The sequence below is a fragment of the Clostridium formicaceticum genome (assembly GCF_001854185.1).
GTDB lineage: Bacteria > Bacillota > Clostridia > Peptostreptococcales > Natronincolaceae > Andreesenella > Andreesenella formicacetica.
In genome coordinates, this window is record NZ_CP017603.1 from 4264288 (window position 1) to 4321958 (window position 57671).

The following is a 57671-nucleotide window of genomic DNA, read 5'->3' on the forward strand; positions in this document are numbered from 1 at the left end:
AACCTCCACATTTCCGGTTTTAAGAGCAAGTGGGACATAACTCACCATGGTTGAACGTTTCGCTATTTTTTCAACTGTTGGCCCAACATGACATCCATTAATACAATGACCTCTAAGGGTACAGCCTACATTCTTGCCGTCAAACTTATAATTTAGATCGTTTATATTTGGGTCTGGCGGTAATATGGCATTTTGCTGGGGCTGATAACCGGGATTGGTTATATTAAGGGTTTTTAAAAGTGACCAGCCAGCTTTTCTAGCACCATAAAAAAACAGTTCTTCCTTAGTCGTCATTGGTGCAGTTGAAACAGGAAGGGTAGCCTCGACTTTCTCGTAATATGGCATCAATTCACGATAAGAAATAGGCCAGACATGATCTACTGCAATTGGCAAAGCTCTGGGAGAATTGGCAAAGTAATGGAGTGTCGTTCCCCCAACGCCAGAATTCTGCCAGGAAAAACCGCCTTGGGGAATGTTTCGAAACCAAGGAGATTTACTTCTATCAGCAGGGCCCCAGCGAAATCTCCCTGATACAGTGTTATTCATGTCATCTTCATAATCTGTAAAATATTTTTCCAGAATCTCATGACTTAAGTTATCTGGATTTGAATCACTTATAGCACCTTGTTCCTGGTTTGGATAGGGCCATTTTTTATGTCCGTACCAGGGCCCAGCTTCAAGCAGCAATACCTTTATTCCCCTTTCGCCAAGTTCTTTGGCAACAACGGGACCTCCTCCACCTGCTCCGATAACTATAACGTCTATTTCATGCATCATTTGCACCATTCCCATTCATTAGATTACTCAATTAAATAACCTCGAAAGGCACGATAGCCCTTAGAAGGACCAGGATAGCCCACCTCTTTCCAACTTACAGGAAATTCTTGTATTATACGCTTCTCTACTGTTTCCAATTTTGTTGAGTCATATGCGCACCATTCAGAATAGTGCCCAAAGACGGTCAATAGGGTTAGCACACTTGTGATAGCAAGTACAACGCCAGAATTATTCCAAAAAGGAACAGGTAAATTTGCAAGGTCTAAACGAAGCTCCTCCAAGAGAGAAATAGTACGAAAACGATCACTTGGATCAAGGGCTGCAAAAACACCTTTTTCCTGCATTATATCGGGGTTTACAGACTTTTTATTTTCTCCCTTATCAATTAACTCTTTTGCAGCTATATTAAGCATTTCAGCAGTTACATTGGCCATTGGGATGTTCACATTTTTCTTAACAATAGTTAGTGATAAAAGATGATCCAGCACCCAGATTAGAAATTCTTCAGTATGTAAATCTAGTGCCCCACTGGGTTCTTCATGGGTCCTGGGAAAAATTGCATCCACAAATGCTTTGAAAGTTGCTTGTGTTTGCGGCAAACTTAGTTCTTTATTTTTTTTGAGATGTATTATGTCAAAAAGTAGTTGAAAAGAATTCAATTTATTTCACACCTTTTCTACCTATCTAGTATATCCACCAAACGAATGGACTTATAAATATTTTTTCAAAAAAATCTTAAAATAATACCCTTAATTATGGAGAAACTATGAATAGACTTAGGAGGCATAAAAATGATGAAAATTTGGATTTCTGTAATATTTTTAGTACTTCCATGGATGATATGGCTGATATTACGTAAAAAAGAAAGCACTGGACGACTTTTGCTGGCAGGCTTTTTTACAGCTTCTATAAAAATTTTTTTCGATTCCATGGGAGTTCTTTTTGGATTATGGCATTATAATTTGCCTCCCTCCCATCACTATCATACTTTTTATATTCCTTGGGGTTTTAGCATTATTCCAGTTACAACGATGTTGCTAATTCAATTTAAACCTAAAGGATCTCCTTACTTAAAAGCAATACTCTTTTCCCTATTTACTGTTTTTGTAGTAGAACCACTCTTTCATTGGCTTGATATTTTTGAACCTGTTCGCTGGGAGTACTATTTCGGGTTGCCCTTTTTCTTTATATATTATTTGTTAGCCTATAAGGTCAGTAAGATAGATACTTTCGCTGATTTATCATGAAGAATTTTTTTATTGTAATAAATCCAAAATATACCTTTATAACTTTCTTTTTTTCTGATAATAATATTTATTAAGAATCATTAGCATTAACTTAAGTCATAATTTGTCGTCCTGAGGGGAGTAAAGCGGAGCCGAAGCATCTTAGAATTAAGAAAATGGCAGTTCGTGAGGAAATTTAGGAAACAATAGGGTTAAGTTAACGCCTATGTATTAAGAATATCATTAGGAGGGATAAGCAATGCGGCAAATAACAACATCCGAGATGTTAGATTTAACATCGTTACTTTCAATGGAGACAGTTAGCCTTGCAGATGCTAAGGCTGTTAGAGAATTGGTTCAGGATACCGAATTGAAAAACCTATTAGATTCATTTATCCAAATCAGTGAAGGCAAAATAAAAAGTATCCAGCAATTTATTAATGAAAATAATATCATTGAGGGGGTGCACTGATGGGTTTAATATTAAGGAACTTGATGGGAATGACAGATATAAAACTAAATGATCAGGTAATTGCCTTAAGCACAGATCTAGCTATGAAAAGTGCAGCAAATACTTATCTAGCAGCAAACTTACGTGCGACTACCCCTGAAGTAAGGCAATTTATTGCTGGGTTATTAACGCAGAAGGTCACTGCCCACGACTCACTAACAGCACTCATTTTAAAGAAGGATTGGGCACAACCCTATATTAGTCCAACAGAACAAATGGCTCACGCCAATCAACAATCAAATTGGCTCTTAAATCAAGAACAGCAGCATAAATAACACCTAGTCTTTAGAGGAATCAAATCACTACTTATCAAAATATGCATATGTACTAGTAAAAGAAATTAAAACCCCTTCATGGGTTTTAGTTTCTTTTTTTATGCATTTAGTTTAGTAGAAATTTTTTTCATAAATAACTTGACAAGCCTCCGTATATACTGTATATATATTATATATACAGTATATACGGAGGGGATCCAATGAAAATAATTATCTCCAATGCATCCCAAGAACCTATTTATGAACAAATTGTTAATCAAGTAAAAGCCATGATTTTGAAGGGGGAAATTCAGGAAGGTGAGCCTCTCCCCTCCATTAGAAATCTAGCTAAAAACCTACAGATCAGTGTTATCACCACAAAAAGAGCCTATGAAGAACTAGAGAAAGAAGGTTTTATTGAAACAGCAGCTGGAAAGGGTTCTTTCGTAGCTCCTCAGAACAAAGAGCTTTTACGAGAAAAAAAGCTTAAAATCATCGAAGAGAAGCTAATAGCAGTTGTGAAAGAAAGTAGGCTTTTAGGTCTTGAGGAAGAAGAGGTACAGTCTATGCTGACGATACTATATAGGGAGGTTGAGTAGTGATGGAAAATATTTTAGAAGTGAAGAATTTGTGTAAAAGTTATGATGAATTTTCCTTAAAAGGAATAAACTTTTCTTTAGAGCCTGGATATATTATGGGTTTTATAGGGCCTAATGGTGCAGGTAAGAGTACCACTATTAAAGCTATTATGAATCTGATAAAAACGGATGCAGGACAAATTGAAATCTTTGGCAAAGATCATCTCAAGTACGAAAAGGAAATTAAAGAAAAAATAGGCTTTGTCTATGACGAGAATTATTTTTATGAGGAACTTACCTTAAAGGAGATGAAAAAAATCATTGCTCCTTTTTATAAAAATTGGAGTGAAACTATTTTTGAAAAATATATGAAACAATTTAATTTATCTTTAAAATTAAAAGTGAAGGAACTATCTAAGGGAATGAAGATGAAATATTCTTTAGCGCTAGCTTTATCCCACGATGCTGATCTTATCATTATGGATGAGCCTACTTCTGGTTTGGACCCTATTGTTAGAAGCGAGCTACTGGATATACTTTATGAGGTTATTCAGGATGAAAGAAAAAGCATTCTATTTTCTACACATATTACAAAAGATTTAGATAAAATTGCGGATTATATCACCTTTATCAACGATGGAAAACTAGTCTTTAGTCAGGCAAAGGACGAAATCATCGAATCCTACCAAATTATTAAAGGAGATACAAGTGCTTTAACAGAGAATATTATAAACCATTTTGTCGGATTAAAACAGCATAGCTTCGGATTTGAGGCCTTAGTGAAGAAAGAAATAATTAAAAAAAGTCCTTTAAAAGATTCTGTTATTTACGAAATACCGACATTAGAGGATATTATGGTTTATACGGTAAGGGGGAAAATCAATGTTTAGTTTAATTTTCAAAGAAACAATTATACAAAAAAAATCTTTTTTATTTGCAATATTATATGGCATGTTTATTTTCTTTGTCTTTGGCAGAGGAGGCGGAGGCTTAGCACCTACAACTTATATTATGGGGATAGTGGCAACTACCTATATTTTTATTCAAACGGGATGTGCTAATGATGATAAAAATAAAACAGAGATCATATTCAATAGCCTCCCTATCAGTAGAAGAGAAATTGTCACTGCAAAGTATATTTCCTCTATCCTATTTTCTATCATTAATCTTTTTATGATGATGCTATTAGGAAGTATTTTATCCAAACTGTTTTTAGGGAAAATTCACATGATTACCTACGGGGATATCATTATGGGACTTTTCAGTACATGGTTACTGATAGCCTTCTATCTCCCTTTTTACTTCAAATTTGGTTATATTAAAACCAAGTACTTTAATATGTTTATCTTTTTTCTATTTTTCTTTGCTCCCAGTAGTTTAATACCTTTGATTATAGGTAATCCTCATCATCCTATAGCAAAGATGATGATAAGTTTAGCACCAGATCACTCAGCTATACTTTTAGGAAGCTTGTTTTTAGCAATAGCAGCTATCATTACATTTGTCTCAATAAACATTTCCTTTATAATTTACAGAAAACGGGAGTTATAGATGCGCGCTTCTAAAGTTAAATTTTAATATACTAAAACTTAATTCATAAGTAGATGGCCAAAAGTTTGCACTTTAACTTTTGTGGCAGTCACTTAGTTTGTTTATCTAGGGGGAGTTTTTACTCCCCCCTGAATTATAGCTGCATTTATTTCCAGGATATAGTGCTTGACCTTTTGTCTATGCAAGCGAGTATTTTATCAATATACAGAAGCGTAAAATATAATATTTATCTTTGTTGTCCTAAGGCTTTGGCACAATTTTCTAACGGAGAATTTTTTTATATTGCTCTTTTGTAATGAAATAGAATATACCATATACAATCCCATAAGCACCATACATCACAGCAGAGAAGGCAAGCACAGTAAGATAAGAGTTGTCCACCGGTATCATATTAGAAAACACCATAGTATCCGCTGCCTTCATGGCAAACATACTGTGTACAATCCCCAGTAAAAGAGGTATCAAGAAAACCGGTAGTAATCTCTTTGCGATTACCTTTTTTTCCGTTTCACCATCCATACCGATTTTTCTAAGCATCTTATACTGATGACGTTCCTCCTCTGCCGCCATAACCTGCTTGAAATACAAAAGGCTTGCTGTCATCAACATAAATACCCCGCTCATGAAAAAGCCGATAAAGCATACTAGCCCAAAGGTCTCCAACGATTCAGCATAATGATGATAGGCGATTCTATAGCTTCCTACCCTTCCCCTTAAAATTTCTCCTAATGCACCATGGAAATCATGGTTTTGCAGAGGATCTTCATATTTAAAAACACTTACCTGATCATAGTGTTCACCGCTTTCTTTCCTATTTGTAATATCCCCTTGTTGGAGAAGTGCTGCAAATTCATCATCATTTAAGACAATAATATGCATTGCCCCAAAGGACAAGATGCTGGAATTCAATACAGCGTTGATCTTTACTTCTCTATCAAAAAAAGTCAAATTTTGTCCAAGAACTGCTTTTTCAATGGTTTTGCTGCTATTGGAAACAGTATTAAAAGCCTGTATATACACTGCTTCACCGGGATTGATTTGAAGTGCCTTTAATTGAGCTCTTGACAAAGAAATTAGTTTGTTATAAACGGATTCAGAATATACTCGGAAATAATCATCCTCACTTGAGAGATATGTTCGCCCCTCTATCATAATGGTTTGCATCTGTGGAACTGCCTGGTATCTTTCAGTAGTATAGCTTTCTATAAGAGAAATATTATATCTTTCAAAGGCTTCATAGACCTCCTCCAGCAGTTCTTCCTGTCCTCCGTAAAAATACATGTCATAGCCGATCATATCATAGGTATTTTTCTCCATGTTTCGATAGAGGGTAAATCCAGTTGCGATAGCGGTGGTGGCTACTGCCGATAAAACAGCGATAGTGGCCATAACAGAGGCAATAGACTTCATCCTATGGGAAAAGGCAGAGGTTGCTATCAAGTTTACGCCTTTATAATAATTGTTTTTGTTTCTTTTTATCAGATATAATACCTTTGGCAGACCTCCCCAAAAGAAAAGATAGGTCCCTACAATAACAAGGACTAGAATGGGTATCGCCGCCATTACCACCCTTTGTGGATTACTACTAGAGGCTAGATAATAACCAGCACCCATGAATAAAAGTGATAAAAGTAATAGAATACTAGATCCCTCTGATTTCCCTTCAGATGCCTTCTCCCCTTTAAATAGATCCACCAGTTCAAATTTACCAATCACCCGTAGTCCCGATAAACCCATAAGAGAAAATATCGTTAAGAACAATATAACAGTTATATAAATGGCCTTTAAGTCAAGACTAAAAACAATATTTCCGGTAAAAGCCGCCAAGGAAATGTCCAGTAAAACCATTGCCGTTAGCTTTGAAAAGAATATCCCCACCCCAATTCCTATAGCAAGGGCCGTAACGCCCACCATCATGGTTTCTAAGAAAAGCAATTTACCGATCTTGCTATTTGTCATACCAAACAAAGCATAGGTGGAGATTTCCTTTTTCCTTGCCTTGATAAAGCTATTATTAGAGCTTATTAAGAAAAACATCACAAACACCATAATAATTACACCAAAGCTGCTTAACATAGACTTATATCTAGTATCGTAGGTAAAGGCCGTCATTACCTGTTGATTCTGCATCAAGGCAAGAAAGGAATAGGCTGTAAAGACGCTAAAGCTTAGGGAGAAGAAATACATCATATACTTTGAAAAGTTTCTTCTTATATTTCGAAGGGCTAATGTGGTAAGTTTCATTTTCCCTCACCCCCAAGGACACTCATTACCTCTATAATAGCATCAAAAAATTTCTTTTTGCTATCCCCTGCATATAATTCATTATAGATTTCCCCATCACGGATAAATAAAATCTTCTGGCAATAACTGGCAGCAAATACATCGTGGGTTACCATTAAAATTGTTGCTTTATATTCTTTGTTGATAAAGGTTAAAAGAGCCAGCAGATCTTTTCCTGATTTAGAGTCAAGGTTGCCGGTAGGTTCATCCGCAAGAATCATTTTAGGATTGGTAATTAAAGCGCGACATGCGGCAGCCCGCTGTTGTTGGCCTCCTGAAACCTCATAGGGATATTTGTCAAGTTCTTCTATAATTCCTAGATCCTTGGCCATATGAGAAAGCTTCTCCTCCATAATATCTGCCTTACATCCCTTCAAAGCCAAGGGCAATAAAATATTTTCCTTTAATGTCATGGTTTCCAGAAGATTATAGTCTTGAAAAATAAAACCTATATTGTTGATTCTATGACTAGCCAGTTCATTTTTCTTTAGGGTTGCAATATCCTTTCCATTCATCATATATCTGCCACTTGTAGGTTTATCAATACTTCCCAAAATATTTAGAAGGGTGGTTTTTCCTGACCCCGATGCTCCCATTACACCGATAAATTCCCCTTCATTTACTTCAAAGCTAATATTCCTAAGTGCCGTATATTGCTTGGAACTTTTTTTCCTTCCATATACTTTGCTAATGTTTTCTACTTTTAATATTTCCACTGATTTTCCCTCCATATAATTATTCTTAAGATAATTATATTTCAATCACCGACTTAACAAAATCGAATTAGCTTACATTTTCTGTTTATATCTTACATTTTTGTCACATGATACAGGGTTTCCTTTTCTATAAAGGTTAAATGAAAGGTAGCATATTTACCGTATTCAGATTCTACTGTTAGTTTATGCCCTAGCATATTACTCAATTTCTTTGAAAGATATAGCCCATAACCTGTGGCCTTCATACCACTTCTCTCTTCAGAAGAGGTGTACCCCTTACGGAATATCTGCCCTATGTCCTTTTGAAGAATTCCTTGTCCCGTGTTTTTTATAGATATGGCAACTTCATTTCCCCTCTTTTCGGTTGTAATAGTTATTTTCCCTTCAATTGGTGTATGCTTTACAGCGTTGGATATGATCTGAGATAATACATAGCCGCTCCACTTTTCATCTGTTAAAACATCATAATTCTCCCCTACAAAGAAAATATTAATCTTCTTATAGCTAAAGAAGTTGGAATATCCCTTCAGTGCCTGAGCAATTAACCTTTGGGTATTTATTTTTGCTATTTTATAATCATCATGGAGACTATTTGACTTCATTTCATAGAAAATTCTTTGTACTGATTCCTCTATTGCAAATAGTTCTTTATCCATCCCTTCGTAAAAGTCACCTGAAATATCATTTTCATGGTTTTCTAATATCAGTCTTGCTGCAGAAATAGGGACCTTAACATCATGAAGCCATTTTGTAATAAATTCCAATTCCTCTGATGATTTCTTATGTATATCCAACTTGTACTTTTCATATTGGGTGGCTATATTATATATCAATTCAGCATATTCCTTATCTAGAGGATAGTTGAAATCCTCCATATCCTCCGAAGAAGCGTTTAAACGACAATACTTTTTGAAATTTTCTACACGATAATTGAATACGCTGTAATCGATCATGATGAAACTTGCAAACATCAGTAGCCATCCTGCTAAAATATAGTTGGCATTTGATGCTGTTATATTAAAGCTTGTATCCAATTTATAAATTGCAGCAGAAAAAACAAAGGCAATCGTGATAAAACCATAAGTGATCCATCGCTCTTTTAAATACTTTATAAAGTTCATATTAATCTATACCCTTCTCCTTTAATGGTCTTCACATACCCCTCTAAACCAATGGCTTGTAATTTTCTGCGTAAGCGATTTATATTAACAGTCAAGGTATTATCATCCACAAAACTCTCATCATCCCACAACGCCTTCATCAAACGTGTGCGACTTACAATCTTATCATGATTTCTAATCAGCATCGTCAATATTTTCCCCTCATTCCGTGTAAGGGCTGCTGCTTCTTCGCCACAGAATACTTTTAGATGTTCTATATCCAATAGCATCTCCTTATGCTGTAGTATATTCAATGTTTGGTCGCTATAGGAATAGGCTCTCCGCAGTATAGCCTGTACCTTGGCAATCAGTAGATCCATGGAAAAAGGCTTTTCAATATAGTCATCTCCCCCTTGTGAAATAGCCCGTATCTTGTCCCCATCTGTATCTCTAGAGGATATAAAAATAATAGGAACATTAGATAGCTGCCTAATTTTCCCGCACCAATAAAACCCATCATAATAGGGTAAGTTAATGTCCATGAGTATAAGATGAGGTTCAAAAGAGGTATAATCCCCCAGTATATCATGAAACACCTGAACCCGTGAAGTTTTATACCCCCATTTCTCTAGTTTTTCCTCAATAATAGAAGATATCGTAGGATCATCTTCAATAATTAATATTTTATACATCTGTCTTCACTCCTTTTGAAGGTACTCACCACTTGCAGAAGTAAGAGGTTCTTACTTCATCGATAGGTTGGTTATCTTTTAAAGTATTGTATCACAAAAAATCTCATTTTAAAAAACACAAATCCCAACATTTTACATTCTCGTTGCTATATTTCAAGTTTTTCTTGACATAATATTTATGTTGGTGTAATATATTTTATAATACTTTTTTCAATATATTAAACTTTTTAATTACTATATTGAACATTAGTCAATGGAGGTTTCTTTTAATGATTAATGCAGCTGTAGGAGAAAATATAAGAAGAATTCGGAATTCTAGAAACCTGACAATTGAAAAATTAGCAGAAGTTACTGGGGTAAGCAAAAGCATGCTAGGCCAAATTGAACGTGGTGATGCTAATCCAACCATTACAACCGTGTGGAAAATTGCAAATGGCCTTAAAGTTCCCTTCTCCGTACTTATCGAGTTACCAGAAGTAGAAACGCGTGTCATTGATAAAAGTCAAATAGCACTGATGATAAGCGATGATGGGCTTTATGAATGCTCACCATTTTTTCCATTTGACTCAAAGAGAAACTTTGAAATGTATGAAATGACACTTCAACCAACCTGCAAAGCACTGGGTGAACCACATCCCAAAGGTACGTTGGAGTATATCATCGTTTTTGACGGTGAAATCGTCATTGAGCATGGAAATCAAGTGGACAAAGTAAAGAAGGGACAAGCCATTAAATTTAATGCCGATACAGTCCACTGCTACTATAATGCAGGCACAGAAATTGCCAGATTTGTCCTACTCATCCATTACTCATATGACGCAATTTAAAATTTTAAGGAGGTTTAACTTATGATAACCAGAGAACATGCTTATGAATTACTAACAAAGTACAATAAAAGCAAGTCATTGATTATCCATGGTCTTGCTGTAGAGGCTGTAATGCGCTATTTTGCTAGAAAAAATAATGAAGATGAGAAATATTGGGGTATTGTTGGTCTTCTACATGATATTGATTACGAGCTCTATCCAGATGAACATTGTCACAAAAGCAAAGAAATTCTGGAAAAAGAAGGGGTTGATGATGATATCATTCATGCAGTAATCTCTCATGGATGGAATATCTGTATTGATGTAGAGCCTACTCGCAAAATGGAAAAGGTATTATATGCCATCGATGAACTTACAGGATTGATAACGGCGGCAGTTTTAATGCGACCAGATAAAAGTATATTAGAACTTGAAGTTAAGTCAGTAAAGAAGAAGTTTAAATCAAAAAGTTTTGCCGCTGGTGTAGATCGTGAAGTTATTCTTGCTGGCTGTGAAATGATAGCTATGGATTTAGATACAGTCATTCTTTGGACAATTGAAGGCATGAAGGAGGCAGCAACTGAGCTTGAGCTTGCTGGTATATAAGATGGCTCTTCATTCAGGGAAAGTTTTTACTGTCACTGAATTATCGCCAAAATAAATATCCTCTTCTGCTTTCAGAATGATGCTACTAAATAGAAAGGGACTTTCCTCAAATTCTATCAGTAGCATCATTTATCCAGACAACAGGTTTTAAAGCTATTATTGTATCAAAGGTCTTCTTTCTAGACGCTTTCATCATAAACACCTCTTTTCTTCAACATTTTATAATAATAATATATCATATAAGATTTTATTTATAGCTATATGCATAAAAATGTTAATCTATCCAGTAGAATATTTCTACTTTTTCTAAGGTAAATATCTATCTATTTCCTATTGTTTAGATCTGCAGTGCTTCCTCCTACGAATTTCCTTCCATATATTTTTAAGAACCTATCACTTTTTATACTTCAGTAGAATAAACTTTAATCAAAGGAGGAAGTACTGTGTCTGTTAAAGATGTTTTATCTAAATTCTTAAAGAAAAAGGAAAGTCAATCGGATTCTATTCAAGTAACATTGAATGGCTTATACATTAAAATGCAGCGAATCACTAGTCCAGAAATTCCTCATGAAGTAACCGTAGTAGTTCCAAGGGCAGAAATCCGTGAAAGGTATGATGAAAATGGTCATTTATTAGAAAAAGAAGTTATCCTGAGCAGCATTACTGTTGTCCATGCCCCTAGACATCCTCTCGCTGGTCCCCCTTCTCCACCTCCTGAAATACCAGCTAGATATCAATCCAGCAATTTCAAACGTAAAGAACAATAAATTTATTCAAGCTTATGCAGACTCTAATTTATTATTTCTTGAACATCCCCATCCATACTTTCCTCAATAACTTCTATCATAAATTACCCAGTGGTACTCATGACAGCAAAATTTAGGTATCTTCCAAAGTCAAAGGCAAATCACTGGACTTTTTTTCTTTTTTTCTTATTCTCTCCTTTTCTATATTATCTTTTATACCTTTACAAAGATCTAGCAATTTACCTTCTCACCATGTAGACTTTATTTAAATTCTCTTATATAATAAAATAAGAATTTGTAATTTTTGGTTATTTTTTGTCGGATAGAAAATTTGATGCCTTGCTTAGAATAAAAGGAGGAAAACTGATGGAAAGCAACAATATTTATAGGCTCCAAAAGCAGTTGAAGGAGTCTAATATTGAATTAATTTTTTCAGGAACCTTTTCCCAGGGATTGATCGAAGAACTAGGGGATGCTTTAAGGCTAAGATTATTAGACCAACAGGTAACGAAAGGAAAAGTCAGTGCAGCATTTTTTACCTTTGTTGAGTTAGCTCAAAACATAAGAAATTATCTTAAGTCAAAAGAAACAGAAGAAGATTATTTCATGGTTTCTGGATCAGGTGTTATCGCAATTACCAAAACCCAGCATGGATACTGCGTCAATTCTGGAAATATTATTTTTAATAGCGATATAGAAAATTTAAAAGAAAAACTCGATAAAATACTATCTTTGGATATGGAATCCCTAAAACGTCACTATAAAGAAGTAATGAGAACAGAGATTGACAAAGAGACAGGAGGAGCAGGTCTTGGCCTGGTGCAGATTGCAAGAAAAGCATCTAGGCCTATTGAATATCATTTTGAAAAAATAAATGAGACTTTATCATTTTATACATTAACAGTCTCTGTGTGAGGTGAATATTATGAATAAATATATTGTTGAAGGTACAAAAAGCACACCCTACGTAGCATTAGATTATGATGAAAAAAAATTAGTGTTTGAAGGTCAGTCTTATCCGGAAAATGCCTATAACGTATATGAGCCTATTTATAAATGGTTAGATGAATATTTTGCTAAAGTTGAAGAAGAAGAAACAATAGCAGAATTTTTCCTATCCTACATCAACACCAGTAGTACTAAGTGTCTAATTGTCTTAATAGAAAAGCTTAACAAAGCTTATCTTCAAGGTAAAAAAATAATCATCCATTGGATTTATGATGAAGAGAATGGCTTTGATTATGAGATGGGGCAAGATTTAATGGAGGATGTTGACATACCTTTTCTCTTTATACCAGCAGAAGATACTAACTAATGCTATGGAGGTCAATCGTTCATGATAAAGAACAGGGAATCAAATACCATAGGCAAAGGCTATATCTATGTACTCACTGAAAATTTATTTAGAATTGTACTGTTAGCCAGTATTCTGATATCTTTGGCTGTTATCATCACTGGTATTCTCAGCTATAACAGTACAAAAAATGCCTTAATAGCTAAAACCCAGTCACAAGATCTTATTTTTATTGTTAAGTCTATGTCTGAAAAAATCGAAGGCAGAATCCAGCGGGCCATGGAAACCTCCTATATTATCGCAAAAGACCCTTATAATCATGAATGGTTAATGAATGCAGAGATGCATATGGACCAAGGAGAGATTATTTTAAATAGGTTGAAGGATATTGCTGTTTCTTATGATTATGACAGTACGTTTATTGCTAGTACGCAAACCCATCATTATTATTTTGCAGATAGTACGCATTCAAACATCCATAACACCCATTTGATGATACTGTCAAAAGAAAATCCAGCTGATATTTGGTTTTATGACACCCTCACTTCAAAAAAGCCAATATCACTGAATGTAGATTTTAATAGAGGGTTAAATGATACTTTTTTATTTGTAAATGCCTTGGTTGGAAATACTGATGCTCCTTTAGGTATCGCAGGTGTGGGATTAAGTCTTCGTGAAATATCTTCAGAATTTCAACAATTCAAAGTTGGAGAAAAGAGTAATCTATGGCTAATCGATGAAAATAATATTATCAAGCTATCAGATGATCTTGATAATAGAGGAAAAAATGTTAGAGAATTTCTTCCTCATGAAGTCATCAATCAAATGCAAAATCAAATCCTGAACAATGAAGATGATTATTTTGTATCTGAATACAAAAACATTGACGGCGAAATGATTGATTATGCTTTTTACACCCTTCATTCAAGTGACTGGATATTGTACTATCAATTACCGAGGTCTGAAAGCATTTCTTTAATTGCTTCACTTAGAACAAGTACAACTTTAACAATTATATTGGTACTACTGTTTTTTGTGACGGTGTTTTATATAATAACTAAGAAAATAGCCAATCCTTATAGACAAGCAATATTACTAAACAAAGAATTAGAAAAAAAAGTAACTGAAAGAACTCAGGAGCTAAAAGAAACCAACGTAAAAGTAATGGATAGCATTGATTATGCTAAGAGAATGCAAGAATCTATTCTTCCCTCCAAGAAGGATTTACAAAGAATTTTTAAAGAGTACTTTGTCATTTGGCGTCCTCGAGATGTGGTGGGCGGTGATTTCTATTGGCTACAGGAAGTTGAAGATACCATTGTATTGGCGGTAGGTGATTGCACTGGTCATGGCGTACCAGGCGCACTCATGACCATGACAGTAAATGCTATCCTTTACAATATTATCGATACCCAAAATAAAGATAATCCGGAAATTATCCTTAAAGAGCTGCATCAACGCTTAAAACAAGCTTTACATAAGGATAGTAATACCCAGGCTACGGATGATGGCTTGGATATTGCTATATGCTGCATAAAAAACAAATCCCAATTGATTTATGCAGGAGCAAAAATAGATTTATATATAAAAAACCCGCAAGAATTACGGATATTCAAAGGATCTAAAAAAAGTGTCGGGTATCATGTCACAAACCTAGATGCAAATTTGTCCAATGTTGTACTGCCCATAAAAGAAGGAGATGTCTTTATACTTACTTCAGATGGCTTCCTGCACCAGAACGGTGGCCCTAAGAATTATCCTTTTGGAACCAAACGTTTCCACCAACTTATAGAAAAATGTGATGTCTCCTCTATGCCATCGATGAAAGCTATCTTTGAAAAGACCTTGGAAGAATATATGAAGGATGAATCGCAACGTGATGATATTTCTTTGATAGCATTTAAAATGCAATAGGAACATAGATATTGGGAAGAAGGTAATCGCATGAAAGATAAAAAGCATAGTATATTTAAATCAGAAGAACTTATTTTAAAAAAGGCAGAGGAAGTGATTCATAGCAATATTTATAATCAAAATCCACTATTTGAACAGTACTGCTTTCTTGTTGGGCAATTTGCTAAACTACTAAAAGAAGTTGAAAAAATTGTAAAGATTAGTGACGGACAGCAGGAGTATTTGCATCGCATTCAAGACGACCTACAACAGGAAATCGAAAATCGTGTCAAAGCTGAGGAAAAACTTCGATATTTAGCTGCTATAGATACCCTCACTGGTGCATACAATCGAGGGATGGGGCTATCTATGCTTGACAATTTAATAAAAATAACAAAAAGAAGTGGAGAAGTCTTTTCCATCTGTTATCTTGACATTAATGATTTAAAATTTGTAAATGATAACTATGGACACACAGAGGGGGATGATCTCTTAGTTTTACTATGCAATTCTATTAAAGAAGAAATACGGGAATATGATATACTTTGCAGACTGGGTGGAGATGAATTTCTCATTATTTTCCCCAAATGTACTTCTAAAAATGTTGAAGCCATCATTGATAGAATCCAAAAAAAAATTAATATACAAAACGAAAAGAATCAAAACCCCTATAGTCTATCTTTTAGCTATGGAATACTTCAAGTGGATTCCCAAAAAGAGCCTTCCGTTGATGCACTTATTGAATTGGTGGATAAAAAAATGTATGCTCATAAACAAAGTTTCAAAAAAAGAAGACCAGTATAAATAGTTTATGAGCATAAGAAAAAACAGCATGCAATAATTTATTTATCTCTATGCAAAAACACAAAGAGGAACTATCAGATATCAATGATAGCTTCTCTTTATTTTATATTTTATATTTCAAATGTCATTTTAAAACACTAAGCTTTATTAACGATTATTTTCTCATTTACTTCCAGGATGTAGTGCTTAAGGATAAATTAGATAAATTTTACTTCATCCATAATAGCTTTAATCGCTTCTGTTTTTTGCTCATCTGCTTGGATAAAAGGTGCTGTACAATAATCTTGCATTTCAACCCCTCTTAGTATCATTGCCTTCTTTACTATAGGAATAAATGGTGTATCAATATTATATAAGTCCATCAGCTTATCGACAATTTTCTGAATTTCTGATACTTTTTCCATGTCTCTTGCATTAATTGCTTTTACCCATGCTGCAAAAATTTCTGGATAAATGTTAGAAAGCCCACCAATACAACCGCTTCCGCCAGAAAGAATATTATGAGCAAAGTTTTCATCAAATCCTGATAATACAATAAAATCTGGAAATTCTTCCTGTATCGTTGTAATTAACTTTCTAGTATGCCCCATTTCAGTAACTGTATCTTTAAACCCAATAATGTTTTTATGCCTTCTTAAAAGATTAAGGGTAACTTCTGGACTTAAATCATGTACTGTTCTCGCTGGAAAATTGTATAGATAAATATCTCCTTTTACTGCTTCTGCAACCTGATCATAGAATAATTCAACACTTGCATCTGAAAGTGAAAAGTAGTAAGGGCTAATGATCATTACGGCATCTGCCCCTGCTTCAATAGCATAATTTGAAAGCTCAATAGTATCTTCAACTGACATACAACTGGTGCCAATATAAACCTTTGTTCTTTTATTGACATAATTTACAGCTAAGTCGATTAGTTCTTTCTTTTGTTCTGTAGTCATAGTAAAAAATTCACCTGTACTACCCATAATCACTAGACCATCCACACCGCCGTTAATAAGATGATCAAAAATATTTTTATTTGCTTGTATATCTAAATTCCCGTTTGCATCAAAGGCTGTTACAACCGGTGTTAAAAAGCTTGCTTTTTTCATTAAATTCAACTCCTTTAATTATGAATCAATACAAGCAGACCATAAATTTAAAGTCTGCTTGTACTTAAATTTGTTTATACGTAGTTACATAGTCTTGCAATCGCTATTTCTGTATAACCTAATGATTCAGCTTTTGTTTTCTTACCATTAGCTACTTCGATAACTTCTTCTAAGAAAGCATCTGCTAATTCATCCATCGTCTGTGGTCCGTAGATTACTGGGCTGGCATCTATATCAATGTTATCAATCATATTTTCGAAAGTAATCTTATTTCCTGTTATTTTGATAACCGGTGAAATTGGATTACCTGTAGGTGTTCCCCTTCCAGTTGAAAATACAATGATTTGAGCACCACCAGCAACCATAGCCGCTACAGAAGAAGGGTCATTTCCTGGCGTATCCATGATTACAAGACCTTTTTCACTTACCTGCTTAGCATAGTCATATACAGCAGTAATCTCAGTATGGCCACCCTTGTGGATACATCCAAGTGATTTTTCTTCAAGGGTTGTAAGACCACCTGCCTTATTACCAGGTGATGGATTTCCTTCTCTAACTTCTTCACCCACTGACTGTAATGCTTTTTCATATCTATAAACAATTTCATAAATTCTATCTCTAACTTCTGGTGTTTTAGCACGTTCAGCTAGAAGATGTTCAGCACCAATAAGCTCTGTTGTTTCTGATAAAATAGAGGTTGCTCCATGCGCTACTAATCTATCACTCAATTCTCCAATGAGTGGATTTGAAGCTAAACCACTTGTTGGGTCAGATCCACCACACTCTGTACCAATAATTAACTCTGAAATAGGAAATTCTTCTCTTCTAAGCATGCTTGCTTCCTGAGCCATTTTTCTAGCAGCACGAACTGCTCTTTCAATTGTTGTTAATGTACCACCATTTTCCTGAATAATGAAAGTTTCCATAGGTTTATTGGTTCTTTCTTTGATGGCATCAACAACTAAATTCATCTGACAATTTTCACAGCCAAGAGAAACAATAACAGTACCATAAACATTAGGGTTAGCAGCAAAACCCGCCATAACATCCATTGTAAGCTGTTGATCTCCCTCCACCTGGGAACATCCATTTTGATTGTTGAAAGTAACAGCACCTTCTACTTGAGATGCAACAATTCTAGTTGTATCTGATGCACAAATACTTGCAGGTAAAATTAAAATATGATTTCTTACACCGACTCTACCGTCTGGTCTTTTATATCCATAAAAATTCATTTTAAAGGTCCCCCTAAATTATATAGTTTATTGTTAGGAATTTTCTCTCTTGCTCACTACATTATGCTCATGTACATGCTGACCAGCTTTGATATCACAAGCTGCAACACCAATATATTGACCGTATTTTCTAACCGGTTCATCTTTTGCAATGTCCTTTGTAGCAAGTTTATGATAAATTATAATATCGTCTAAAGCTGTGACTGTTATGATAGAACCATCATTCATCTTACAGCTAACTTCTGTACCTTTTGTAATTGGTTCAATTGACACTGCCACGTTATCTTTTTCGTTGATAATTAAAGCATTACCCATTGATTTTCACTCCTCTTGAATTTTAGTTTTATATAATGGATTTAAAACAGTTTTTTCTATTATAAATTTGCTATATCCCCTAAGCTCCAGTTTTTTGATCTGTTAGCGGGATTTTAGGGCATCCATATTTCTTCGCCCACCAGTCAGTTATAAATGGTACTAATACTGCAGTAACTACAACCGCTGCTGCAACCTGTGTTGTAGCTGTGCCTACATATGGCTCCCATGCTGGATCGATTAACGCTACTGCAGCTGGAACCGCAACCGCATTTCCAGCTGTTGTTGACACAGCCCATGCAGCATATCCTGGACGACCTCCAATAAATCTATCACAAATTAAGATGAAAATTCCTCCTATTAAAGTACACATTAAACCAAGAAGAATTCCTTGTGGTCCACCTTTAACGATATTTGTTATGTTGATACCAGCTCCTAAAGCAAATCCTACGAAAGGTATAAGAATGTTTCCAGCAGGAGCTAAGAAATCTTTTAACTCTGTATCAAGGTTACCTAAAATCATACCTACAATAATAGGTACTACAGCTGCTAAAAGAGAAATAAGCGGAATATTTGCAAGACCTGAAGCACCAAGAGCAACTAATGTGAAAAAGGGACCATCATTCAGGGCTAGTAGAGCCATAGCCGCACAATCTGTCTCGTCTCCGTAGGTATTCATTAAAGAAAGATAAACACTACCATTACTGTTTGTTACCGCACTGATTACAGATAATGTAGTTAATCCTAAAACACCAGCCATACCAAAGATTTTTCCAATTGCAATACCAATCGCTGCACCGATGATAAACTTTGATATAAGTAAGATACCGCCTCTTTTAAAAACCTTAGGCATTTCTTTAAATTGTAATGTTGTGCCTAGACAAAACAACTGAATCCCAATAGCTGTAGCTGCACCAGCACTAGTAAAAACAGCAGTTGTAAAAGAACCAATTTGTACTATTTGTGGAACAAAAGTATTGATGAGAGATGCAATAAGCATAGGTACAATCATCATACCAGCAGGCACTTTTTTTAGAAATTTCATAATCATAACATTACTCCTCCTTAAATTTTAATGTAGGTTTTGTTTCATTGTAGAATAGCAGATAGACAATACCAGCTTCTTCACTTTAATAGATCCTGCTTGAGAATTCGTTTTCATAAACTTTATGATTGAATCTTCTCTTGCGCCACTTCTGCTCTAAAAATACTTGACTAACGTTTTCAGAAAACAATAATTTTTATTGGGTATTTTCCTTAATAATTCCATGTACTTTTTTTCTTTCATCAATGTTTCCACAAAAGCTTCTCATGTTCTTTTTGAAAGATATTTTGTTTTCCTGTAAAAAACTTGTTGATTTTAAGAGCTTCAATCTCTTTTATTTAGTATAGCGGGTATACCCTATCAACCTTCATTTTGTTCGTATATACGAATGTTGTTTGTTTATATAAACTTATGACTAAATATTATCATATTCATTTAGTACTGTCAACGTAGATAATAAATAATTTTTCAAAAGGAATAATTTTTCTTTATGCTTAATTACCTTTAATACCAAATACTATCCTTACGCAATATAATAACCCCCCTTAAAGTAGCTTTTTCATGGTTTTATCCACATCTGCTTTAAGGGGGGATTTATCCAATATTTTACTGTTTGAGCCTGTTTAAAGTGATGAAAATATAGCTATTACTTCTTTTGACTCATTTCATAGGCTACCTCAATAATGCTATCCTCTTGTCCGCCAACAACCTTTCTTTTTCCTAATTCCACAAGAATCTCCCTTGGATCTACATGAAACTTTTCAGCGGCTTTATAGGTATGGAGTAAGAAACTAGAATATACACCTGCATAGCCTAACATCAAGGTTAAATCATTTGGTCTTGTCGCTTCTGGCACAATCTTTCTAAATACCTTTTCTGCTGTATCTAGGGTCTTGTAAAGGTCGGCATTTGTTTCATAACCACTCTTCTTTAGTACTGCTACCAATGACTCTGTTCTAGCATTTCCTGCCCCTGCTCCCGCACCATTTAAGGAACAGTCTACATAAGTAGCCCCTGCTTCAATAGCAGCTAAACTATTGCCAATTGCTAAGTTAAGGTTATCATGGGCATGAAATCCAATATCCACTGAAAGATTTTCTTTAAGAGCAGTAATTCTTTCTTTCACACCATCAGGCAGTAATGCACCTGAAGAGTCAGTGCAATAAACAATATCAGCACCATAGCTTTCCATAAGCTTTGCTTGTTCCACCAGATTTTCTACAGGTGCCATATGAACCATCATTAAAAAGCCTACAGTCTTCATGCCCATACTTTTTGCAACCTTAATATGTTGTTGAGAAACATCTGCCTCTGTTACATGGGTTGCCACCCTAGCAACCTCTGCGCCATATTTTCTAGCTATCTCTAAATCTGCTGAGGTGCCAATACCTGGGAGGATCAAAACTGCAAGTTTACTGTTCTTTATCACGCCAGATACTTCTTTAATCAAATCATTATCCGTTGCTTTGCTAAAACCATACTGTAGGGATGAACCAGCAAGACCATCTCCATGACTAATCTCAATAATGTCAATTTCAGCATCATCCAAAGCTTTAGCAATTGTTACAGCTTGATCTATGCTGTATTGATGAGACACTGAGTGACTACCATCTCTTAATGTTGTGTCCGTTAACCATATTTTTTTCATTACTTCGCCACTCCCTTTTCTGCTAATTTATCTGCAATAGCCGCTGCTGCTGCATTAATAATATCAAGATTTCCTGAATACTTTGGTAGAAAATCCCCTGAACCTTCCACTTCAATGCCAGTAGTAATTTTATTTCCTTCAACGATAGGCCCTACCTTCACCCTATATCCCGGTATATATGCTTGTATTTCTTTTTCTCTATCTTTAATAGCTTGAACGATTGCTTCTTTGTTAGGATTCTCCTCTTCCGTTAAGACATAGATGGTATTCTTCATCATAATTGGAGGTTCTGCTGGATTTAATAGGATGATTGCTTTCCCCTTCTTCGCCTTACCTACAATTTCTATTCCCTTGGTAGTTGTTTTTGTAAACTCATCTATGTTTTGACGGGTTCCTGATCCAGCACTTTTGCTGGCAATTGTTGCAACAATTTCCGCATAAGCAATGGATGTTACATTACTAATAGCATTAATCATCGGAATCGTTGCTTGCCCACCACAGGTAATTAAGTTGATATTGGGGGATGCCAGATGCTCCTCTAAATTAACGCTAGGCACAACATAGGGCCCAACAGCTGCAGGCGTCAAGTCAATAGCAATTTTTCCTGCCTCTTTTAAAAGGGGAGCATGTTGCAGATGATATTTTGCCCCTGTACAATCAAACACAATTTTAATATCATCTCTTTCTAATACTGCTTCAATTCCTTTGTAGGATGTTTCTATACCATTTTTTCTAGCAATCTGAAGACCCTTTGATTGAGGATCTATTCCTACCACCAGGACCAATTCTAAATTTTCTTTTCTCAATATTTTATGTATAAGATCTGTTCCTATATTACCTGGACCAATAATAGCTACCTTTGTTTTCAAGATAGTCCCTCCTTTTTTATTTTTCTTATTTTAGAAACTAAGTTCCCCTAAACGCTGCCACTCCCCCCGAAAAGCCAAAAGGCTCTTTATGGAAGATTGTGATTTAAATTAACACTAATGTATAGTAAATAAAAACACAACATATTGTGCGATATTATCGCACCACGTTCAGTTTATTCTGTAAAAAAAATGCTTCTATACCCTATTTTTTTATAAAACCTTTTAAACTCTACAAAAAATATTTTAAAAAAACTTTCATCCCTATATAAATAGGCATCTTTTGCAGTGCGATAATATCGCACTACGTTCATAGTAATAGGCAAAAAAATAATTACATATATCCTAGTTTTTGAGAAATCTCTCTACAGGTATTTTTAACATCTTTAACGATGTTTTTCACTTTATCCTCTGTCATTCTAAATTTTGGTCCAGATACACTGATGGCGTAAACAATTTCTTTGTCGAAGTTATAAATAGGAGCGGCTATACAAAACAAACCTTCTTCTACCTCTTCATTATCTAAACTATAACCATTCTTTACAACGTTTTTAAGTTCTTGTCTAAAGCTTTCTGGTTCTGTTATTGTATTTTTTGTATACGCTGTTAACCCTTTTTCCCTTATATATTCTTCTATCTCCTTATCTGATTGATAAGCAAGTATAGCCTTTCCTACACCAGTGCAGTGCATGGGTAACCTTTCCCCCACCTTTGAACAAATCCTCACCGACTGGTTGCTTTCTATTTTATCTATATATACAACTTCACGCCTATCGGCTGCTACTAAGTGGATGGTTTCTTGATATTTATTTGATAGTTTTTCTAAATAAGGTTTTATCACTTCAATAATATCTAAATGATTAAAAGCTTCACGTCCAATGGAATATAACTTTAAACTTAATTTATACTTCCCTGTTTTAGGATTTTTATAAAGATATCCAGCAAATTCTAATGTTTTTATAATGCTAAATACAGTACTTTTATTTAAACCCAGCGCATCTCCTAACTCAGTTACACCCAGTTCCTTCTCTTTTCCAAGAACCTCTATAACCGATAATCCTCTAAGAATTGATTTAATATAGCCCTCTTCCAAATCAAGCACATTCCTTTCTTCGTGTTTAGACTGCCAATGACTTTGTCGCTTAAATTATGTTTTCATAATATATGAAACGTTTTCTTTTGTCAACATAAAATTCTAAATTTTTCATTAAATTGAATCTTATGTAAATATTCCCCCAATATTTTTAAAAACACTGGGGGAAAAATCCTCTATCGCAACAGTAATAATTGAAAAAAACTGCCATAAGGATTAGTCAAATTTGTATAAATTTAGTCCTATCTCTTCGCTAAAAGCGCGATCTACATTTCCTTCAACAGCCTCCACCATAAATTCACCAGTAGCACTTACTATAGCAAGGTTTAAGTGTCCTCCATAGGTTTTATATTCATCATCTGACAAATTAATATGTAGATGTAGATAGGTCTCTCCCTTCATCGTAGAGATATTCCCTAAAAGGCTAGTAATTTCATAGTCTCCTGTTAATTCAGTACTATGATATTTTTTTGTTTTCGTTTCAAACAAACCTACAGTTACTTTGTTTACTGCGCCAATACCTTTAACCCATCCTAATGTAATCTTATGGCTTTGACAAAACTCTTTAAGGGTCTGAACAACTTCTTCTCCCTTATCCATTCTTATGATGTACTTGTTTCCAAACTGCTTATATTCCATACTTCCACTCCTTTGTTCGTCTGATATAGCATAAAGCTATACCTTATTTAGTATGCTTACTTATTTTCTAGATATTTCTTATGCCTGTATAATTTATAATTATAACAAATTTTCCTTTAGAAGTTAATAAAACCCATTGTATTTTTTAAGAACTACCTTTGCAAAAATCCTTCATTCGCTTTCTTCTTGAAATAATTTATAAACCTCACTAAAGTGTTTTGCCTCATGAAGATTTCCCATTTTTTCATATACTTTAGCCAGTAAATAATAAGTATTGGCACAAGCAGGGTCAATGGACAAAGCCTTCTTCAAAATAGTTAAAGCCTCTTCCATAAGATTATTGGAAAGTTTATTCTTCGCAATCTCCAAAAGACTTTCTAAGGATTTGTTCTCATTGATAACTTCTTGTAATACTTGTTTTATCCTATTGGTGGTAAAGGGTTTTTGCATATAGGCTACTGCCCCCATTTGTGTGCATTCTACAGCATTTTTTACAGTTGCAAATGCTGTAATAATGATTACTGGAGTTTTTATACCTATGCTGCGAATTTGGCGTAGGACCTCTGTTCCACTGATCTTAGGCATCTTTATATCTATAAAAGCTAAGTCAAAGTTCCCCTTCTTAAATGCTTCTATTGCCTCTTCTCCATTCTCTACACTAGTGACATCATAACCCTCATGCTGTAAACAGGTAATTAGTAGTTGTCTAATATTTTTTGTATCATCAGCTATTAATACCTTTCTCATTTCCATCCTCCTTGCCTAGTGAAGTTTTTTGTTTATTTGTTGCTAAGTTACATCTGGAGGTAAAGTAAAACTAAAGCTGCTTCCAATATCTACTGTACTTTCACACCATATTTCTCCTCCATGGGCTTCAACAATATCCTTTGCAATAGATAAACCTAGGCCAGTGCCTCTAATTTCTAGGCCTGAATCCTCTACTTGCACAAATTGGTCAAAAATTTTCCCTACATATTCCTGCGGTATGCCTATCCCTGTATCCTTTACAGTGATAATAATTTTCTTTTGTTTTTCTTCAACATAAAGAGCTATTTCGTCGCCTGCATCAGTGTATTTCAAAGCATTTATAACAAGATTATTGATTACCCAAGTAACTTTTTCTTGATCAATATATACATTAGGCAAGTCCTGGGGAACTACCGTATACAATTTTACCTTTTTACTAGATGCTTGAAGATAAAATGGCTTAATTGCTTGTTGAATAACACAAGCAATTGAAACATACTTTTTATCATAGGCCGCTTTGGTTGATTGAATTTTAGACATGTACAATAAATCATCTACCAAATTAGCCATGCTTTGACAATCTTCTTCCATAGAAGTTAATACATTTCTTTGTTGTTCATTAAGATCTCCTATAGCACCATCATTCAATAAGCTTGTACCCATCATAATAGAAGTCAGAGGGGTTTTAAACTCATGGGAAACTGTTGAGATAAAGTTGGTTTTCATTTTTTCCAATTCTTTTAGCTCAGTAACATTTTGAAAAAGCACAACGACGCCCTTCCTATCTGAAGCCGTATCAATAATTTTTGTGACAACAATATTGAAATAATAATGACCATGATCAGACTCAAAATAAAAGATATTTTCTTTATGTTTTGAGATTTCATCATCAAAAATACTGGTGATATCATTATATAAATTTTCCTTATAAATAATTTCAAAAAAGTACCTATTGTAAGCCTCTTTTTCTTTAATATGAAAGAAATCTTCAAAAGCTTTATTGATTAAGGTAATTCTATATTTATTGTCGAGTACCATCAATGGATCTGATATGCTTTTTACAATTGCAACAGACTTGTTTTTCTCGGTGATTACTTTTCCTAAAGTACTCTTTTCAAAAACCAACAGTCTTTCTGTCATTTTATTGAACTCCTGAGCTAATATTCCTATTTCATCATTCGAAGTAATTTCTATTTGTTTATCTATATCCCCCGCTTCTACTAGCCTCATGGCTTTCGTAAGTTGCTCAACAGGTTTAGTAAATTTATCTGCTAAATATCTTGAAATAACGAATCCACTAATGACAGAAATCACTGACAGAAGGAAAATTATCTTTGTTGAAGCCTGTGAATTTCTTACTACTTGGGTTTTTCTCCGAAACATAGCTGTTTCATTGATATCTTCTAGCGCCTTCAAGTCTTCCTTAAGGGCTAGAAACTTAGGAGTAATTTCCCCTAAGTAAAATTCCATTAGCACATCTGGAGAATCAGTAGCTTGAATTTTTTCTAATTGTCGAAACAAGGCAATATATTCGATATAATGCTTGTTTATTGATGTTATTATTTCTTGCTCCCCTATCTCCGTTATATTGTTTTTACCTTTATGATAATATAAATAAAAACTTTCCATATTGTCTTCGAAACCTTTTAAACCTATTTCTGTTTTTCCATTACTATAAATCAATATAGCACTATCTTGTCTTTCCAATGACTCAATCATCTTACTGATGGTTTCTAAACTATTATAGTTATCTACAATTAAACCCTCAATTTCTCTTGTTAAACCATAAAGATTTACAACCGAAACTAGCCCTACCACAGCAATGATACACACTAAAATAAGATAAATTAAAGATATTTTATGTTTTAAGCTTCTCATTGATTCACCCACTATATCGTCTTATCTTCTAAGTATATAGTACCGCTTTCAACACTTCAAATTAAACTACTAATCTAAAATGGAAGAACACAGAGAAAACTCTATGTAATGTTGAGCTAATTTCATTTTATCGCCGCCTATTAATAGGATAAAAAATAAAAGTGCTTAGATAGTCATTTGGGATTAAAGATTGTATTAGATATAATGTTACCATGTAACTAAAAATACAGTATTAATGCATTTTATGAAAAACAATCTATACAGATAGGTAGGGATGATAGGTATGAAACAGGTAGCTGTTATTGGACTGGGGCATTTTGGTGAAGGCTTAGCCTATAGCCTTGAAAAACTTGGAAATAAAGTGATAGCTATAGATAAAAATATAGAAGTAATCAATAAAATTTCTACTGCAATTAGCACTTCTTTATCATTAGATGCTACTAGCTTAAACAGTTTAAAAACATCTGGCATTAGCAATTTTGATACTGCAATTGTAGGATTTTCATCAGATTTAGATGCTTCCATTACTACTATTATGCATCTAAAAATTTTAGGTATTCGTCATATTATTGCGAAAGCCCATGACGAAATTCACGGCAAGATCTTGATGAAGGTTGGTGCAGATGAAGTGATCCTTCCAGAAAAGGAAATGGGCCAACGATTAGCCAACAACTTAAAATACAGTAGTTTTTTCGAACTTATGTACTTATCCTCCGAATATAGCGCAGTCGAAGTTAAGGTTTTAAGAGAATGGCACAATAAAACACTTATGGATTTGGAAATAAATTTAAAATACAATATCAATATTATTGCTATTAAAAGTAATGGCAATATCAATATTTTGCCTAAAGCTGATGATATACTCAAATCTACTGATACTTTAGTTATTGGTGGTTCTGTAGTCAATCTTGAAAGCTTTAAAAATAAAATTTTAGAAAAAAGAATATACAGTGAACAATATAGTTAATAGTAATGAAGAGGACTAGTAAGTAAATGGTTGAATATAATCCATCTACTTACTAGTCCTCTTTTGGTTTTATCTATACTTTTTTATGAACTGGTTTTCCTTTTAGCTAAAAACATAAATCGAATATCCTTCATTAATTTAATGCTTGCGAAAAATATTACGATAAACTCCAACCTACCTAACATCATACCAATAATTTGTGTCCACAAAATACCTATCGGGGCATCAGGAGAAGTAATACCCATTGAAAGACCTACCGTGCTTAAACTTGATGCAAATTCAAACATAGATTCTTTTAAAGGATAACCATAAAATAAGAATATAAGGACGCCAATAGCATAAGTCAGCATATAAATCATTGCAAAATTAGCCGTTTGAATAATATGGCTTTGCTCAACATAATATTTTCCTTCGCTTCTCCAAACATAATTCTGCCTAACAGACTTTGACGGTAAGAGATAACCTTTTAGTTCCCACCATAATGACTTAAATAATAAATATACTCTATATAATTTTAATCCCCCAGCAGTAGACCCTACGCCTCCACCAATGATCATTAAAACAATCATAATAAATACAGCAGATGTTGCCCACGCTTGATACCCCACTGTTGAAAAACCTGTCGTTGATAAGGCTGAAATCAGTTCAAAAGCAGTGATTCTAAAACTCTTAGTAAGCGTTCCATAAAGAGGTAATAATGCTCCTATTGCTACTACTGGAATGGTTAAAGCCAACAAAAACCCTAGAATTCTTACTTCTCCATTTCGTAGTACTGATTTAAATTCTCCTTTTAGCAGCAAAAAATGAACCCCAAAGTTTGTTGTACCCAAAAGCATAAATACAATAGTAAGCGCTTCTATTAAAGGACTATTATAAGCCCCTATACTATCCGTTCTGGTTGAAAAACCCCCAGTGGATAAGGCGGCTATTGCATGATTGATGGCATCAAACCAATGCATACCGGCTAAAATATATAGTAGCGTTGCAGAAATAACATAACCACTATATATTGTCATAATTAACTTTGTTGATTTTCTCACATTGGGCAGTAGTTTATCCGTTCTTCCCTCAGCATTATAAAGCCCCTGTCCATTAGGGCCAATAATTGCTGAAACCATCACAACAGATATGCCGGCTCCACCAAAAAACTGCATAATACTTCGCCAAAGTAAAAAAGTATTGGGCGCTTCAGTTACATCTACTACAGATAAACCAGTAGTCGTCCAACCGCTGACGGTTTCAAAGGTTGCTTGCGTAAAGTTTAGCATTCCTGCTAAGATAAAAGGTAATGTAGATAAAAGTGCCGTAATAAACCATGACAAAATAACAATAATACCGCCTTCCTGGAAGGTCAGGTTCGTTGTTTTCTCTGCTTTTAATCTTCTAGATGCAATAAATCCTATAGCAACGGTAATTACCGCTGAAATTAAAAAATATTTTGCTGTATCTATCTCTTGAGGATATGCTGGTAAAATCAATAGAGGTAACAACAAAGTTATTCCCAAGCCAATTAAAATAATACCAACATACCCTATAATCATACTATATTTTTCCTTTAGTATTTTTAGATAAAGCATTTTACTCCACCCTTCCGCTTAATGCTTGCAAAACATGGGATTGACTTCTCGGTAGAGCAAGGATAATCAATCTATCTGCCTCCATGATCATGGTATCTCCCCTCGGAATTAAAGCCTCTCCTCTCCTTACAATACATCCAACTACTGCATCCTTCGTTAAGTCTAGTTCTGCAAGAGTTTTATTCATAATTGGATAATCTTTTTGTACCTCTAGCTCTATCAGGGCTACTTTCCCTTCTTCTATGGGAGTCAAATTCACAATATCCTCCAAAAAGACTTTTTGTTCAATCATGGAAGAAATAATTTGTGCAGTACTGATCACCGTCGTTACGCCAAGACGCTTAAAGACATCAACATTTCTTGGATCGTTTACCATGGCAAATGTTTTGGGCACCTGATAAAGTTTTTGCGCCACTTGGCAAACCACTAGGTTTTCTGGATCATTTAGCGTTACAGCAATAATTGCATGGGTATAGGCTGCTCCCGCCTCCTCCAACACCTGAGGATTTGCACCATCTCCCCATACTACTACTGTGTCAGGATGTTTTTTCGCCAACTTTCCACAATATTCTTTATCATTATGAATAATCGTTACTTCATACCCTTTCGAAACAAAAGACTTTGTAAGGAAGTGCACAATTTTTCCACCGCCAACAATAATTACCCTCATTATTTTTCCTCCTTATGTTTACCCATAATAAGTTCATAAAGCAACTGTGCTGACAAAATCGTAGGAGAAATAGTTTGAATTTCCAAAGCCTCATATACTGGTATTTCAGCAGGGTCAATCACCCTTGCTAAAACCAACGGCACTTCATAAATCTTCGTTGCCACTTGAGCAATCATCATATTGGTGCTGTCATCAGCAGCTGCCGTAATCAAAACATCGGCTTTGGCTATCTTGGCCTGTTCTAGTACATCTATTTCAATAGCATCCGCCTCCAACATGAACCCACTAAATTCTTCACTTAATTTTTCAAATTTCTTCTCTTCTTTATCTATAATCACAACACTTTTCCCAGCCTTTGAAAGAAGATTGGCTAGATGAGAGCCTGTTCTCCCACAGCCAACCACAATAATATATTCCATATTATTCTTCTTCATCATTACCATCTCCTAAATTCATGCCGTGTTGTGTATAGATAAACTGCGCTGTTCTTTCCAAATTCTGTTGCGCTGGCCTAAAGGTTGGCTCTAAAGCTAAAGCTGCACGATAATGTTTTTGAGCTTCACTGACTTTTCCATAGAACTCAAAGATAATTCCCAATAAATTATGTGGTTCAGGTGCTTCTGTATTTTTCAAAATGGCTTTTCCTAAAAATTCTCTAGCCTTCTCATAATCTCCACTTAATATACTCTTTTTTGCATACTGTACCATTTCATGATAAGTTGCTACTACTTCTTCTGATAGTTCTTCTCTACTTAGTACATCCTTTATAATCATACGGATTTCTTCCGGAGCAAAGGGTTTACTTAAAAAGTCTATGGCACCTAGCTTCATTGCTTCAACAGCCTTTTCTATCGTTCCATAAGCTGTCATCATAATAATACTAACCTTTTTTCCCTCACTTCTAACCTTTTGCAATACCTCAATTCCTGTCAAACCTGGCATTTTCATATCTAAAAGCACTGCATCAAAATCCTCTGCCATAATTTTTTCATAACCTTCTAAGCCATTCACAGCTGTTTCCACCTCATATTTTTCAGCCAACAAACATTGCTTTAATGCGAGGCGAATATTTTTTTCATCATCTACAATTAAAATTTTAATCATTTTTATTCCTTCCTTCTAAATATATTTTTCTATAATTTCTTGTACCTGTGTATGGGTAAACGGCTTAACGATATAATCAATACCCCCTATTTCATAAGCCTTTTTAATATCTTCTTCTTCTGTTTTAGCACTCATAAAGATAATGGGAATGCTGGCCAATGCGGTTTCCTCCTTTAAAGCTGCGCAAACGAGGTACCCATTCATTTTAGGCAGTAAAATATCTAACAAAATTAAATGGGGTAAGGTCTGTAACGCTTTATCGATTGCCTCAACCCCATTATAAGCTATAATTACCTCATATCCCTTGCTCTCCAAGTACATCCTAAGACCTAATACGATGTTTTTTTCATCTTCTACAATCAGTATTCTCTTCCTCATCAAAATCTCCCCAGTTTCTAAGACTTTTCAATAGCTAAGGTGAAATAAAAGCTACTACCTTTACCAAGCTTGCTTTTTACCCATATTTGTCCACCATGCGCTTCAATAATCTCCTTACATATTGCTAATCCTAAACCTGTTCCACCAGTTGGATTTCCTTCTCTATCTTTTACTTGAACAAATTTTTCAAAGATCTTCTTTCTATATTCCTGAGGAATACCTATACCATTGTCTGAAACAGAAACCAAAACAATACTTCCTGTACGTTTTCCCTCTATCTGAATTTTGCCACTGCCATCCCTAGGTGTATATCGCATGGCATTGCCGATTAAATTGATCAAAATCCAACTTACTTTGTTAAAATCAGCCCTTACTAAAGGAAGATTTTCTTCAATGCAGTAGGACAATTCAATGTTCTTATCCTTTGCTTGATGTTCAAAGGCTTTTACAGATTCCTCAACGATCTTTTTTAATTCATTTCCTCGAATATTCATTTCAATTTTTCCCGACTCAATTCTTGATAAGTCTAATAAATCATTGACTAAATTTTTTAATCTCTCCTGATCCTCCTTCATAGCTTCAACCAATTCTTTTTGGTTCTCTGTCAATGGCCCCGGTATCCCCTCCAATAATAGTCCCGTTCCCATACTCATGGAGGTTAATGGAGTTCGAAATTCATGGGATACGGTAGAGATAAAATCAGACTTCATTTCATCAATTTCTTTTAGTTTCGTAATATCCTGAATCAATGTTACAACACCGATAAACTCTTTAAACTTATCTCCTATAGGTAATACTTGAATTCTATAGTGTTTGTATTTTTCATTCTGTCTTAATGAAATAGCAACTTCCCTCAATGGTTTTTTATCTGTATTCTTTTGTACATTCTCTACTTCTTCAATAATCTTAAAAACTTCCTCATGTTTAGCAACTTCTAAAAAATGTCTTTCCAAAGCATCGGTTTCCTTAACACCAAAGATTTTTTCAGCAGCTCTATTTACTAATGTAATCTTATGATTGATATCCGTAACAATAATTCCATCGCTAATGCCCTCAACAATAGCTTCCGCCTTTTTCTTTTCTTTCATTAATCGTTTAATATTTAGCTGTTCATAACTACTTAGCTTTTTAGCCATTACATTAAACTCATCAGCCAATACGGAAATCTCACCACTACCTTTTATATAAATTTGTTGATCATAATCTCCTTCTGCAATTTTTTTAACCTTCTCAATTAATTCTTGAATAGGTTGAATGGTTTTATGAATAGATACCCAAGCTAAAATACTCCCTACAATCGTTGTAATTAATGCAATTGATAGGGTAGAGTAAGTAGCTTTTTCAGCTGTATTGTGGGCTTGATCCTTTAACCTTAACATCGCCTCTTGATTTAATAACTGCAAATTCCTTGAAAGCTCTTTTGCTCTTTCAAAGGCTGGAAATACATTATTAAAATAAAAGTTTTTAGCTGCTTCTTGGCCCTCATTAGACTGAATATTACTCAATAACCTTACTTTTTCTAAAAAAATCACATAAGCATCATGAATCTCCTCAACAACTTCCTTTTCTCCCCTTTCTGTTATATTGCCTTCTGCAATAGCCAAATCTCTTAAAAACTTTACTTCATTTTCCTTAAAATGAATAAAAGTTTCATTTTCATTGGTAAACATATAGGATAGTATCGCACTATCCTGTCTTTCTAAAGCTACCACCATATTTTGAGCTGCAACAACACTTTTATAATTGGCACGCATAATATCATCTATAGAATTACTTAATGTAAAAAAATTTTTACTTGACCATAGACTTGTTAAGGCAAATATAACTAGTACCACTAAAAACAATAATAATATTTTTGATTTAATACTTCTTTTCAATGCTTTATCACTTCTTTTCTATAGTAAATATATCCTATTTATTTACTTACCCATTATCTTACTTATTATATTATTATACCTAAATTTCATCAAACAATTATTCCTATTAAATAACTACATATTAATTTATATCCTACTAGTCGATAAGCAATATTTTATTGCTGCTTCACCATATCTTCTTTTTTCTTAAAATATCTCTATTTTTCCCAGGTATATTGAATCTTTTATAAAATATTAGGAGTAGAAATAAGCATGCTTGTCACAGATAAGAGAAGCTATTTCTTGAAACAAAGATATACAGTGTAATTTTATTACATTTTTTACATATATTGCCCAAAATTTAGAAAATTTGCGCATATATCAACCTTGATTATTCCTTTAGAAAGCATATAATTTCTTTAGGAAGATATACTTCCATCTAATGAAAGGAGAAATTAACTATGTATTTAGAAAAAACAAAAAAAGTAAAGAACTACATAATTTCTACAATCCTTGTAATTGCTTTAATGATGCTATTTGGATGTACACCACAGCAGTCTGAAGCTAATTCTGGGAATCCTGAGCCCATTGAAACGATAGTAGAAGTATCTCCAGCAAATTCACTAAAATTACTGGAGGAGGGAAATGCACGCTTTTCAGAGATGAAAGTCGACGATAAGGATATTAGTGTTGCAAGGCGCGAGAATTTGTCCAAAGATGGCCAACATCCATTTGCAGTTATTGTGAGTTGTTCCGATTCCCGTGTTCCTCCTGAAGTAATATTTGATCAGGCATTAGGGGATTTATTTGTAGTTCGTGTAGCAGGGAATGTCATTGACTCGGTGGCTTTAGGCAGCATAGAGTATGCTGTTGAACATCTTGAGACCCCACTTGTTGTTGTTATGGGACACGAAAAGTGCGGTGCTGTAAAAGCGACAGTAGACGGAGGAGAAGCCCCTGGTAGTATAGGTTCTATCGTGGAAAAAATTCAACCATCTGTTGAAAAAGTTAAGGCATCAGGTACTACTGAAAACGATTTGTATGAAGAAGCTACTGATGAAAACATTCTACAGAGTTTAGAGGAAATAGAAAAAAGCCCTATCGTAGAACATTTTATAGAAAATGGTACTTTGAAGGTTATCGGTGCTAAATATCATCTTGAATCTGGAAAAGTAGAATTTTTTTCAGATCCACATTAATTTAAACAAACAAAAAAAGGTAACGTTCTGCAATAAGCTCAACGTTTCCCTTTTTTTGTTAAGATTTTATACTTTAAATTGTTCTACCTGCTTATTCAATTCTTCTGCAATTTTGGCAAGTTCTTCACTAGAGTTGGCAATTTCCTCCATAGCCGCAGTTTGTTCTTCTACGGATGCCGAAGCTTCCTCTGTTGCAGCTGCATTTTCTTGTGAAATTGCTGATAAATTCTCTAGTACTTTAGTAATCTCTTCTTTCTTATAGGTCATTTCATTGCTAGAATCCCTAACTTTATCAATCATTTCCTTCATTTTTTCCATAGCTTCTGCTATCCCAGCGAATTTATGGTTTGTCGTTTTAACGCTTTCCGCCTGAGAAAACACTATCTTTTCCAATTTTTCCATTGTTTTTACCGCGTTGGATGTCTTTTCAGTAAGTTCACAAATAATAGAACTTATCTCTTCAGTAAATTCAGTAGAGGCTTCTGCTAATTTTCTTATTTCATCTGCTACGACAGCAAATCCTTTGCCGGCTTCACCTGCTCGTGCTGCTTCTATTGCTGCATTTAAGGCTAGTAGATTCGTTTGGTCAGCTATATTTTTTATCATTTCACTGGCATTGGCAATCTTTCCAGCACTTTCATTGGTATTGATAATAACTCTTTGAACCTCTTCTGATGATTTACTGCTGATATCTGTCTTTTCTACCAGGTCCTTAACGATAGCAAGACCTTCATTTTTCAGTTGATTTACTCTTTCTGTTGAATGATTTAAGTCTTGGATATAGTCTTTGTTTTTCATCACTATTTCTCCTAGGTGTGTAATAGATAAAACCCCCTCTTCTGTATCCTTAGCTTGATGATCTGCCCCCTTTGCTATTTCCTCAATGGTGCTAGCAACTTCATTGGCGGTTGTAGCAGAATGTTGGCTTGTAGCCGTTAATTGTTCTGAAGAGGCAGCTACTTGCTGCGCTTTATCTATGACGTTTTTAACAATATCTCTTATAGACGTTTGCATCGATCTTATTGCTTCAGCTATTTCCCCAAGCTCGTCTTGTTTATTAATCAAATCCTCTGCTACATCATTGCTAAAATCTCCTGATGCCATAAAATTCATTTGTTCCTTTAGCTTATTAATTGTTTTTATGGCAGCATTGGATATGGTAAATAAAATGAACCCTAAAAGCATAAAGGCTATCACGCCTGAAAAAGCAATAACAAGAATGTTTCTATTAATTGCAGCATAAATACCCTCCATGGAAAAACCTATAGCAACTGCACCTATATAATCTCCCTGTACTACAACTGGATGGATAATATCATAAACGTGTAACCCCTCTGCCTCATAGTACCATTGCTGAGAATAAGGCACACCATCAACTGCAGCGGACTTACTTCCTGCATCGTTAAACACGATCCCTACTTCTTCTTTATTGCTATGGGCAATAGCCTCTAGTTTTCTATCCATCAACAATGCATAAACGACTTCATCATTTGTGGCTAAATCTTCCACAAGCCTTTGATAACTAAAGGTTTCTGTTAATTCTTGAACCCGATTTGCTATTACTCCCACCTGTGCAAAAGTACCATTCTCACCCCTAACATAACCATATTTAAGGTAGTTTCCAGACTCTGTATCTTGTCTAATGTCCTCAATAAGCTCATGATTATCACTTAACATAAAATTATGTACAGGATGTCCTTCAGTCGCAGTCCATCCTATATAGTCTTCAATAGTGGAATAGATAATCACGCCGTTTGAATTATACCAGTTTATTTGTTCAACATCAGATTCCTCTGCTAATTTTTTTAATAGTTCATTATTTAAACTACTATGATTCCTTGCAATCGTTCTTCCGGTTATCCTAATCTTATCCTCCAGCATTGTATGAATCGTTTCTAAAGCTCTGGCATTATCTTCTAATCTTCCTATAAACCCTTCGGCTATGTAAAAACCATCCTCCCGCATTTGATTCAGTAAGCTTTCTCTCATCAAATGGGAAGAAACAATACCTATGGCTGTTAATGTAATAAATACGACAATTAACGGCATCACAATGAGCTTACTTTTGATAGAACCTCGCTTTATTGTTTTTTTATGCTCCATTTTATTAGACTCCCCTCCTTTAAATTTTCTTTCAAGTATACTTTTCTTAAATATTTAGACATTGTAATGACTTAATTATAACAATTTGCGGCAAGAAGGACAATGTTTTTTAATCAAGTTTAATATATATGTGTGTTTATTGTTTTGAACGCATAACCCTTCATTCTGAAGATGATATATTTATATCCCAAAAAACAAAAGAAAAACCCTATTGTTGGATTTTCCCTTTTGCTTTTGCTAAAAACTTAAAAAATTTTTTATAAACTTAGGGTTTTGCAGGAGCTGACTTTCCTTCTCTAGATGATTTATGTAATAATCATCAAAATTTTTGTCCTGTTTAGAAAATACTTCAAAAATCTCCTGGCCCTCTGTTAAAGCATATTCTGGATGAAATTGTACTCCCCAAACAGGAAGATCTTTGTATTGAAATCCATGTATATTACAGTTAGGAGAAGTAGCTATTATTGTAAACTCCTCCGGTAGATTAAACACCTCGTCATAATGGGCCACCATGCTTATTGGTTTTTCGATACCTTTGAACAATAGATTATCCTGTAGCTGTATTTTTTCCCAGCCCATTTCTGGTTTTTCTGCTTTCCTGATAAAACTTTTTCCTATAATACTTCTTACAAGAAATTGATGACCGTAACAAATCCCCATTATTGCTTTATTGTGGGCTATAAAGTCTGCCACGATAGCCTCTAAGGGCTTCTCCCAGCCCATGTCATCCAGGGTAGAAGCTTCTGAGCCAGATATAATCAAATGGCTGTAGGCATCAAGGTCCTGGAGACTACTTTCAGCTTCCCTCATATTGATGGCCCTTACAAAATTACACTTTTTATTGCATCCTGCTACTTGCCGGATGATGGCTTCATCAAAAGATTGAGCGAACTGATCATTTACAAAACAATTTAAGATTAAAAGCACAATCTGTGTCCCCCTCATTATTTAAGACTACTTAAAAGATAATTCTACTTATTTTTTCAAAATTCCTTCTAGAACTTTTAACTTCTAACAAAAATCTGCATATTTTTTAGATTCATATTTAATTTGTCTCATACTACCTATAGAGCCCTGTGTCTTAAAAATGACTTTCCCCTTTCCCAAATAACAGTTCTTCCCTCACTATAAGTAGAAATATTATAATACCTTGGTTCAACAATGTGGCATCCTGTAACATCAATAATTCCTGAAAGACCATCCTTTGTGACAATAGCTAAACCATTTGGTTGAAAAGGATGATAAAAGATAGGAAAAGGAAATCTGTATAGTAACCTTTCTTATATTTTCATGTTTTTTGGTCTGATTGTTATTACTTAGATAATTATTGTTGTATGAAGAGATTAAACTTGTAGAACTTTCAAAACGGAGGTTAGGATAGCCTCAAAAGGAGAAATTTTGGCAGTGGTTTTACAAAAGAGCAAGGAGAGCTTGCTCTTTTGGTATAAATTTGTTTTTCCTAATAATATTCTTCTGCCTTTGTTAAGAGTGGTCTTTTAATAATTAATACATGAAAAGGAAGCTTTTTTTCAATGAAAAATCTTTGAAAGCCCAATCGTATTATCTTTTCCACATCAATAAATCCAGTAATTGAAATACCTTGGGTGTTATAATCCAGATCAAACTTTTCCTTTGAAGATACGATCTCAACAACACCATCCTCAATAGCACCTAATTTTTTAGCAATATCTTCCATTTATTCTCCCCCCTTCTTCATCTTATAAGAGGTAGTCTTCTCCCTTACCTCCCACTATAAATATATTCACCTCACGAAATATGGCTACCTTTACATTTCTTTGAAACAAAAAATCAGCCCTCTTTAAAGAAGACCAACTTCATTTGTAACGAACAAGTCAACAAGTTGTCATAATATCTAAATGTCACCAATTCTTGCTTTAACAATCATCCTGTGTCTTGTCTGATGTTTTAATGCTTACAATAGAAAAGGGTAAATGTTTTTCAATGTAGAGTTTTTCATCACCTTCACAAATTACTTCACCTCTATTCACGACCCATCCTATCTTTTCAGTAATAAGATTATCACCTACCTGAAAGCTTTGAATGTCAGAAATTACTTTAACATTGTTTATATCTACTGTTTGTAATATTATTTGTAAATTTTTTTGCATTGTATCTAATTCTTGAACTAGCTCAGCAATCGTTTTCTCTAATGTACTGATACGCTGTTTCAAGATTTCATTTTCTCTTCTCAGAAATGAGCTCATGATTTTTCTCTCCATTCTATTAACCTCTTAGTAAAAGAGCAAGGACAGACCTTGCTCTCTTACTCAAATTTACTTTTCTTGAAGTTCTTCTACTTTTGACAAAAGTGGTCTCTTAATAATTAATATTTGAAAAGGAAGTTTCTTTTCAATAAAAAACCTCTGAAAGCCCAATCGTATTATCTTTTCCACATCAATAAATCCAGTAATTGAAATACCTTCAGTGGTACGATCCAATTCAAACTTTTCTTTGGAAGATACGATTTCAACAATACCGTCCTCAATGGCACCTAGTTTTAAATCTGTTTTTTCAACATTATCTGACATTTTTCTTCCTCCTTTTTTCACTCTTTCTAAAGATGTTTTTTACCTCATTTTTCTATATCAATATATTCATTTAATATCATTTGGTTACGGTTTTGTTAAAAACAAGCTTATTTTACCTTTTAGCAGAACAAGTATTTTACTTAGCTCTAGTTTATTTAATCCTATATTTATACCTAGAATAACAGAATGTATCATCACATTTACACAATGTTGGTAAAGGCCACTATTGATATTCTTTAAATCCAATAATTCTACCACAATATTTTTTTATCAAACAACTCATCTACAATGGTTGTTGCACCAGCTTTACATCCATTGCTGGATTGATTGTTTTGTGATGATGCAGTGGAAATTACAAATTTTCTTAGTCAGTCTTTATTTCTTAATGAAAGGATTGCCAAAATGCCCCTTTAGTATCAATCAAACTCATAATCTCTTTAAAAGGTATAGTAAATGTAGGAAAACCTGCAGCATAAGGGGCTATCTCGTAAGGTAAGAAATAAATATTCAAAGCATCTTCTGTTACAAAGAAAGGCTGATCTGGCCTAATTCCCTTATATTCATCAAGCCAAACCGATGAATCTTCTCCCTGCTGGATAATCTGCTGTCTTATAATATCACTTAACACCTTTACATAATCACTATCCTTTTTAAAGAGGTCTTCTAGCTGATAAAACCTTCCGGTTTTTAAGTCAACATGGGCATAAATCCGTGAAGGCATGCCGTGGGCTGCGCCATAGGGGTATAAATAACCAGATATTTCTATTACCACTAAATCTTTTTTGAAAAAAGTTACAGTAAAATCGCTGTCATAAGCATATTCAAAGTCTTCTCCATCAATACCTTTGCTTAAAGACATTTCCTTAAGTCGCTTATTGACTTTTCTTTGTATTTCATAATCCTTCATACCTTCTATTTGAGGATAATATACTATATAATCTCTTCTAGGTTTGTACTTTATACTTCTTACTACATACTGATGATTCAATACTACATCTTTACTCTGCTTCCATATTACTGTTCCAGTTAAATCTAGATAAGCAATTCTATTATCAATATTTACCTTAATTAAACTGTTTATAAAGGAAAAGGTACCTTCACCTTCTACCATAGGTAATTCTATAGCCTTTCTTCCATATTTATCTATAAAAAAAGTTGTTACCCCATCACTTACTGAAAGATATCCTCGATTATACGTCGTTACATAAGTATAAAGAAAATCTGTAACAAGCTTTCCATTTAAATCTGCAATAGCACACCTAGAACCAGCAAAGCTATTTTTCTTACTAATAGGTATGCAAACAGCTACTCTACCTTCCCCTATAAACTTAACTTCATTGTATCTTAATGGTATGACCTGTTTTCCTCTTGTATCTATTAAACCATAGTAGGGCCAATAGTCTTTGTAGTTAACAACCACAGCCCTACAGTTTTCAAAAGGCTGCGCTCCTTCAAATTGTGGAGGTATAATAACTTTGCCTTTTTCATCTATAAACCCGAATTTCCCTTCCATGCTCTCTTTAAAGGGCAATAACCCATTACCTAGATCACCAACAAAAGCATAGTTAAATGTATTGAGTATTTTTCCATCTAAGTTTATAATGGCATAACCTTGGCTGTCTTTTCGTTCAACAACAGCTTTTCCACATTTAAAATCCCCGGTGGAGCTATATTGGGGAGGAACTATGACTTTTCCTTCCCGATCAACATATCCTCCTAACCAACTGACATCGTCAATATTCTGATTAAACCATGCTCTATTTTCTCTCATCGCACCTATAGATCCCTCTGTTTGAAAAAGGACTTTTCCTTTTTCATCTATCATTTTAGATCTACCGGTTTCCCAAACAACAGCTCTTCCTTCACTATAAGCAGAAATATTATAATATTTAGGTTCTACAATGTAAGCTCCTGTAACATCAATGATTCCCGAAAAACCATCCTTAGTAACAATAGCTAATCCGTTTTCTTGAAACTCTTCTACCATGTCAAAGATTGGAGGAATAAAAAACTTCCCACTTCTATCTATATACCCCCACCTTGTGCCTCCTACTTCAGTAATCGCTGCAGGATATAGTCCTACATCCAAAAATCTTCCACTACCCCTTAACTCCTTTGGGTCCAAAAACATGCACATTTCCCTCCTGCCTTATTCTACATATACCATCATAATATGTATTTAGCTAAAAAGGGTGCTAAAAGATAGAAAAGGAGGATCTTATCATAAATGCCCTTATATTTTTATACTTTTTTTGGTATAATTACATAAATGAAGCAAAAATCCCGCCTATATTACTACTTTGAGGCGGAATTCTATATTGTAATAGCAAAATCAGAGTATAGGTACACGCCTTTGAACTTGAATTTCAATATATACGGTCTACGATTTCGCCTTGGCTTAAAAACGTAGTCCTTAGTATGCTAAAGTTCATAGGTATACTTCTATAACAAATAGAAAGGAGAAGATATTATTGTATAAAGAGGTTAAATTTACAGATGCTTCAAAGGAGCTTTTAGAACAACTTCAACAAGGAGGGTTCTTAACTGTTAAGAGAAATGACGAGGTAAATACCATGACAATAGCTTGGGGTTCTCTAGGTTTCATGTGGAAAAAACCCATCTTTACTGCAATGGTTAGATATTCCCGTTACACTTATGAGCTTATGGAAAGTGCAAAAAACTTTACTGTAAGCTTTCCTTTAAAAGGACAGCTGGAAAAAGAGTTGAAAATATGCGGATCAAAATCTGGTAGGGACATTAATAAAATACAAGAATGTAATCTTACTTTAAGAGAAGGTTCTCTTGAAGATTCAGTTATTATAGATGAATGTGATCTGCACTTAGAGTGTAGGATTGTATATAAGCAGGGGATGGATGCAGCTGCTCTTTCTTCAGAAATCAATGATAGCTGTTATGCAAATAATGATTATCATGTCCTGTATTACGGTGAGATTGTAAAGGCATATATAAAATAATCTTATTTTCAACAAGATAAGTAACCTAGTGGGATGAAGAACCCTCTCCATCCCACTACACTAATACATTTTAATTATGCTCCTTAAATAATTTCTTTAATACACTATTAGTTATCATAATAAGTATAGCTTCATATATTACCTATATCTTACTTTCACTAGCATCATATAACTTCTTTCTGACTTAGTCAACATAAACTTCCACCTGAATTCTTCCTTGTTCAGGATCATTTATATCAACATCTACTAGCTTTCCATCCGATAGCCCTTGATCCATCAGTTGCACTAATTCATCAAAATCAATCTTTGATATATCAACCCCATTTTTCTCCATCTCTTCTTTTGCTTCCTTAGGAATCATACCCACTCCCATATTTACAAACTTTGAAGCTATTTTCAAAAGACTTAAAGGAATATTAACATCTACCTTTTTAATCCCTGTGCCATCTCCGGACACCCGAACTCTTAGAAATCTCTCTTTGTTATTTGCATTACTTTTACCCAACAGGATGCTTTTTTCCTCTTTATCTCCTTCCTGCAGTGCATTAAGTAATTCCAGCCCTTCTTCGGAGGATATCTTTCCTTCCTGAATCATTTCAAGAATTTTAAGCTTTTCATTTTGCATTACAACCCCATCCTTTCAATTTATTATTTTACTTGCCTAGTTTTCGAAGCTGTTGTACCGCTTCCTCTGAAGTTAGTTCACCATTTTCCAATGCAGTAAGTATAAGCTGTCTTTTTTCAGCCATATTTTGTGAAAGTCTATCATCAGTCCGATCCTCTATTTTCTCAACGCTATATCCTAAAGCCTGTATGACTGTCTCAAGTCTATTTCGCACTGTAGGATACGAAATTCCCAGTTCCTTTTCTACGTCCTTGATATTTCCTCTGCATTTTATAAAAACCTCAATAAATTCAAGCTGTTCTCCTGGAAGTTTACAAAATTTACAGCCTGTAAAATCCCCCTCTAAGCTGGTTTTACACGTAGAACAACTCATTTTAGTAATACTTAGCTCATCGCGGCAGATCGGACATTGACTTGGAGCTTTATACTTCATCTTTATCACCTCACTTATGCTGTAAACTTATCTTTATATTTAGATAATATGCTTAATCTTCAATTTTGTCAACATTAATATTAATATTTTTAATTACTATGTTAAAAATATTAATATTTAAATTGATTTTATTAATAAATTAAATGAAAATTTCATAAAAATGATGAAACTGCAAAATTTTTTATATAAAAACATTACTAAAATTTTTTTGCTGGAATAAAGTGCTTTTTAAGCCGCTAAAGAAGCATATTTTATTAAGCTATAGCATTGTTTATCAAGAGGTTGCCTCGCTACCTTGCTTTTCTATTAGCTTCATTTCCTTCCTCATCAGTACTACTGTAAATATTGTAGATAGGAAGTCCGCTAAAGGAAATGTGATCCAGATTCCTAATAGTCCAAGTCCATAAATTCTTGGTAGAACAAGAAGAAGAGGAATAAAGAAAAGCACCTGTCTGGAAAGCGTTAGCAGTAGTGAAGGTATGGCTTTACCAAGAGACTGAAATAAAGCTGCCCCAACAATCTGTATGCCAATAATAGGTACCATCGCAATAACAATCTTCAGCGCAAAAACGCCATTCTTAATTAAATTTGGATCATTATCAAACATTCCTATAATAAAGTTGGGGAAAAGTTCTCCAAATAAGGTGCTGACAGATGCAAATAGGGTTGTTGCAATGATAGATAATTTTACCACTTCCTTTACTCTATTTATTTTATTTGCGCCATAATTATATCCTACAATGGGTTGCATGCCTTGTACAATTCCAAACATTGGCATAAACAAAAACATAATGATACGCTGAATAACACCATATACAGATATCGCCAACTCTCCACCATATAAAGCAAGAGAGTGATTCAATATTATTGCCATAATGCTACCTGCTACCTGTCTAGCAAAGGAAGCAAAACCAACTGTAACAATTTCATAGAGGATTTTTTTATCTGGTTTTAGGTGATAAAGTTTTATCTTAAATGTAGTTTGTTTTCCTAGAATATAAACCAATACATATATTACTGAAAGCAACTGAGACAGGATGGTAGCTAAGGCGGCTCCAGCAATTCCCATATTTAACGGAAAAATAAATAGATAATCTAAAATAATGTTTGCAATAGCTCCAATCAACATCGAAAACATAGCAGTTTTCGCATTTCCTTCTGCTCGAATGAGATTGTTACCACAAACTGCAAAGGGGAAGTAGATACTCCCGATTAAAATAACTTGTAGATATTCTTTTGAGTAGGGTAGTAATATGTCCGTAGCACCAAAAATTCTTAACAAAGGCTCTATAGCAATTAAGCCTGAAACACATATAAGTATCCCTAGGATACCAACAGACAAAAAAGAATTTCCTACTACATGGTTAGCTCTATCTTTGTTTCCAGACCCTAAACTCCTTGAGACAACAGAAGCTGCTCCGATTCCTATCATCTGGGCGATAGCCATGATCATCATCTGGATAGGAAATGCAATTGTTAACCCTCCTATGGCAAGATAGCCGATGCCTCTTCCTATAAAAATTGTATCTACAATATTATAAAATGCATTCACAAGCATTGCTACCGTAGCTGGTAAGGATAGATTCATCAGCAATTTTGTCATCTTTTCATTCCCAAGTCTATGATTTCTTTCCATCCTATTTCTCCCCTTTCTATAATTGATTTTGACCTTGTACATCATCTTTAACACAAAGCATGGCACTATTAACCATTTTTTCAAGAATACTATACAACGCAAAACATGCTGCCATATAGTCTGACATCTCTATTTTAGCTGAATTTCAACTTCCTTTTCCATAAAAAAGCAATGGCTATCAAAACAAGGATTATATAAGGCATTAAGCTAATTCCTCTAGAAATCATCAAATTATGTATATAGGCAGCTATACCACTGAAACCTCCTGCAATAAACATGGTCATTATGCTGTTATGCTTTACATGTTCAAAGTCCTGACTGAAGGGTAGCTTTTTATCAAATAAGCAAAAAATCAAAACGATGGATAAAATCATGTTTAAAAATATCAAAATAAGATCTATAAGAATGTCAAAACCATAAAAGAAAAGAAAAATGAAGCTAATCAATAGGTATATTGGTAACATCAGTTTCACTACAAAACCTTTTAAAGCTCCCTTGTAAATCACAGAAGGGTTTTCTATAGGCAATGTTTTATAAATCCATGCAGCCCGATAGCCCTCACTAGTGCTTAACATAGGTATACTGGTGGCAAGTAGTGTTATTGTAAAGTAGATGGCTAAGTAATGTCTGCCTCCTGAAAGCGCATCAGCAATTTCCCTAAAGGATGTTAAGTGAGCAAAGCTTCTAACAACAAACAACAAAGGGAGAATCGCTGCAAAAGCTAAGTTGGGATATAACTTTAGCTTTAAACTTCTTTCGTTAGAAATCATATTTTGAGTGAATCGAAAAAAAGTCCTTTCTATAGGATGCCAACAAAACAAAGAAGTTATTTTTTGATGTAGTTCTTTCTTTTTTTCTATACTTTCATTTCTTCTGCTACCATTGACATTCAGTTTTTGCAATTTCTTTTCAAAATAGGGAGCAACCCTTCTGAAATACAGTATCAATATTACTACAGGCATGATAATTCCTATGAAAGTAAAGTGTATATAGTAGACTTGATACTGCTCTTCTAAAAACAGACTGAAGGGAGCTGCAAACCAGGTGGAGGGGATAAAATAGCTCCACCATCTAGGGATAAAAACTATATTATATTGAAACACTTGAAAAATATTCCCTATCAATTGATAAATTACAATCATAAATACAGCCAGAATAATTTGAAAATAGTTGATGATATCCTTCAGCCTTTCTCCATCAAAAAAAGATAAAATTAAAAAATATAACAATGAGGTAAATAGTATAATAAGGCCAGGAATGATGCATAGCTGAAAAAGAAAAATCCCTCCAAAAACTAACCCATACTTTATCGAACCTGCCACAAGGGTAGGTGCAGCAATCACCATAGTGATTGTAAGTAAGTGGGTTAAGATATGTGTGATCTTAGCGGCATTTATTGTGTTAGAATCTATTGGTTTCGAAAGTAAAATATTTTTTTCCTTTATATCCAACAATAAAGATGAATAATCAGAGATCATAATCATCATCACCATAAAAACCAACATTGCATAAATAGTATTCATCTTCACAAATAAGGAGAAATCAGGAAAAATAAACATCATAATGATGAGTCCCATCAGCCCATACATGAAAAGAGATTTTCTAAACATATTTTCATTTTCTTTAGCAGTATCTTTTACCATTATTGTAGGTTTTCGCCTTTTATCTATGGTTAGCTTTACTTGTAATATCTTTCTCATCATAGCATAATCGATTCCTAGCTTTTCATAAAAAAACCTTAGTTGATCTAAAAATCGTAGAAATTTAAATTCCTCCATCCCTTACCTCCCCTCCTGCAGCACATCTACAAATGCCTTAGCAATTTCCTTGTGCTGATGAAAACCCGTAAGCTGATTAAATATTTCCTCAAGAGAGCCTTCTACACTTTGCTTCTTTAATTCCTCAAAGCTACCGTCAGCCACAATTCTACCATCATTCAACAATATAATTCTGCTGCTGATTTTCTCTACAATCTCCATAATATGCGAAGAATAAAAAATCGTCTTTCCTTGTAATGCCAACGCTGCTAAAATTTCTTTAAAAATTATGACACTATTGGCGTCTAAGCCACTGAGGGGTTCATCTAAAAATAAAATATCAGGATCATGTATAAGGCTAGCTATAATAAGAACCTTCTGCTTCATCCCCTTTGAAAAAGATGCAATACGAGAATGATATACCTCTTGTATTCCAAAAATCTCCATTAGTTTTTTTGCTCTTTCATTTACTATCTTTAATTCCATACCATATACTTCTCCAATAAAAGCAAGGTATTCATAAGCTGTTAGACTATCATATATTTCTGCTGTTTCTGGTATGTAACCGATTTTTTTCTTATATTGTATAGGGTCCTCAGAAATATCTTTTCCAAATATTTTTATTTCTCCTTCATATCCTTCCACAATCCCCAGTAGAATTTTAACCGTTGTGCTTTTTCCAGCACCATTAGGACCAATATAACCTATAATTTGCCCCTCGTATACCTGTAGATCAATGCCCTTCAGCACCTCCTTGCCTTCATAGCTTTTCCTTAAATTCTTTATATCTATAATAGGCTGTCTTTCCATCAGAACCCTCCTAATTACACTTTTTTCTCACAAAACTTTTAATTTTTTCCTTTATTATTCAGTATTATAACATATCCACTATACGCTTCAAACTCGGTAATAGTAATATAAGTATATTTATTAGGTTTCACAAGTAATTGAAGAAATATTTCTTTTCAATAGACTTTCTTGTATAGGTATCCATCTCAAAATTTTAGTATACTAAAAACTACATTTATAACTCATTGAAGCCATAAAATAAGACTCCTACATATGGTGTAGGAGTCTTATTTTTATGTTGCTATATCCACCAGTAATCCCTCGATTGTAGCAAGGTTTATGGTGACTTGAAGTATTTTTAGGGTGAAAAAGTTATTTAGTACACATATTTTTTTAATGTTTCTCTAACTGCTCCTTCGGATGTTACTAATTCTTCAAAATAGTTCTCTACCACTTCTCCTAAACCGGCTTCATAAAGGTTTATCCCAAAGATTGCGGGATTAGATAAAATTGGCTTTAAAGCTTCATGGAAGGGTCCTTTATCTCCCAGAGTAATAGATGCAACATAAGGTGTTAGCTCCTGAAGGAGAGGGTCAGGGCTTAGTTCCATTTTGTTTCCATTATCATCAATACCCATTAGATATCTACACCATCCAGCTAAAACAAGGGGGATAAGCTTTAAATCTGTAACCCTTAGATCTTCTCTTTGTATATATGCCTTTATCGTTTCTCCAAAACGAATCCCTAACTTTTGAGAAGTATCCGTTGCAATTCTTTGTGGTGTATCCGGCATAAAAGGATTAGGAATTCTCACTTCCAGTACTTCATCGATAAACTTCTTGGGGTTGATAATTCCTGGGTTTACAACTACAGGTAAACCTTCTACATAGCCTATTTTCTCTACAAGCATCTTCAATTCAGGATCTTTCATTTCCTTGGAAATCAAAGTATAACCCAACAGGCAACCATATACAGCAAGGGCTGTATGAAGGGGATTAAGACAGGTACAAACCTTCATTTTTTCTACTTTATCAACGGTTTCTCTATCAGTGAAAATGATACCGCCCTCTTCAAGGTTTGGTCTTCCATTTGGGAATAAATCTTCTATGATTAAATACTCTGGTTCCTCTGCATTTACGAAGGAAGCTACATAAGTATTTTTTGATGTAATTACATCCTCTACATCTTCAAAGCCGTCCTTTTTAAGCATTTCTTTTACGCTTGGATCAGGCCTTGGGGTGATTTTATCGATCATGGACCAAGGAAAAGCTATAAATTTAGGAGCATTGATATAAGCTACAAAACCTTCATCTACTAGACCCCTTTCTTCCCATTTTTCAGCAAAAGCCTTTACCGCATCATGAAGTCTCGTGCCATTATGAGAACAGTTATCCATACTTACTAAAGCAAGAGGTCGCTTACCATTGATATATCTTTCATAAACAAGAGAAGATAACTTGCCAATATAGCTTACTGGAGCTTGAGATCCCTTCTTAAAATCCTCTGCAACGGCCGGCAAATATTCACCCTTAGCATCCCTTAAGCTATATCCCTTTTCAGTAATCGTAAAGCTTGCCATTTGTAGACTTGGGTTTATAAAAATATCTTTTAATCTCTTCCAATTTTCTTCATTTTCTGTATCTACAACCAAGGATTCTACAATACTGGCAATAACAGTCTTTTCAATACTTCCATTGGCCTTTAAGGTAACAAGCACCGTTAAATTATCATGAGGTCTATACATTTTTTCTATAATTTCGTAGTCAAATCCCTCTGCTACAATAATTCCTTTGTTACTTTTTCCTTGATTTAAAATATTTTGCTGAGCATTTGCTGTAAGCGCTCTAAAAATATTTCCTGCCCCAAAATGAATCCAGTTAGGATTCGCCTTAGTATTTGCTTTTACTTCCTCTAGATTAAATTTAGGAAGCTTAAAACCGGCAGCTTCCCAAGCCGCAATATCCTTTAGAGCATCTAAGTTTAGTTTCATTTCATCCACCCGCTTTCTGCTATTTTTATTTTTTAAGTGGTGTTATTAAATCTGCTTATTTTCTAGCTGTTTTATCAATAGCTTCCCATATACCATTTAAATAGGTTGCCCCTAAAGCCCTGTCATATAAGCCATAACCCGGCATAGCCTTCTCTCCCCAAACCATTCTTCCATGGTCAGGTCTGATAGGTCCCTCCATACCGATGTCATAAAAAGCCTTCATGATTTCATACATATCCAATGAGCCATCAGAGGAAAGATGGGCTGCCTCATCAAACTTGCCAGGTCCAAGATGAATAAGATTTCTGACATGACCAAAATGAATTCTTCCTTTAAAACTTCTGATCATATCTGGAATATCATTATTAGGGTCAGACCCAAGGGACCCTGTGCATAAGGTTAATCCATTGTTTACCATAGGCACTGCATCCAGCATTCTTTGAATATTTTTTTTATTGTTTATTATTCTTGGTAAACCAAATACAGACCACGCAGGATCATCCATATGAATAGCCATTTTAACCCCGTATTTCTGACAAGTTGGCATGATTGCCTTTAGGAAATACACAAGGTTTTCAAATAATTTCTCTTCATCTACGCCTTTGTACATCTCAAATAATTCCTTAATTCTTGCTAGTCTTTCTGGTTCCCAACCTGGTAATGGAAAACCATTAGCGTTGGAATCCATCTCTTCAAACATCTTAGTAGGATCAATTTTGTCAATAAGCTCCTGATCATAAGAAAGGACTGTAGAGCCATCAGGCCTTTTCTTGGCAAGATCAGATCTTGTCCAGTCAAACACAGGCATAAAATTATAGCATACTAGCTCTATGCCCTCCTTACCTAAATTTTCAAGGGTTTCGATATAGTTTGCAATGTACTTATCTCTTGTTGGAAGACCAATTTTTATATCATCATGAATATTTACGCTCTCAATACCACTCACTTCTAAGCCCGCTGCCTCTACCTCTTCCTTCATTGCCCTAATTGCTTCTCTACGCCATACTTCTCCAGGTTTAGTATCATAAAGGGTTGTAATAACACCTACACAACCAGGAATCTGTCTAATCTGTTCTAGTGTTACAGTGTCATACTTGTTTCCAAACCACCTTAGCGTCATTTTCATATTCCCATCTCCTATCTTCATACTTCTAGTCATACTAATATATTAGTATGGTTCTGTCTCATCTATAAATTTATCTTTTATCCTATCCTTTTAAACTTCAAAGTATCTTCTTGCGTTATTTAAGCAAATATCTTCTATAATTCTTCCAGCTTCTTCTAAATCATCTGCATATTCTCCGTTTTCTATCCAAGCACCCATGAGATTACACAATATACGTCTAAAATATTCATGTCTCGTATAAGAAACAAAACTTCTAGAATCAGTAAGCATACCAATAAACCTACCTAACAAACCTGAATTAGCGAAGCACTTCATATGTTCCTGCATCCCATCTCTATGATCCTGCATCCACCAAGCAGTTCCAAACTGCATTTTACTTATTGCTTCATCCGATTGAAAATTACCTGCCATACTGGCTATAACCCAGTTATCTTTTGGATTCATGGTAAATAATACCGTCTTAGGTAAGTCCCCTTGTTTTTCAAGATGATCTAAAAACCTTGAAAGATTCAACGCAATATTAGCGTCATGAATAGAGTCAAACCCTGCATTAATACCTATCTGCGATAAGCGCTTCGTACTGTTATTACGTAGGACACCGATGTGTAACTCCATAGCCCAGTTCTTCTTTTTGTACTCACTTCCTAAGAAGACCATAAGCGCTGTTTTATATTGATTCGCTTCTTTTTGTGTAGGTATATCGCCTTCCATCGCTTTTTTAAAGATTGTCTCTATTTCATCCTTTGTATAAGTTTCATAAGGAAGATGGGTAAATCCATGATCACTTGCCCTGCACCCTACCTCATCAAAGAAATCAATCCGCTGTTTCAATGCTCCGCAAAGCTCCTCAAAGTTTGAAATTGTCATATTAGCAGCACTAGCTAATAACCTAATATAGTCTCTAAATCCTTCATCTGTTATATCTAAAACTTTATCTGGTCGCATTGCAGGTAAGACTTTTGTTTTAAAGCTAGTATCATTTTTAAGCTTTAGATGATATTCAAGACTATCAACTGGATCGTCCGTAGTACAGAGAGCATATACATTGGAATCCTTTATTAGTTGGCGGGCAGAAAAGTCCGGTTGTTTAATCCTAGCATTTGCCTTATTCCATATAGCTTTAGCGGTCTTTTCACTGAGTGTTTCCTCTATGTCAAAATATCTTTGCAGTTCTAAGTGAGACCAATGGTAAAGTGGATTACCCATTGCATAAGGCATACAGGAAGCAAACGATCTAAACTTTTCATAACCACTAGCTTCTCCTGTGATAAATCTTTCTGCTGTCCCATTGGCCCGCATTAGACGCCATTTGTAGTGATCTCCTCCAAGCCATAATTCTGCTAAATCTTCAAAATGCTTATCTTCATAAATTTCTTTTGGATCTAGATGACAATGATAATCAAATATTGGTACACTCTTAGCAAATGTATGAAACAATATGCTTGCTGATTTGCTTTCTAAAAGAAAATCTTCCTTCATAAATCTTGTCATAATTTGAAACCACCTTTCTCTTGCTGCCTTGATTATCTTGGAGGTTTTCAGCATTTATAGAATATTATTTTTAAAATTATTTGACCTAGTAACTTTGAGACTTAATCATTTAAATAAAATCTTCTATAGATGTACGCCCCTAAATTTTAATATACTAAGGGCTACATTTGCAGCCCTTGATTTTGGAGCGAAACCGTAGACCGTGTATATTAAAATTTAACTTTAAAAGCGTACATTTATATGCTACCATAAAAACTTTTGGCTGCTAAGTTATGGTGATCTTGTTCCTTAAAAAAGTCAGGGTATTTCTTAATAAGTTCCATCTCTTCTGTTGAAATTTTAGTAAGATGTTTTCTTAAAATCTCTACAGCCCCTTCAAAATTACTATTACATATGTTTTCTAAAACCTCTTGATGCTGTAAAACTACATCAGAAAGTATTTTTTCATCCCATAGTGACATAAGACGTATCCTTTTATAGTGTCCAGACATACTTTCAATGATCTCCCAACACATGTTTTTATCAATGCTTTTAAAAAACACACTATGAAAATTATCATCAAATGTTAAAAAGGATGCATAGTCATTATCCTTAAGACTCTGCACTTGCATTTCAATATAGTGCCTTAATATGGCTATATCGCTTTCTTTGTAAGTTTTAATAAACTCCCTTACAGCACTTTCTTCAAGACTTTGACGTAAAAACCTTTCTTCTGCAACTCGTTTTAGGTCAATTTTAGAAACAATGGTTCCTTTTTGCGGGATAATATCAACAAGTCCCTCTTTTTCTAATTTGATTAGCGCATCTCTTACAGGGGATCTACTTACATTCCATCTATCGGAGATATCCTTTATACTCAATGCCTCTCCAGGCTTTAAATTTAAAGCTACAATGTTTTTACGAAGAGTGTAATATACACTATCTCCTATATTAAAAGATGAATGTTTAGATAAAGTTATTTCATTAATGTTCATACAACCCCCTCCATAAAATTATTAATAGTTTACTGAAAAAACACTACCTTCGTTCGTGTGCTTGAGTATGAACTTAGTATATAAAACGAAGGTATAGTGATAGGTATTATTTATTTTTTGTATTATCCATCCATTTTCCCTATTCAAAACTAGTATCAAACAGGATAGAAAATCATTATACCATTTTGTGTTAAATCATTATCATTTTACCATATTGAATTCATTTTTGTAAGTCAATCTTAAAATTAATAGGTAGTTCCTATCAATATTTATACTGGAAACAGTAAGTTTGGCAACCATAGCACGAGTTGTGGGAAGAGTGCTAAAATCGCTACTTGTACAACGATCACTGCAACAAAAGGAATGGATTCCTTTACATAGTCTTCCGTTGGACAACCTATAAGCTGACACGTTGTATACATGGTAACCCCTACCGGTGGTGTCATTCCTCCCATAGTTATTATGGTCATCATCAGTATCCCAAAGTGAACCGGATCAATACCTACACTCCTAACAATTGGAAGAAAAATCGGTGTTAATAGTAAAGTATTTACTGTGGCCTCCATAAACATACCTGATACAAACAAGAATGTAAGGATGATAAATAGTAATAAATGAGGCTGCGTTGTAATTCCAGTAACAAATTGTGCCATCGTTTGAGGTAATTGATTATAGACAATAACATAACCAAAGATTCCGGAGCATGCAATGATAAGCATGATCATACCATTATCATTAATTGTTTGGCATAACACTTCAATAGCGCCTTTAAAGCTAAGTTCCCGATAAATAAAAGTACCAACAATAAATGCATAAACTACTGCAAAAGCACCTGCTTCTGATGGTGTAAAAATACCGAATCTTATGGTTACAATCATAATTACAGGAAACAATAATGCCCAAAAGCTTTCAATAAAGGATTTTAATATTTCTTTACCCGTAGCCTTTTCCATTTTTGGAATAACACATATTCCTTTTTTCTCTTTTGATTTCATCGTAAAATATACAGTACCCATCAAAATAGTACACATCATAATCCCAGGCACAATACCTGCAACAAATAATCTACCGATGGATACTTCACCAGTAAAACCATATAAAATCAAACCTACACTGGGGGGAATCGTTGCAGTAATTAGAGAAGTTAGTCCAATTACAGCTGCACTATATCCCTTTGGATAACCCTGCTTTGTCATATCAGGGCCAAGCAACCTAGATTCCATAGCAGCATCGGCAACAGCTGAACCTGAAACCCCTCCCATTAATGTAGATAATATAACTGAAACCTGAGCAAGACCTCCAGTCATATGTCCTGTCAAAGTAATTGAAAACTTAACTAGTCTTTCTGTTATTCCTGCTGCATTCATCAAATTTCCCGCCATAACAAAGAATGGTACTGCCAAAAGTGGAAATGATTGTGTCGCTGAAATCAATCTTTGCACTGCTATGGCCAAAGGAAGATTAGATTGAACAAAAAAGAATGCTAGGCTTGATATACCAATTGTGAAAGCAAGTGGCATTCCGCTAAATAGAAAAACAATAAAAAGTACTCCCAATATTAACATGAATGATAATCTCCTTTCTTACCACGCCGATTTATCAGGTAATGACACATGATCCTCTTCTTCAGTAATTACTCTTTTTAACTTTTCACACATCGTAATAAACATTAAGGCAGATCCCACTGGAACACTTATTGTTGCATAGGAGTAACTAAGTTTTAATGTGTTAAAAAGTCTTTGATAGTTTTCTATAGAGAGACTTACACCATAATAAACAATGATTAGCAGAAAAACTTGAATACAAATATAATTAATAATTTTAACTGTTTTTCTCACTTTGAAAGGAAACTTATTTATAATCATATCGACCCCGATATGGCTGTCGTTTTTAAGGGCAATATCTGCCCCTAAAAACACAACCCAACCAAATAATAGCTGTGCTACATCTATTGACCATGCGATGGGAAAACCAACCCATCGAACAACAGCTGCTGTAAATACTAGAAGGACGATAAGAATAATAAACATTACTCCTATAAACGTTTCAATTTTTTTAATAGCATTTAAAACTGCTTTCACTATATCACTCCTTCTAAAAAACCTACTGTAAAATTATTTTCCTAATAATGCATCAACCTGAGCCTTAGCTTCCACAAGGTTATTTTTTTCGTATACTGATTTACTTGCTTCCTTAAATGGTGTTATATCTACCTCTGTAATCCTTACACCTTGAGATTTCATTTCCTCTTCATTTTGTACAAGCCCACTTAATGTTTGCTCTGAAGCATATTTCCCTGCTTTTTCAGCTTCTTCTAATAAAATTTCTTGAATATCTTCAGGCAAAGATTCGAAGAATGCATTTCCTACCACTAAGGGGGACATTAATTGGAAATGTCCAGTTTTAGCAATATATTTAGAGGCCTCATAAAGTCTTGCTCCAATAATTGCTGGGTATTGTGCTTCAAATCCATCTATAACTTTCTGTTGTAAACCTGGATAAACTTCACCCCATGCAAGAGAAGTAGCATTTGCTCCCATAGCATTAATAGAATCTATGAAAATTGGTGATCCAGGCGTTCTAACTCTTAATCCTCTTAAATCCTCCGGTTTCTCTACAAGTTTATTGGTCATAAAGTGTCTAGCACCTTGGTACCAGTTGAAAGAAAGAACTCTATATCCACTAGTAGATACGTTTTCATACCAGCCTTTAAATAAATCCGAAGTAACAAGTATCTCCGCTTCCTCATAGTTATCAACAACATAAGGTGCAGCAAGTACACCAATTTCCGGCACAATTTCAGACATTAGCGCTGCATCAGAAATAGCAGCAACGTTTGCACCTACTTTAGCTTGTTCCATAATATCCTTTGTATCACCAAGCTGTGAACTCGGATATACTTCAACTTCTAATCTACCTTCTGTACGTTCTTCAACATTTTTCTTAAATTCCATAGCTCCTAAGTACATTGGGTCCTGCTCAGTAACAACCATACCTATTTTTAAAGTATAGGTCCCGCTATTATTTCCACCTTCTCCTGTCTGTGAACCACCAGTTCCACATGCTGAAAGCATCGTTAAAACTAGTACTAATGATACTACCATTAACAATTTTTTTCTCATTTTCAACACTCCCTATATTTATTTGCTGACACTAATATATTACTATACTAATATATTAGTGTCAATAGTATTTTAACTGAAGTATATCTCTTTTCTCAGCTATAACAAAATCTCCTATAAGCATCCTGTATTTTCACCAAGTTAAATTTGGCTTTTTTATACTGATTCCTTATAGGAGATCCTATCTATCTTCTAAGTTTTTATCCTTCGGTATAGTGCTAAGACTTACAGATATTACACTTAGCCTATTAAAATTTATCATTACATATCTATCAATGTCGGCACAAGTAAGGTTTTCTTACCTTATATAAATAGCCAACGAAAAATTTACAAATGAAAATTTTCGTTGGCTATCTAAATTAAGGGGGTAATATGCAATTATGGATATTTCAGCAAATTGCAAGGAATTTACTAATTGTTTTCAACTTCTTCAAAAAGTGGAGTAGATAAATATCTTTCTCCTGTATCAGGTAACAATACTACGATATTCTTACCTTTATTTTCTGGTCGTTTAGCAATTTCAGTTGCTGCATAAACCGCTGCCCCTGAAGATATACCTACTAACAAGCCCTCTATCTTAGCAAGATCTCTAGTAGCTTCAAAGGCTTCTTGGTTCTTAACTTGATAAACTTCGTCAATGATCTCAGTATTTAAAATACTTGGAACAAACCCTGCTCCAATTCCTTGAATTTTATGGGGCCCTGGCTGTCCTCCTGATAGTACCGGGGAATCAGTAGGTTCAACAGCAATGATTTTTATATCTGAGTTCTTTTGTTTCAATACCTCACCAACACCAGTGATTGTGCCTCCTGTACCTACACCTCCAACAAATATATCTACTTTACCATCCGTATCTCTCCAGATTTCTTCAGCAGTAGTCTTTCTATGAAAGTCAGGATTCGCTGGATTGTTAAACTGCTGTGGTATAAAGGAATTAGCAGTAGCAGCCGCTAATTCTTCTGCTTTTTTAATGGCTCCCTTCATACCTTCAGCTCCTGGTGTTAGTATAAGTTCTGCTCCTAGAGCCTTGAGTAAATTTCTTCTTTCTATACTCATTGTGTCCGGCATGGTAAGAATTAATTTATATCCCTTCGCTGCTGCTACAAAGGCTAAAGCAATTCCTGTATTTCCGCTGGTAGGTTCGATAATAATAGAATCTTTATTAAGTAATCCTTTATCTTCAGCATCCTTAATCATAGCATAACCAACTCTATCCTTTACACTTCCTCCTGGATTAAAGTATTCTAGCTTAGCTATTAATTTGCCTTCTAAATTTTTTGTCTCATTATAAGCTGTCAACTCCAATAAAGGGGTATTTCCTATTAAATCAGTTAAGTTTTTTGCTATCCTTGCCATAATAAAAGACCTCCCATAGTTTTTTATTTCCGAGTATTCCTATATGATTATAATAAATAATACTACATTTCATGTATCAATGTCAATAAGTTTCCAAATAATTTATTTTTTATGTGTAATTTTCCATAAAAAACTTACTGTTTTTTGCTGAAGCAATTCGTTATTGCTATGGCATTACTCAAGAAAAAATTTAGTCATTCCATTGACAAACAATGAACAAATGACGAAGAATACAGCTAAAAATATATTTATTGCGGAGATATCTCTTTTTATGCGAAAAAATTCCTGAAAAATGAATAGTATTATTATAAGGAGATGATTGCTGTAATGAAAGAATTAATAAAATCTTAAAAGGAAGGTGGGCAATGAAAAAATACATAGTTCTATTCTTACTGATCTTAATAGGAACTTTTTCTTTAAAAGCAATAAGTGATTTTAAGAAAACAACAGAAATAGGATCTATTTATTCTAGCAAAGAATATGCTCAAACATTAAGAAAAGACCTTTTTTCACTAATGATGGCCTATCCAAAATATATTATAGATATAGAAATAGTAAACAACGATCAAGTCTATCTAGTATTAAAGTCAGGCCAAAAAC

58 protein-coding genes (2 of these 58 only partly in view) are annotated in these 57671 nt (G+C 34.4%); 17 read left to right on the forward strand and 41 right to left on the reverse strand.

Features of this window, described 5'->3' with window-relative positions; all coding sequences use genetic code 11:
- Both BJL90_RS19875 and BJL90_RS19880 read right to left on the reverse strand, forming a co-directional pair.
- Nucleotides 1-786, reverse strand: partial view of a GMC family oxidoreductase N-terminal domain-containing protein gene (locus BJL90_RS19875; RefSeq protein ID WP_236904968.1) — the start only. It extends 921 nt beyond the left edge of the window; only the first 786 of its 1707 coding nucleotides appear in the window; the start codon lies at nucleotides 784-786; its stop codon lies off the left edge, out of view.
- A 14-nt stretch (nucleotides 787-800) separates the two neighbouring features.
- A complete protein-coding gene (locus BJL90_RS19880) occupies nucleotides 801-1436 on the reverse strand; it encodes a hypothetical protein (RefSeq protein WP_070972327.1) in 636 nt (211 codons plus the stop codon).
- Between the two features lie 132 nt (nucleotides 1437-1568).
- On the opposite strand from BJL90_RS19880, the gene BJL90_RS19885 reads away from it, so the two are divergent.
- The 6 genes from BJL90_RS19885 (at nucleotide 1569) to BJL90_RS19910 (ending at nucleotide 4897) form a co-directional block, all read left to right on the forward strand.
- The gene (locus tag BJL90_RS19885) at nucleotides 1569-2024 is read left to right on the forward strand and encodes a CBO0543 family protein (protein WP_070972329.1); all 456 of its coding nucleotides are present in this window, start codon (nucleotides 1569-1571) and stop codon (nucleotides 2022-2024) included.
- Nucleotides 2025-2262: 238 nt separating this feature from the next.
- Nucleotides 2263-2475 carry a hypothetical protein gene (locus tag BJL90_RS19890; RefSeq protein WP_070972332.1) on the forward strand — a complete coding sequence of 71 codons (213 nt, stop codon included), beginning with the start codon at nucleotides 2263-2265 and terminating at the stop codon, nucleotides 2473-2475.
- On the forward strand, nucleotides 2475-2789 hold the full coding sequence (locus BJL90_RS19895; RefSeq protein ID WP_070972335.1) for a spore coat protein: 315 nt from the start codon (nucleotides 2475-2477) through the stop codon (nucleotides 2787-2789). The genes BJL90_RS19890 and BJL90_RS19895 overlap by 1 nt, the downstream gene beginning before the upstream one ends.
- Nucleotides 2790-2989: 200 nt before the next feature.
- On the forward strand, nucleotides 2990-3367 hold the full coding sequence (locus BJL90_RS19900; RefSeq protein ID WP_070972338.1) for a GntR family transcriptional regulator: 378 nt from the start codon (nucleotides 2990-2992) through the stop codon (nucleotides 3365-3367).
- 2 nt (nucleotides 3368-3369) lie between these two features.
- The gene (locus tag BJL90_RS19905) at nucleotides 3370-4236 is read left to right on the forward strand and encodes an ABC transporter ATP-binding protein (protein ID WP_070972341.1); all 867 of its coding nucleotides are present in this window, start codon (nucleotides 3370-3372) and stop codon (nucleotides 4234-4236) included.
- Complete coding sequence (locus BJL90_RS19910) at nucleotides 4229-4897, forward strand: ABC-2 transporter permease (protein ID WP_070972344.1); 669 nt, start codon at nucleotides 4229-4231, stop codon at nucleotides 4895-4897. Before BJL90_RS19905 ends, BJL90_RS19910 begins: the two co-directional genes overlap by 8 nt.
- A gap of 261 nt (nucleotides 4898-5158) precedes the next feature.
- Here the strand turns inward: BJL90_RS19910 and BJL90_RS19915 are convergent, their stop codons facing one another.
- From BJL90_RS19915 to BJL90_RS19930, 4 genes are all read right to left on the reverse strand, one after another.
- Entirely contained in the window at nucleotides 5159-7141 is a 1983-nt protein-coding gene (locus BJL90_RS19915; RefSeq protein ID WP_070972352.1) for an FtsX-like permease family protein, read from the reverse strand.
- A complete protein-coding gene (locus BJL90_RS19920) occupies nucleotides 7138-7896 on the reverse strand; it encodes an ABC transporter ATP-binding protein (protein ID WP_070972355.1) in 759 nt (252 codons plus the stop codon). The genes BJL90_RS19915 and BJL90_RS19920 overlap by 4 nt, the downstream gene beginning before the upstream one ends.
- Nucleotides 7897-7988: 92 nt before the next feature.
- Entirely contained in the window at nucleotides 7989-9017 is a 1029-nt protein-coding gene (locus BJL90_RS19925) for a sensor histidine kinase (protein WP_070972358.1), read from the reverse strand.
- Nucleotides 9014-9688: a response regulator transcription factor gene (locus BJL90_RS19930; RefSeq protein WP_070972361.1), complete on the reverse strand. Its 675-nt coding sequence runs from the start codon at nucleotides 9686-9688 to the stop codon at nucleotides 9014-9016. The genes BJL90_RS19925 and BJL90_RS19930 overlap by 4 nt, the downstream gene beginning before the upstream one ends.
- A 269-nt stretch (nucleotides 9689-9957) precedes the next feature.
- Here BJL90_RS19930 and BJL90_RS19935 point away from each other — a divergent pair, with 269 nt between their 5' ends.
- From BJL90_RS19935 to BJL90_RS19965, 7 genes are all read left to right on the forward strand, one after another.
- Nucleotides 9958-10515 (forward strand): helix-turn-helix domain-containing protein, encoded by a 558-nt coding sequence (locus tag BJL90_RS19935; protein ID WP_070972365.1) that lies wholly within the window; start codon nucleotides 9958-9960, stop codon nucleotides 10513-10515.
- A gap of 21 nt (nucleotides 10516-10536) precedes the next feature.
- The gene (locus BJL90_RS19940; protein ID WP_070972368.1) at nucleotides 10537-11100 is read left to right on the forward strand and encodes an HDIG domain-containing metalloprotein; all 564 of its coding nucleotides are present in this window, start codon (nucleotides 10537-10539) and stop codon (nucleotides 11098-11100) included.
- Between the two features lie 443 nt (nucleotides 11101-11543).
- Entirely contained in the window at nucleotides 11544-11867 is a 324-nt protein-coding gene (locus tag BJL90_RS19945; RefSeq protein ID WP_070972371.1) for a hypothetical protein, read from the forward strand.
- Nucleotides 11868-12212: 345 nt separating this feature from the next.
- On the forward strand, nucleotides 12213-12761 hold the full coding sequence (locus BJL90_RS19950; RefSeq protein WP_070972373.1) for a SiaB family protein kinase: 549 nt from the start codon (nucleotides 12213-12215) through the stop codon (nucleotides 12759-12761).
- Nucleotides 12762-12771: 10 nt separating this feature from the next.
- Nucleotides 12772-13161 carry a DUF1987 domain-containing protein gene (locus BJL90_RS19955; protein WP_070972376.1) on the forward strand — a complete coding sequence of 130 codons (390 nt, stop codon included), beginning with the start codon at nucleotides 12772-12774 and terminating at the stop codon, nucleotides 13159-13161.
- A gap of 21 nt (nucleotides 13162-13182) precedes the next feature.
- The gene (locus BJL90_RS19960; RefSeq protein WP_070972379.1) at nucleotides 13183-15054 is read left to right on the forward strand and encodes a SpoIIE family protein phosphatase; all 1872 of its coding nucleotides are present in this window, start codon (nucleotides 13183-13185) and stop codon (nucleotides 15052-15054) included.
- Between the two features lie 30 nt (nucleotides 15055-15084).
- Nucleotides 15085-15837 carry a GGDEF domain-containing protein gene (locus tag BJL90_RS19965; protein WP_070972382.1) on the forward strand — a complete coding sequence of 251 codons (753 nt, stop codon included), beginning with the start codon at nucleotides 15085-15087 and terminating at the stop codon, nucleotides 15835-15837.
- A gap of 197 nt (nucleotides 15838-16034) precedes the next feature.
- Here BJL90_RS19965 and BJL90_RS19970 read toward each other — a convergent pair whose 3' ends face one another.
- The 10 genes from BJL90_RS19970 to BJL90_RS20015 all read right to left on the reverse strand — a co-directional run bounded on the left by BJL90_RS19970 (nucleotide 16035) and on the right by BJL90_RS20015 (nucleotide 26394).
- On the reverse strand, nucleotides 16035-16931 hold the full coding sequence (locus BJL90_RS19970; RefSeq protein ID WP_070972385.1) for a dihydrodipicolinate synthase family protein: 897 nt from the start codon (nucleotides 16929-16931) through the stop codon (nucleotides 16035-16037).
- A 74-nt stretch (nucleotides 16932-17005) separates the two neighbouring features.
- The gene (locus BJL90_RS19975) at nucleotides 17006-18166 is read right to left on the reverse strand and encodes a UxaA family hydrolase (RefSeq protein ID WP_070972388.1); all 1161 of its coding nucleotides are present in this window, start codon (nucleotides 18164-18166) and stop codon (nucleotides 17006-17008) included.
- Between the two features lie 33 nt (nucleotides 18167-18199).
- The gene (locus BJL90_RS19980) at nucleotides 18200-18481 is read right to left on the reverse strand and encodes a UxaA family hydrolase (RefSeq protein WP_070972391.1); all 282 of its coding nucleotides are present in this window, start codon (nucleotides 18479-18481) and stop codon (nucleotides 18200-18202) included.
- 79 nt (nucleotides 18482-18560) lie between these two features.
- Entirely contained in the window at nucleotides 18561-19529 is a 969-nt protein-coding gene (locus tag BJL90_RS19985) for a 2-keto-3-deoxygluconate permease (protein WP_070972394.1), read from the reverse strand.
- Between the two features lie 640 nt (nucleotides 19530-20169).
- Nucleotides 20170-21171 (reverse strand): 4-hydroxy-2-oxovalerate aldolase, encoded by a 1002-nt coding sequence (dmpG, locus tag BJL90_RS19990; protein ID WP_070972397.1) that lies wholly within the window; start codon nucleotides 21169-21171, stop codon nucleotides 20170-20172.
- On the reverse strand, nucleotides 21171-22040 hold the full coding sequence (locus BJL90_RS19995; protein WP_472234902.1) for an acetaldehyde dehydrogenase (acetylating): 870 nt from the start codon (nucleotides 22038-22040) through the stop codon (nucleotides 21171-21173). Before BJL90_RS19995 ends, dmpG begins: the two co-directional genes overlap by 1 nt.
- 331 nt (nucleotides 22041-22371) lie before the next feature.
- A complete protein-coding gene (locus BJL90_RS20000) occupies nucleotides 22372-23130 on the reverse strand; it encodes an IclR family transcriptional regulator (RefSeq protein WP_070972403.1) in 759 nt (252 codons plus the stop codon).
- Nucleotides 23131-23346: 216 nt separating this feature from the next.
- Complete coding sequence (locus BJL90_RS20005; protein ID WP_070972406.1) at nucleotides 23347-23769, reverse strand: PPC domain-containing DNA-binding protein; 423 nt, start codon at nucleotides 23767-23769, stop codon at nucleotides 23347-23349.
- 171 nt (nucleotides 23770-23940) lie between these two features.
- Nucleotides 23941-24516 (reverse strand): response regulator, encoded by a 576-nt coding sequence (locus BJL90_RS20010; RefSeq protein WP_070972409.1) that lies wholly within the window; start codon nucleotides 24514-24516, stop codon nucleotides 23941-23943.
- A 42-nt stretch (nucleotides 24517-24558) separates the two neighbouring features.
- Entirely contained in the window at nucleotides 24559-26394 is a 1836-nt protein-coding gene (locus BJL90_RS20015) for an ATP-binding protein (RefSeq protein ID WP_070972412.1), read from the reverse strand.
- Between the two features lie 283 nt (nucleotides 26395-26677).
- On the opposite strand from BJL90_RS20015, the gene BJL90_RS20020 reads away from it, so the two are divergent.
- Nucleotides 26678-27361, forward strand: a complete 684-nt coding sequence (locus BJL90_RS20020; protein WP_070972415.1) for a potassium channel family protein — start codon at nucleotides 26678-26680, stop codon at nucleotides 27359-27361.
- Between the two features lie 83 nt (nucleotides 27362-27444).
- On the opposite strand, the gene BJL90_RS20025 is transcribed toward BJL90_RS20020, so the two are convergent.
- From BJL90_RS20025 to BJL90_RS20050, 6 genes are read right to left on the reverse strand one after another with little or no spacing between them, the layout of a single operon-like run.
- A complete protein-coding gene (locus BJL90_RS20025; protein WP_070972418.1) occupies nucleotides 27445-28938 on the reverse strand; it encodes a TrkH family potassium uptake protein in 1494 nt (497 codons plus the stop codon).
- 1 nt (nucleotide 28939) lies between these two features.
- Nucleotides 28940-29608 (reverse strand): potassium channel family protein, encoded by a 669-nt coding sequence (locus tag BJL90_RS20030; RefSeq protein ID WP_070972421.1) that lies wholly within the window; start codon nucleotides 29606-29608, stop codon nucleotides 28940-28942.
- Nucleotides 29608-30042 (reverse strand): potassium channel family protein, encoded by a 435-nt coding sequence (locus tag BJL90_RS20035; protein ID WP_070972424.1) that lies wholly within the window; start codon nucleotides 30040-30042, stop codon nucleotides 29608-29610. Before BJL90_RS20035 ends, BJL90_RS20030 begins: the two co-directional genes overlap by 1 nt.
- Complete coding sequence (locus BJL90_RS20040) at nucleotides 30029-30712, reverse strand: sigma-54-dependent transcriptional regulator (protein WP_070972427.1); 684 nt, start codon at nucleotides 30710-30712, stop codon at nucleotides 30029-30031. The genes BJL90_RS20035 and BJL90_RS20040 overlap by 14 nt, the downstream gene beginning before the upstream one ends.
- A 15-nt stretch (nucleotides 30713-30727) precedes the next feature.
- A complete protein-coding gene (locus BJL90_RS20045) occupies nucleotides 30728-31090 on the reverse strand; it encodes a response regulator (RefSeq protein WP_070972430.1) in 363 nt (120 codons plus the stop codon).
- Nucleotides 31091-31107: 17 nt separating this feature from the next.
- Nucleotides 31108-32967, reverse strand: coding sequence for a HAMP domain-containing histidine kinase (locus BJL90_RS20050; protein WP_070972433.1), 1860 nt, complete (start codon nucleotides 32965-32967; stop codon nucleotides 31108-31110).
- A gap of 440 nt (nucleotides 32968-33407) precedes the next feature.
- On the opposite strand from BJL90_RS20050, the gene BJL90_RS20055 reads away from it, so the two are divergent.
- Nucleotides 33408-34145, forward strand: a complete 738-nt coding sequence (locus BJL90_RS20055; protein ID WP_070972436.1) for a carbonic anhydrase — start codon at nucleotides 33408-33410, stop codon at nucleotides 34143-34145.
- A gap of 66 nt (nucleotides 34146-34211) precedes the next feature.
- On the opposite strand, the gene BJL90_RS20060 is transcribed toward BJL90_RS20055, so the two are convergent.
- The 6 genes from BJL90_RS20060 to BJL90_RS20085 form a co-directional block, all read right to left on the reverse strand.
- A complete protein-coding gene (locus tag BJL90_RS20060) occupies nucleotides 34212-36248 on the reverse strand; it encodes a methyl-accepting chemotaxis protein (RefSeq protein WP_070972439.1) in 2037 nt (678 codons plus the stop codon).
- 237 nt (nucleotides 36249-36485) lie between these two features.
- Complete coding sequence (locus BJL90_RS20065) at nucleotides 36486-37175, reverse strand: type 1 glutamine amidotransferase (RefSeq protein ID WP_070972442.1); 690 nt, start codon at nucleotides 37173-37175, stop codon at nucleotides 36486-36488.
- Between the two features lie 532 nt (nucleotides 37176-37707).
- On the reverse strand, nucleotides 37708-37944 hold the full coding sequence (locus BJL90_RS20070) for a hypothetical protein (protein ID WP_070972445.1): 237 nt from the start codon (nucleotides 37942-37944) through the stop codon (nucleotides 37708-37710).
- Nucleotides 37945-38143: 199 nt separating this feature from the next.
- Nucleotides 38144-38473 carry a hypothetical protein gene (locus BJL90_RS20075; RefSeq protein WP_156778864.1) on the reverse strand — a complete coding sequence of 110 codons (330 nt, stop codon included), beginning with the start codon at nucleotides 38471-38473 and terminating at the stop codon, nucleotides 38144-38146.
- 69 nt (nucleotides 38474-38542) lie between these two features.
- Nucleotides 38543-38797 (reverse strand): hypothetical protein, encoded by a 255-nt coding sequence (locus BJL90_RS20080; protein ID WP_070972448.1) that lies wholly within the window; start codon nucleotides 38795-38797, stop codon nucleotides 38543-38545.
- Between the two features lie 382 nt (nucleotides 38798-39179).
- Complete coding sequence (locus BJL90_RS20085; protein ID WP_070972449.1) at nucleotides 39180-40928, reverse strand: WG repeat-containing protein; 1749 nt, start codon at nucleotides 40926-40928, stop codon at nucleotides 39180-39182.
- A 340-nt stretch (nucleotides 40929-41268) separates the two neighbouring features.
- Between BJL90_RS20085 and BJL90_RS20090 the strand changes: the two genes are divergently transcribed.
- Nucleotides 41269-41772 carry a flavin reductase family protein gene (locus BJL90_RS20090; protein ID WP_070972451.1) on the forward strand — a complete coding sequence of 168 codons (504 nt, stop codon included), beginning with the start codon at nucleotides 41269-41271 and terminating at the stop codon, nucleotides 41770-41772.
- Nucleotides 41773-41956: 184 nt separating this feature from the next.
- On the opposite strand, the gene BJL90_RS20095 is transcribed toward BJL90_RS20090, so the two are convergent.
- The 13 genes from BJL90_RS20095 to cysK form a co-directional block, all read right to left on the reverse strand.
- Nucleotides 41957-42397, reverse strand: a complete 441-nt coding sequence (locus BJL90_RS20095) for an SHOCT-like domain-containing protein (RefSeq protein ID WP_070972453.1) — start codon at nucleotides 42395-42397, stop codon at nucleotides 41957-41959.
- Nucleotides 42398-42425: 28 nt separating this feature from the next.
- Nucleotides 42426-42830: a DUF2089 domain-containing protein gene (locus BJL90_RS20100; protein WP_070972454.1), complete on the reverse strand. Its 405-nt coding sequence runs from the start codon at nucleotides 42828-42830 to the stop codon at nucleotides 42426-42428.
- 274 nt (nucleotides 42831-43104) lie between these two features.
- Nucleotides 43105-44466 carry an MATE family efflux transporter gene (locus BJL90_RS20105; RefSeq protein ID WP_070972456.1) on the reverse strand — a complete coding sequence of 454 codons (1362 nt, stop codon included), beginning with the start codon at nucleotides 44464-44466 and terminating at the stop codon, nucleotides 43105-43107.
- Nucleotides 44467-44600: 134 nt separating this feature from the next.
- Nucleotides 44601-46244 (reverse strand): hypothetical protein, encoded by a 1644-nt coding sequence (locus tag BJL90_RS20110; protein ID WP_070972458.1) that lies wholly within the window; start codon nucleotides 46242-46244, stop codon nucleotides 44601-44603.
- A gap of 3 nt (nucleotides 46245-46247) precedes the next feature.
- A complete protein-coding gene (locus tag BJL90_RS20115) occupies nucleotides 46248-47033 on the reverse strand; it encodes an ABC transporter ATP-binding protein (protein WP_070972460.1) in 786 nt (261 codons plus the stop codon).
- A gap of 355 nt (nucleotides 47034-47388) precedes the next feature.
- Complete coding sequence (locus BJL90_RS20120; RefSeq protein WP_070972462.1) at nucleotides 47389-49002, reverse strand: mannitol dehydrogenase family protein; 1614 nt, start codon at nucleotides 49000-49002, stop codon at nucleotides 47389-47391.
- 55 nt (nucleotides 49003-49057) lie between these two features.
- Nucleotides 49058-50128: a mannonate dehydratase gene (gene uxuA, locus BJL90_RS20125; RefSeq protein WP_070972464.1), complete on the reverse strand. Its 1071-nt coding sequence runs from the start codon at nucleotides 50126-50128 to the stop codon at nucleotides 49058-49060.
- A 90-nt stretch (nucleotides 50129-50218) separates the two neighbouring features.
- Entirely contained in the window at nucleotides 50219-51619 is a 1401-nt protein-coding gene (gene uxaC / locus BJL90_RS20130; RefSeq protein WP_070972465.1) for a glucuronate isomerase, read from the reverse strand.
- A gap of 236 nt (nucleotides 51620-51855) precedes the next feature.
- A complete protein-coding gene (locus BJL90_RS20135; RefSeq protein ID WP_070972467.1) occupies nucleotides 51856-52593 on the reverse strand; it encodes a GntR family transcriptional regulator in 738 nt (245 codons plus the stop codon).
- Between the two features lie 269 nt (nucleotides 52594-52862).
- The gene (locus tag BJL90_RS20140; RefSeq protein ID WP_070972469.1) at nucleotides 52863-54158 is read right to left on the reverse strand and encodes a TRAP transporter large permease; all 1296 of its coding nucleotides are present in this window, start codon (nucleotides 54156-54158) and stop codon (nucleotides 52863-52865) included.
- A gap of 18 nt (nucleotides 54159-54176) precedes the next feature.
- Nucleotides 54177-54674 carry a TRAP transporter small permease gene (locus tag BJL90_RS20145; protein WP_081562131.1) on the reverse strand — a complete coding sequence of 166 codons (498 nt, stop codon included), beginning with the start codon at nucleotides 54672-54674 and terminating at the stop codon, nucleotides 54177-54179.
- A gap of 33 nt (nucleotides 54675-54707) precedes the next feature.
- Nucleotides 54708-55715, reverse strand: coding sequence for a C4-dicarboxylate TRAP transporter substrate-binding protein (locus BJL90_RS20150; RefSeq protein ID WP_070972471.1), 1008 nt, complete (start codon nucleotides 55713-55715; stop codon nucleotides 54708-54710).
- A 411-nt stretch (nucleotides 55716-56126) separates the two neighbouring features.
- Nucleotides 56127-57071 carry a cysteine synthase A gene (cysK, locus tag BJL90_RS20155; protein ID WP_070972473.1) on the reverse strand — a complete coding sequence of 315 codons (945 nt, stop codon included), beginning with the start codon at nucleotides 57069-57071 and terminating at the stop codon, nucleotides 56127-56129.
- 365 nt (nucleotides 57072-57436) lie between these two features.
- Between cysK and BJL90_RS20160 the strand changes: the two genes are divergently transcribed.
- On the forward strand, nucleotides 57437-57671 hold the 5' portion of the coding sequence (locus BJL90_RS20160; protein ID WP_070972475.1) for a M15 family metallopeptidase. It continues 725 nt past the right edge of the window; only the first 235 of its 960 coding nucleotides appear in the window; the start codon lies at nucleotides 57437-57439; its stop codon lies beyond the right edge, outside the window.

Excerpts from the sequence above, each read along its gene's own strand:
- BJL90_RS19985 (WP_070972394.1), bottom strand. The coding sequence starts at position 19,529 with ATGATTATGAAATTTCTAAAAAAAGTGCCTGCTGGTATGATGATTGTA.
- BJL90_RS19885 (WP_070972329.1), top strand. The coding sequence starts at position 1,569 with ATGATGAAAATTTGGATTTCTGTAATATTTTTAGTACTTCCATGGATG.
- BJL90_RS20095 (WP_070972453.1), bottom strand. The coding sequence starts at position 42,397 with ATGCAAAATGAAAAGCTTAAAATTCTTGAAATGATTCAGGAAGGAAAG.
- BJL90_RS19965 (WP_070972382.1), top strand. The coding sequence starts at position 15,085 with ATGAAAGATAAAAAGCATAGTATATTTAAATCAGAAGAACTTATTTTA.
- BJL90_RS20020 (WP_070972415.1), top strand. The coding sequence starts at position 26,678 with ATGAAACAGGTAGCTGTTATTGGACTGGGGCATTTTGGTGAAGGCTTA.
- BJL90_RS19905 (WP_070972341.1), top strand. The coding sequence starts at position 3,370 with ATGGAAAATATTTTAGAAGTGAAGAATTTGTGTAAAAGTTATGATGAA.
- BJL90_RS20010 (WP_070972409.1), bottom strand. The coding sequence starts at position 24,516 with ATGAGAAAGGTATTAATAGCTGATGATACAAAAAATATTAGACAACTA.
- BJL90_RS19890 (WP_070972332.1), top strand. The coding sequence starts at position 2,263 with ATGCGGCAAATAACAACATCCGAGATGTTAGATTTAACATCGTTACTT.
- BJL90_RS19935 (WP_070972365.1), top strand. The coding sequence starts at position 9,958 with ATGATTAATGCAGCTGTAGGAGAAAATATAAGAAGAATTCGGAATTCT.
- BJL90_RS20040 (WP_070972427.1), bottom strand. The coding sequence starts at position 30,712 with ATGATTAAAATTTTAATTGTAGATGATGAAAAAAATATTCGCCTCGCA.
- BJL90_RS20135 (WP_070972467.1), bottom strand. The coding sequence starts at position 52,593 with ATGAACATTAATGAAATAACTTTATCTAAACATTCATCTTTTAATATA.
- BJL90_RS19940 (WP_070972368.1), top strand. The coding sequence starts at position 10,537 with ATGATAACCAGAGAACATGCTTATGAATTACTAACAAAGTACAATAAA.
- BJL90_RS20045 (WP_070972430.1), bottom strand. The coding sequence starts at position 31,090 with ATGAGGAAGAGAATACTGATTGTAGAAGATGAAAAAAACATCGTATTA.
- BJL90_RS20030 (WP_070972421.1), bottom strand. The coding sequence starts at position 29,608 with ATGAGGGTAATTATTGTTGGCGGTGGAAAAATTGTGCACTTCCTTACA.
- uxaC (WP_070972465.1), bottom strand. The coding sequence starts at position 51,619 with ATGACAAGATTTATGAAGGAAGATTTTCTTTTAGAAAGCAAATCAGCA.
- dmpG (WP_070972397.1), bottom strand. The coding sequence starts at position 21,171 with ATGAAAAAAATATGGTTAACGGACACAACATTAAGAGATGGTAGTCAC.
- BJL90_RS19925 (WP_070972358.1), bottom strand. The coding sequence starts at position 9,017 with ATGAACTTTATAAAGTATTTAAAAGAGCGATGGATCACTTATGGTTTT.
- BJL90_RS19910 (WP_070972344.1), top strand. The coding sequence starts at position 4,229 with ATGTTTAGTTTAATTTTCAAAGAAACAATTATACAAAAAAAATCTTTT.
- BJL90_RS20035 (WP_070972424.1), bottom strand. The coding sequence starts at position 30,042 with ATGAAGAAGAATAATATGGAATATATTATTGTGGTTGGCTGTGGGAGA.
- BJL90_RS19900 (WP_070972338.1), top strand. The coding sequence starts at position 2,990 with ATGAAAATAATTATCTCCAATGCATCCCAAGAACCTATTTATGAACAA.
- BJL90_RS20015 (WP_070972412.1), bottom strand. The coding sequence starts at position 26,394 with ATGAGAAGCTTAAAACATAAAATATCTTTAATTTATCTTATTTTAGTG.
- BJL90_RS19950 (WP_070972373.1), top strand. The coding sequence starts at position 12,213 with ATGGAAAGCAACAATATTTATAGGCTCCAAAAGCAGTTGAAGGAGTCT.
- BJL90_RS20110 (WP_070972458.1), bottom strand. The coding sequence starts at position 46,244 with ATGGAGGAATTTAAATTTCTACGATTTTTAGATCAACTAAGGTTTTTT.
- BJL90_RS19955 (WP_070972376.1), top strand. The coding sequence starts at position 12,772 with ATGAATAAATATATTGTTGAAGGTACAAAAAGCACACCCTACGTAGCA.
- BJL90_RS19970 (WP_070972385.1), bottom strand. The coding sequence starts at position 16,931 with ATGAAAAAAGCAAGCTTTTTAACACCGGTTGTAACAGCCTTTGATGCA.
- BJL90_RS19975 (WP_070972388.1), bottom strand. The coding sequence starts at position 18,166 with ATGAATTTTTATGGATATAAAAGACCAGACGGTAGAGTCGGTGTAAGA.
- BJL90_RS19930 (WP_070972361.1), bottom strand. The coding sequence starts at position 9,688 with ATGTATAAAATATTAATTATTGAAGATGATCCTACGATATCTTCTATT.
- BJL90_RS20025 (WP_070972418.1), bottom strand. The coding sequence starts at position 28,938 with ATGCTTTATCTAAAAATACTAAAGGAAAAATATAGTATGATTATAGGG.
- cysK (WP_070972473.1), bottom strand. The coding sequence starts at position 57,071 with ATGGCAAGGATAGCAAAAAACTTAACTGATTTAATAGGAAATACCCCT.
- BJL90_RS20150 (WP_070972471.1), bottom strand. The coding sequence starts at position 55,715 with ATGAGAAAAAAATTGTTAATGGTAGTATCATTAGTACTAGTTTTAACG.
- BJL90_RS20075 (WP_156778864.1), bottom strand. The coding sequence starts at position 38,473 with ATGAGCTCATTTCTGAGAAGAGAAAATGAAATCTTGAAACAGCGTATC.
- BJL90_RS20115 (WP_070972460.1), bottom strand. The coding sequence starts at position 47,033 with ATGGAAAGACAGCCTATTATAGATATAAAGAATTTAAGGAAAAGCTAT.
- BJL90_RS19980 (WP_070972391.1), bottom strand. The coding sequence starts at position 18,481 with ATGGGTAATGCTTTAATTATCAACGAAAAAGATAACGTGGCAGTGTCA.
- BJL90_RS19895 (WP_070972335.1), top strand. The coding sequence starts at position 2,475 with ATGGGTTTAATATTAAGGAACTTGATGGGAATGACAGATATAAAACTA.
- BJL90_RS20120 (WP_070972462.1), bottom strand. The coding sequence starts at position 49,002 with ATGAAACTAAACTTAGATGCTCTAAAGGATATTGCGGCTTGGGAAGCT.
- BJL90_RS20100 (WP_070972454.1), bottom strand. The coding sequence starts at position 42,830 with ATGAAGTATAAAGCTCCAAGTCAATGTCCGATCTGCCGCGATGAGCTA.
- uxuA (WP_070972464.1), bottom strand. The coding sequence starts at position 50,128 with ATGAAAATGACGCTAAGGTGGTTTGGAAACAAGTATGACACTGTAACA.
- BJL90_RS20070 (WP_070972445.1), bottom strand. The coding sequence starts at position 37,944 with ATGGAAGATATTGCTAAAAAATTAGGTGCTATTGAGGATGGTGTTGTT.
- BJL90_RS20105 (WP_070972456.1), bottom strand. The coding sequence starts at position 44,466 with ATGGAAAGAAATCATAGACTTGGGAATGAAAAGATGACAAAATTGCTG.
- BJL90_RS20055 (WP_070972436.1), top strand. The coding sequence starts at position 33,408 with ATGTATTTAGAAAAAACAAAAAAAGTAAAGAACTACATAATTTCTACA.
- BJL90_RS20085 (WP_070972449.1), bottom strand. The coding sequence starts at position 40,928 with ATGTTTTTGGACCCAAAGGAGTTAAGGGGTAGTGGAAGATTTTTGGAT.
- BJL90_RS20060 (WP_070972439.1), bottom strand. The coding sequence starts at position 36,248 with ATGGAGCATAAAAAAACAATAAAGCGAGGTTCTATCAAAAGTAAGCTC.
- BJL90_RS19915 (WP_070972352.1), bottom strand. The coding sequence starts at position 7,141 with ATGAAACTTACCACATTAGCCCTTCGAAATATAAGAAGAAACTTTTCA.
- BJL90_RS19960 (WP_070972379.1), top strand. The coding sequence starts at position 13,183 with ATGATAAAGAACAGGGAATCAAATACCATAGGCAAAGGCTATATCTAT.
- BJL90_RS20140 (WP_070972469.1), bottom strand. The coding sequence starts at position 54,158 with ATGTTAATATTGGGAGTACTTTTTATTGTTTTTCTATTTAGCGGAATG.
- BJL90_RS20080 (WP_070972448.1), bottom strand. The coding sequence starts at position 38,797 with ATGTCAGATAATGTTGAAAAAACAGATTTAAAACTAGGTGCCATTGAG.
- BJL90_RS20005 (WP_070972406.1), bottom strand. The coding sequence starts at position 23,769 with ATGGAATATAAGCAGTTTGGAAACAAGTACATCATAAGAATGGATAAG.